The organism is Mesorhizobium sp. 113-3-9, from assembly GCF_016756515.1.
Lineage (GTDB): Bacteria > Pseudomonadota > Alphaproteobacteria > Rhizobiales > Rhizobiaceae > Mesorhizobium.
Window position 1 is genome coordinate 3,925,396 of the sequence record NZ_AP023246.1, and the last position, 56,588, is coordinate 3,981,983.

53 protein-coding genes and 1 riboswitch (2 of these 54 only partly in view) are annotated in these 56,588 nt (G+C 63.6%); of the genes, 32 read left to right on the plus strand and 21 right to left on the minus strand.

Annotation, left to right across the window (positions count from 1 at the left end):
- On the minus strand, window positions 1-875 hold the 5' portion of the coding sequence (locus tag MesoLj_RS19020; protein ID WP_202321770.1) for an aromatic ring-hydroxylating oxygenase subunit alpha. Its footprint begins 295 nt before the window's first position; 875 of the gene's 1,170 nt are visible here — the first part of the coding sequence; its start codon is at window positions 873-875; its stop codon lies beyond the left edge, outside the window.
- 144 nt (window positions 876-1,019) lie between these two features.
- Window positions 1,020-1,217: riboswitch (cobalamin riboswitch) on the plus strand.
- 36 nt (window positions 1,218-1,253) lie between these two features.
- On the opposite strand from MesoLj_RS19020, the gene MesoLj_RS19025 reads away from it, so the two are divergent.
- Genes MesoLj_RS19025 through cobO form a run of 4 tightly spaced genes read left to right on the plus strand, consistent with a single transcriptional unit; the run spans window position 1,254 to window position 3,400 of the window.
- A complete protein-coding gene (locus MesoLj_RS19025) occupies window positions 1,254-1,433 on the plus strand; it encodes a CbtB domain-containing protein (protein WP_027029535.1) in 180 nt (59 codons plus the stop codon).
- Window positions 1,434-1,448: 15 nt separating this feature from the next.
- Entirely contained in the window at window positions 1,449-2,261 is an 813-nt protein-coding gene (locus tag MesoLj_RS19030; RefSeq protein WP_202321771.1) for a CbtA family protein, read from the plus strand.
- The gene (cobU, locus tag MesoLj_RS19035; RefSeq protein ID WP_202321772.1) at window positions 2,254-2,769 is read left to right on the plus strand and encodes a bifunctional adenosylcobinamide kinase/adenosylcobinamide-phosphate guanylyltransferase; all 516 of its coding nucleotides are present in this window, start codon (window positions 2,254-2,256) and stop codon (window positions 2,767-2,769) included. Before MesoLj_RS19030 ends, cobU begins: the two co-directional genes overlap by 8 nt.
- A gap of 1 nt (window position 2,770) precedes the next feature.
- Window positions 2,771-3,400 (plus strand): cob(I)yrinic acid a,c-diamide adenosyltransferase, encoded by a 630-nt coding sequence (gene cobO / locus MesoLj_RS19040; RefSeq protein WP_202321773.1) that lies wholly within the window; start codon window positions 2,771-2,773, stop codon window positions 3,398-3,400.
- On the opposite strand, the gene cbiB is transcribed toward cobO, so the two are convergent.
- Window positions 3,397-4,371, minus strand: coding sequence for an adenosylcobinamide-phosphate synthase CbiB (gene cbiB / locus MesoLj_RS19045; protein WP_202321774.1), 975 nt, complete (start codon window positions 4,369-4,371; stop codon window positions 3,397-3,399). The two genes, cobO and cbiB, sit on opposite strands and share 4 nt — an antisense overlap.
- On the opposite strand from cbiB, the gene cobD reads away from it, so the two are divergent.
- The gene (gene cobD / locus MesoLj_RS19050) at window positions 4,370-5,416 is read left to right on the plus strand and encodes a threonine-phosphate decarboxylase CobD (protein WP_202321775.1); all 1,047 of its coding nucleotides are present in this window, start codon (window positions 4,370-4,372) and stop codon (window positions 5,414-5,416) included. The genes cbiB and cobD overlap by 2 nt on opposite strands.
- On the plus strand, window positions 5,413-5,922 hold the full coding sequence (locus tag MesoLj_RS19055; protein WP_202321776.1) for a tyrosine phosphatase family protein: 510 nt from the start codon (window positions 5,413-5,415) through the stop codon (window positions 5,920-5,922). The genes cobD and MesoLj_RS19055 overlap by 4 nt, the downstream gene beginning before the upstream one ends.
- A 276-nt stretch (window positions 5,923-6,198) precedes the next feature.
- Here the strand turns inward: MesoLj_RS19055 and MesoLj_RS19060 are convergent, their stop codons facing one another.
- Together MesoLj_RS19060 and MesoLj_RS19065 are read right to left on the minus strand one after the other, a co-directional pair.
- Window positions 6,199-7,002 carry a creatininase family protein gene (locus tag MesoLj_RS19060; protein ID WP_202321777.1) on the minus strand — a complete coding sequence of 268 codons (804 nt, stop codon included), beginning with the start codon at window positions 7,000-7,002 and terminating at the stop codon, window positions 6,199-6,201.
- Window positions 7,003-7,221: 219 nt separating this feature from the next.
- Window positions 7,222-7,605, minus strand: a complete 384-nt coding sequence (locus MesoLj_RS19065) for a RidA family protein (RefSeq protein WP_140772893.1) — start codon at window positions 7,603-7,605, stop codon at window positions 7,222-7,224.
- A gap of 267 nt (window positions 7,606-7,872) precedes the next feature.
- Between MesoLj_RS19065 and MesoLj_RS19070 the strand changes: the two genes are divergently transcribed.
- The 7 genes from MesoLj_RS19070 to MesoLj_RS19100 are packed head-to-tail and all read left to right on the plus strand — an operon-like array spanning window position 7,873 to window position 14,426.
- A complete protein-coding gene (locus MesoLj_RS19070) occupies window positions 7,873-8,877 on the plus strand; it encodes an ABC transporter substrate-binding protein (RefSeq protein WP_202321778.1) in 1,005 nt (334 codons plus the stop codon).
- A 12-nt stretch (window positions 8,878-8,889) separates the two neighbouring features.
- Complete coding sequence (locus tag MesoLj_RS19075) at window positions 8,890-9,714, plus strand: ABC transporter ATP-binding protein (RefSeq protein WP_202321779.1); 825 nt, start codon at window positions 8,890-8,892, stop codon at window positions 9,712-9,714.
- The gene (locus MesoLj_RS19080; RefSeq protein ID WP_202321780.1) at window positions 9,701-10,549 is read left to right on the plus strand and encodes an ABC transporter permease; all 849 of its coding nucleotides are present in this window, start codon (window positions 9,701-9,703) and stop codon (window positions 10,547-10,549) included. The genes MesoLj_RS19075 and MesoLj_RS19080 overlap by 14 nt, the downstream gene beginning before the upstream one ends.
- A gap of 4 nt (window positions 10,550-10,553) precedes the next feature.
- A complete protein-coding gene (locus tag MesoLj_RS19085) occupies window positions 10,554-11,855 on the plus strand; it encodes a cytosine deaminase (protein WP_202321781.1) in 1,302 nt (433 codons plus the stop codon).
- On the plus strand, window positions 11,855-13,258 hold the full coding sequence (locus tag MesoLj_RS19090; RefSeq protein ID WP_202327345.1) for an FAD-binding oxidoreductase: 1,404 nt from the start codon (window positions 11,855-11,857) through the stop codon (window positions 13,256-13,258). The genes MesoLj_RS19085 and MesoLj_RS19090 overlap by 1 nt, the downstream gene beginning before the upstream one ends.
- The gene (locus MesoLj_RS19095) at window positions 13,258-13,839 is read left to right on the plus strand and encodes an NAD(P)H-dependent oxidoreductase (RefSeq protein WP_202321782.1); all 582 of its coding nucleotides are present in this window, start codon (window positions 13,258-13,260) and stop codon (window positions 13,837-13,839) included. The genes MesoLj_RS19090 and MesoLj_RS19095 overlap by 1 nt, the downstream gene beginning before the upstream one ends.
- Window positions 13,839-14,426, plus strand: a complete 588-nt coding sequence (locus MesoLj_RS19100) for an NAD(P)H-dependent oxidoreductase (protein WP_202321783.1) — start codon at window positions 13,839-13,841, stop codon at window positions 14,424-14,426. Before MesoLj_RS19095 ends, MesoLj_RS19100 begins: the two co-directional genes overlap by 1 nt.
- A 211-nt stretch (window positions 14,427-14,637) precedes the next feature.
- Here MesoLj_RS19100 and MesoLj_RS19105 read toward each other — a convergent pair whose 3' ends face one another.
- From MesoLj_RS19105 to MesoLj_RS19125, 5 genes are all read right to left on the minus strand, one after another.
- Entirely contained in the window at window positions 14,638-17,100 is a 2,463-nt protein-coding gene (locus tag MesoLj_RS19105; RefSeq protein WP_202321785.1) for a GcvT family protein, read from the minus strand.
- A complete protein-coding gene (locus MesoLj_RS19110) occupies window positions 17,097-18,278 on the minus strand; it encodes a pyridoxal phosphate-dependent aminotransferase (RefSeq protein ID WP_202321787.1) in 1,182 nt (393 codons plus the stop codon). Before MesoLj_RS19110 ends, MesoLj_RS19105 begins: the two co-directional genes overlap by 4 nt.
- A complete protein-coding gene (locus MesoLj_RS19115) occupies window positions 18,278-19,177 on the minus strand; it encodes a homocysteine S-methyltransferase family protein (protein WP_202321789.1) in 900 nt (299 codons plus the stop codon). The genes MesoLj_RS19110 and MesoLj_RS19115 overlap by 1 nt, the downstream gene beginning before the upstream one ends.
- On the minus strand, window positions 19,174-21,627 hold the full coding sequence (locus MesoLj_RS19120; RefSeq protein ID WP_202321791.1) for a GcvT family protein: 2,454 nt from the start codon (window positions 21,625-21,627) through the stop codon (window positions 19,174-19,176). The genes MesoLj_RS19115 and MesoLj_RS19120 overlap by 4 nt, the downstream gene beginning before the upstream one ends.
- Window positions 21,628-21,722: 95 nt before the next feature.
- Window positions 21,723-22,310 carry a helix-turn-helix domain-containing protein gene (locus MesoLj_RS19125; protein ID WP_244735101.1) on the minus strand — a complete coding sequence of 196 codons (588 nt, stop codon included), beginning with the start codon at window positions 22,308-22,310 and terminating at the stop codon, window positions 21,723-21,725.
- Window positions 22,311-22,490: 180 nt separating this feature from the next.
- Here MesoLj_RS19125 and MesoLj_RS19130 point away from each other — a divergent pair, with 180 nt between their 5' ends.
- Window positions 22,491-23,195, plus strand: coding sequence for a nitroreductase (locus MesoLj_RS19130; RefSeq protein WP_181179880.1), 705 nt, complete (start codon window positions 22,491-22,493; stop codon window positions 23,193-23,195).
- A 28-nt stretch (window positions 23,196-23,223) separates the two neighbouring features.
- On the opposite strand, the gene MesoLj_RS19135 is transcribed toward MesoLj_RS19130, so the two are convergent.
- The 5 genes from MesoLj_RS19135 to MesoLj_RS19155 all read right to left on the minus strand — a co-directional run bounded on the left by MesoLj_RS19135 (window position 23,224) and on the right by MesoLj_RS19155 (window position 30,031).
- Complete coding sequence (locus tag MesoLj_RS19135) at window positions 23,224-24,666, minus strand: MFS transporter (RefSeq protein WP_140772913.1); 1,443 nt, start codon at window positions 24,664-24,666, stop codon at window positions 23,224-23,226.
- A 228-nt stretch (window positions 24,667-24,894) separates the two neighbouring features.
- A complete protein-coding gene (locus MesoLj_RS19140) occupies window positions 24,895-25,482 on the minus strand; it encodes a sarcosine oxidase subunit gamma (protein ID WP_202321793.1) in 588 nt (195 codons plus the stop codon).
- A complete protein-coding gene (locus MesoLj_RS19145; RefSeq protein WP_202321795.1) occupies window positions 25,475-28,468 on the minus strand; it encodes a sarcosine oxidase subunit alpha in 2,994 nt (997 codons plus the stop codon). The genes MesoLj_RS19140 and MesoLj_RS19145 overlap by 8 nt, the downstream gene beginning before the upstream one ends.
- On the minus strand, window positions 28,465-28,761 hold the full coding sequence (locus MesoLj_RS19150) for a sarcosine oxidase subunit delta (protein ID WP_056572614.1): 297 nt from the start codon (window positions 28,759-28,761) through the stop codon (window positions 28,465-28,467). Before MesoLj_RS19150 ends, MesoLj_RS19145 begins: the two co-directional genes overlap by 4 nt.
- Window positions 28,762-28,771: 10 nt before the next feature.
- Complete coding sequence (locus MesoLj_RS19155; RefSeq protein WP_140772921.1) at window positions 28,772-30,031, minus strand: sarcosine oxidase subunit beta; 1,260 nt, start codon at window positions 30,029-30,031, stop codon at window positions 28,772-28,774.
- A 205-nt stretch (window positions 30,032-30,236) separates the two neighbouring features.
- Here MesoLj_RS19155 and MesoLj_RS19160 point away from each other — a divergent pair, with 205 nt between their 5' ends.
- Complete coding sequence (locus MesoLj_RS19160) at window positions 30,237-32,726, plus strand: mechanosensitive ion channel family protein (RefSeq protein WP_202327349.1); 2,490 nt, start codon at window positions 30,237-30,239, stop codon at window positions 32,724-32,726.
- Between the two features lie 94 nt (window positions 32,727-32,820).
- Here the strand turns inward: MesoLj_RS19160 and MesoLj_RS19165 are convergent, their stop codons facing one another.
- Window positions 32,821-33,705 carry an NAD(P)H-binding protein gene (locus tag MesoLj_RS19165; RefSeq protein ID WP_202321797.1) on the minus strand — a complete coding sequence of 295 codons (885 nt, stop codon included), beginning with the start codon at window positions 33,703-33,705 and terminating at the stop codon, window positions 32,821-32,823.
- Window positions 33,706-33,845: 140 nt separating this feature from the next.
- The gene (locus tag MesoLj_RS19170) at window positions 33,846-34,685 is read right to left on the minus strand and encodes a helix-turn-helix domain-containing protein (protein ID WP_202321799.1); all 840 of its coding nucleotides are present in this window, start codon (window positions 34,683-34,685) and stop codon (window positions 33,846-33,848) included.
- Window positions 34,686-34,911: 226 nt separating this feature from the next.
- Here MesoLj_RS19170 and MesoLj_RS19175 point away from each other — a divergent pair, with 226 nt between their 5' ends.
- The 8 genes from MesoLj_RS19175 to MesoLj_RS19210 all read left to right on the plus strand — a co-directional run bounded on the left by MesoLj_RS19175 (window position 34,912) and on the right by MesoLj_RS19210 (window position 43,310).
- Complete coding sequence (locus MesoLj_RS19175) at window positions 34,912-35,175, plus strand: hypothetical protein (protein WP_032930670.1); 264 nt, start codon at window positions 34,912-34,914, stop codon at window positions 35,173-35,175.
- A 227-nt stretch (window positions 35,176-35,402) separates the two neighbouring features.
- Entirely contained in the window at window positions 35,403-36,836 is a 1,434-nt protein-coding gene (locus MesoLj_RS19180) for a UbiA family prenyltransferase (RefSeq protein ID WP_202321801.1), read from the plus strand.
- Between the two features lie 2 nt (window positions 36,837-36,838).
- Window positions 36,839-38,188, plus strand: a complete 1,350-nt coding sequence (locus MesoLj_RS19185) for an FAD-binding oxidoreductase (RefSeq protein ID WP_202321803.1) — start codon at window positions 36,839-36,841, stop codon at window positions 38,186-38,188.
- Window positions 38,189-38,311: 123 nt separating this feature from the next.
- Complete coding sequence (locus MesoLj_RS19190) at window positions 38,312-38,761, plus strand: EamA family transporter (RefSeq protein WP_202321805.1); 450 nt, start codon at window positions 38,312-38,314, stop codon at window positions 38,759-38,761.
- Window positions 38,758-39,765: an NAD-dependent epimerase/dehydratase family protein gene (locus MesoLj_RS19195; protein ID WP_202321806.1), complete on the plus strand. Its 1,008-nt coding sequence runs from the start codon at window positions 38,758-38,760 to the stop codon at window positions 39,763-39,765. The genes MesoLj_RS19190 and MesoLj_RS19195 overlap by 4 nt, the downstream gene beginning before the upstream one ends.
- 103 nt (window positions 39,766-39,868) lie before the next feature.
- The gene (locus tag MesoLj_RS19200; protein WP_202327351.1) at window positions 39,869-41,299 is read left to right on the plus strand and encodes an aspartate aminotransferase family protein; all 1,431 of its coding nucleotides are present in this window, start codon (window positions 39,869-39,871) and stop codon (window positions 41,297-41,299) included.
- Window positions 41,300-41,322: 23 nt separating this feature from the next.
- On the plus strand, window positions 41,323-42,555 hold the full coding sequence (locus MesoLj_RS19205) for a DUF2029 domain-containing protein (protein WP_202321807.1): 1,233 nt from the start codon (window positions 41,323-41,325) through the stop codon (window positions 42,553-42,555).
- On the plus strand, window positions 42,552-43,310 hold the full coding sequence (locus MesoLj_RS19210; RefSeq protein WP_202321808.1) for an FkbM family methyltransferase: 759 nt from the start codon (window positions 42,552-42,554) through the stop codon (window positions 43,308-43,310). Before MesoLj_RS19205 ends, MesoLj_RS19210 begins: the two co-directional genes overlap by 4 nt.
- 3 nt (window positions 43,311-43,313) lie before the next feature.
- On the opposite strand, the gene MesoLj_RS19215 is transcribed toward MesoLj_RS19210, so the two are convergent.
- Window positions 43,314-44,135, minus strand: a complete 822-nt coding sequence (locus MesoLj_RS19215) for an AraC family transcriptional regulator (protein WP_202321809.1) — start codon at window positions 44,133-44,135, stop codon at window positions 43,314-43,316.
- Window positions 44,136-44,342: 207 nt separating this feature from the next.
- Between MesoLj_RS19215 and MesoLj_RS19220 the strand changes: the two genes are divergently transcribed.
- The 8 genes from MesoLj_RS19220 to MesoLj_RS19255 all read left to right on the plus strand — a co-directional run bounded on the left by MesoLj_RS19220 (window position 44,343) and on the right by MesoLj_RS19255 (window position 52,967).
- Window positions 44,343-45,395: a pyridoxamine 5'-phosphate oxidase family protein gene (locus MesoLj_RS19220; protein ID WP_202321810.1), complete on the plus strand. Its 1,053-nt coding sequence runs from the start codon at window positions 44,343-44,345 to the stop codon at window positions 45,393-45,395.
- 13 nt (window positions 45,396-45,408) lie between these two features.
- Entirely contained in the window at window positions 45,409-46,158 is a 750-nt protein-coding gene (locus tag MesoLj_RS19225) for a siderophore-interacting protein (RefSeq protein ID WP_244735102.1), read from the plus strand.
- Between the two features lie 124 nt (window positions 46,159-46,282).
- Complete coding sequence (locus MesoLj_RS19230) at window positions 46,283-48,844, plus strand: GcvT family protein (protein ID WP_202321811.1); 2,562 nt, start codon at window positions 46,283-46,285, stop codon at window positions 48,842-48,844.
- Window positions 48,845-48,937: 93 nt separating this feature from the next.
- A complete protein-coding gene (locus MesoLj_RS19235; protein ID WP_202321812.1) occupies window positions 48,938-49,786 on the plus strand; it encodes a DUF1194 domain-containing protein in 849 nt (282 codons plus the stop codon).
- A 91-nt stretch (window positions 49,787-49,877) separates the two neighbouring features.
- Window positions 49,878-50,219: a peptidase inhibitor family I36 protein gene (locus MesoLj_RS19240; protein ID WP_140772951.1), complete on the plus strand. Its 342-nt coding sequence runs from the start codon at window positions 49,878-49,880 to the stop codon at window positions 50,217-50,219.
- A gap of 139 nt (window positions 50,220-50,358) precedes the next feature.
- Complete coding sequence (locus MesoLj_RS19245; protein WP_140772953.1) at window positions 50,359-51,309, plus strand: ABC transporter substrate-binding protein; 951 nt, start codon at window positions 50,359-50,361, stop codon at window positions 51,307-51,309.
- Between the two features lie 90 nt (window positions 51,310-51,399).
- Complete coding sequence (locus MesoLj_RS19250) at window positions 51,400-52,173, plus strand: ABC transporter permease (protein WP_202321814.1); 774 nt, start codon at window positions 51,400-51,402, stop codon at window positions 52,171-52,173.
- Entirely contained in the window at window positions 52,170-52,967 is a 798-nt protein-coding gene (locus tag MesoLj_RS19255; protein ID WP_202321816.1) for an ABC transporter ATP-binding protein, read from the plus strand. The genes MesoLj_RS19250 and MesoLj_RS19255 overlap by 4 nt, the downstream gene beginning before the upstream one ends.
- A 5-nt stretch (window positions 52,968-52,972) precedes the next feature.
- Here MesoLj_RS19255 and MesoLj_RS19260 read toward each other — a convergent pair whose 3' ends face one another.
- The 3 genes from MesoLj_RS19260 to MesoLj_RS19265 all read right to left on the minus strand — a co-directional run bounded on the left by MesoLj_RS19260 (window position 52,973) and on the right by MesoLj_RS19265 (window position 54,917).
- Entirely contained in the window at window positions 52,973-53,911 is a 939-nt protein-coding gene (locus MesoLj_RS19260) for a GlxA family transcriptional regulator (RefSeq protein ID WP_413814136.1), read from the minus strand.
- 344 nt (window positions 53,912-54,255) lie between these two features.
- The gene (locus tag MesoLj_RS36645) at window positions 54,256-54,390 is read right to left on the minus strand and encodes a hypothetical protein (protein ID WP_081295128.1); all 135 of its coding nucleotides are present in this window, start codon (window positions 54,388-54,390) and stop codon (window positions 54,256-54,258) included.
- 341 nt (window positions 54,391-54,731) lie between these two features.
- Window positions 54,732-54,917, minus strand: coding sequence for a hypothetical protein (locus MesoLj_RS19265; RefSeq protein WP_095199791.1), 186 nt, complete (start codon window positions 54,915-54,917; stop codon window positions 54,732-54,734).
- A gap of 223 nt (window positions 54,918-55,140) precedes the next feature.
- Here MesoLj_RS19265 and MesoLj_RS19270 point away from each other — a divergent pair, with 223 nt between their 5' ends.
- A complete protein-coding gene (locus MesoLj_RS19270; RefSeq protein WP_027043894.1) occupies window positions 55,141-56,040 on the plus strand; it encodes a LysR substrate-binding domain-containing protein in 900 nt (299 codons plus the stop codon).
- Between the two features lie 22 nt (window positions 56,041-56,062).
- Here the strand turns inward: MesoLj_RS19270 and MesoLj_RS19275 are convergent, their stop codons facing one another.
- Window positions 56,063-56,588, minus strand: the 3' portion of a protein-coding gene (locus tag MesoLj_RS19275; protein WP_202321818.1) for an alpha/beta hydrolase. It continues 428 nt past the right edge of the window; 526 of the gene's 954 nt are visible here — the last part of the coding sequence; its start codon lies beyond the right edge, outside the window — the gene reads right to left on this strand; its stop codon occupies window positions 56,063-56,065.

Here is a 56,588-nt window from a genome sequence, read left to right on the forward strand (position 1 = left end):
AACATCGAGGGCAGGCTGGTGGCGTAGGTCTGGCCGGCGGCGCGTTCGGCCGGTGTCAATCCCGAGAAGATCGGCCCATGGGTCTTGCCGTCGCTCGACCAGGTTTCGGCGCCCGTCCGCAGACCACCGGAAAACTCCGGCGCGTCATTGTCGGCGTGGCGGGTCCATTCGGGGTCGTCATGCCGGCTCATCAGGCCGCGGCCATAGATCGGCACCAGCCGCGACAGGTCCTTGTGGACGCCCGGACAATGCAGGCACTCGTTGAAGTTCTCCCAAAAGATCTTCCAATTGCAGTGCATCACCTTGCGCAGCACATGGCCCGCCACCAGCGTTTCCAGAGGCCAGTTGCCGAGATTGCCGGAGGCAGGGTCGAAGGATGCCTGCGCCGAGCCGGCCGCATCCTCCTGCAAATTGATGAACACGAAGCCGCGCCATACCGAGAGTGCGACGCGATAGAGCGGATGGTCGGCCTTGTCGAAGCCGTCCGGCAATGATTTCGACGGCACGCGCACGAGGTCGCCGCGCAGCGAATAGGACCAGGCATGATAGGGGCAGGTGATCAGCCGCGCCTTCAGCCGGCCCTCGCTCTCCTGGCAAAGCTGCGAGCCGCGATGCCGGCACGTGTTGTGGAAGGCACGCAGCGCGCCGGTGTCGTCGCGCAGCACGATGATGTCCTGCGTGCCGATGCGGAATCGGCGGAAGGCCAGCGGCTGGGCCAGATCGGCCTCGCGGCAGACCAGCAGCCAGTTCTTGTACCAGATGGCATCGAGGTCCAGTTGATAGGCCGCTTCATCCCAATAGGCCGATGAGGGCAGGGTGGGTTCGGCCTGGGTCAGGCCGTTATAGGGATCGCGCTCGCTGGCAATGGGCTGCATGGCTGGCTTCCTGTGAAGTGGCCAGCCGACACCCGGCCGGCATAATTGTCAATTGTTGCGCCGATGATGGCTGATGTGGCCGGCATGGCGTAATCGCGCTGGTTACCGGCGGAATTTGGTTTGCCGGAGGCGATGATTCTGCCTATAGTCGCTGATGTCGTCGGTTCCATTTTGGAGCCAAGAGGGAATGCGGTGCGGGCTGACTTGTTGCCCAATGCCGTTGCTGCCCCCGCAACTGTGTGCGGTAGTCCTCTCCATATGCCACTGAAGATTTGTCTTCGGGAAGGTGGGGAAGGGCGCTGATCCGTGAGCCAGGAGACCTGCCGGCGACAGGAAACTGACTTCGATGCCCTCGGGTGGAGGGTGAAAGGACAAGACATGACTACCGCTTCCGTCTCCCTCGGCGCCTCCGTCTCCTCGCAGTCGCGCTTCATGCAGCTGGCGCTCGCCGCGCTGCTCGGCACCTTCATCATCGGCTTCGTCGGCTTCTCGCATATCGATGCGGTCCACAATGCCGGTCATGACAACCGGCATTCGATGGCGTTTCCCTGCCACTGACGAGGATCTGACATCATGAATCTGTTTCGCAACGTCGTGTTCATCGCGGCGATCGCAGGGCTCGTGGCCGGCGTCGTCCTCGCCTGCATGCAGGCCTATGCCACTGTGCCGCTGATCCTCAAGGCGGAAGTCTACGAACAGGCCGAAGGCGGCCATGACCATGCCGCCGCACCCGCGGCGCCGGCTGATGTAGCCAGCGGCAACGCAATGAGTTCCGCCGCGCCGGCGGCATCGAATGCCATGAGCGCTGCCACCCCGGCTCCGGCCGCAGCGGCTGCTCCGGCCGAAGACGAGGGCTGGGCGCCGGCCGACGGCTTCGAGCGTTTTGCCTTCAACGTGGTGTCCAACGTCGTCACCGGCATCGGCTTCGCGCTGATCCTGGTCGCTGTTTCGGAATTCGCCGGCGGCATCGGCAATTGGCGCCAGGGCGTGTTCTGGGGCCTGGCCGGCTTTGCCGTGTTCACGCTGGCGCCCGGCCTCGGCCTGCCGCCGGAACTGCCGGCCATGCCGGCGGCCGACCTCACACAGCGGCAGATCTGGTGGGTGGCAACGGTGGTCGCGACCGCCATTGGGCTTGGCCTGATCGCGTTCCGCAAGTCGCTGCCGCTTGCCATCCTTGCCGTGCTGCTGATCGTGGCGCCGCACATTGTCGGCGCGCCGCAGCCCGACAGCTTCGAGACACCGATCCCGGAAGGCCTGCACCACCAGTTCGTGGTGGCGGTGACGCTGACCAGTCTGGTGTTCTGGCTGGTGCTTGGCGCCGTCGTCGGCGTGGTGCGCGGACGCTTCACCGGCACCGCGACCAGCCTGCGCGACAGCTTTGCCTGATCGCGGCAGGCTGACCTTCATCATCGGTGGTGCGCGCTCGGGAAAGAGCGCGCATGCCGAAACCCTGGTGACGGCGTTGCCCTCGCCATGGACCTACATCGCCACCGCGCAAGCCTATGACGACGAGATGCGCGAGCGCATCGCGCTGCATCGGGCGCGGCGCGGCGCGGGCTGGACGACCATCGATGCGCCGCTCGACCTCGCCGGCGCGCTCGAGGCTTTGCCCGATAGCCGGCCGGTGCTGGTCGACTGCCTGACGCTGTGGCTGACCAATCACATGCTGGCTGACCATGACCTTGGGGTTGAATGCCGGCGGCTGGCCGATGTGTTGTCGCGGTCGCGCGGGCCGTGGTTCGTGGTATCCAACGAAGTCGGGCAAGGCATCGTGCCGGATAATGCGCTGGCGCGCCGGTTTCGTGATGAGGCCGGTCGGCTCAACCAGCAGGTCGCGGCGATCGCCGATACGGTGCTGCTGATGGTGGCGGGGCTGCCGCTCAAGGTGAAATGAGATGACCGATATCGACGGCAAGACCACCGAAGACAGGGACGAAGAGCGCCACCGCGCCAAGATGGCCAAGCGCAAGGCGGTGCAGGACGCCGAGGTGGCCGCCAAGACGATCGAGAAGGGTCTGCTGATCGTCAACACCGGCCCGGGCAAGGGCAAGACGACAGCAGCGTTCGGTTTGGCGCTCCGCATGCTCGGCTATGGCAAGCGCGTCGGCGTCGTCCAGTTCATCAAGGGCAAGTGGCACACGGGCGAGAAGGATGCTTTCGCTGCCTTCGGCGATCGCGTCGTCTGGCACGCAATGGGCGAGGGCTTCACCTGGGAAACGCAGGATCTGAAGCGCGATATCGCCGCTGCCGAAGCCGCCTGGGCCAAGGCGCTGGAGCTGATCGCCGATCCGTCGATCAGCCTTGTCGTGCTCGACGAGCTCAATATCGCATTGCGCTACGACTATCTCGATCTCGACAAGGTGGTTGCAGGGCTGAAAGCGCGTCGCGAGGGCCTGCATGTCGTCGTCACTGGCCGCAACGCCAAGCCGGCGCTGGTCGAAGCGGCCGACCTGGTCACCGAAATGGGTGTGACCAAGCACCATTTTTCGGCGGGCGTGAAAGCCCAGCAAGGGATCGAGTTCTAGAACGCCAGAACCGCGATCACCGAGACCAAGCCGAACAGCGCGATCAGCAGATAGTCGGCGACGCGGTAGAGTTTCAGCGCCCGCCTGATGTCACCGCTGTCGACGTCGCGGCGGCCGCCTTCACCCATGAAGACATCGTCGACCAGCACGCCGCCATAGCTGCGCGGTCCGGCCAGTGCCAGACCGAGCGCGCCCGCCATTGCCGCTTCCGGCCAGCCGGCGTTGGGCGAGCGGTGTTTTTTCGCGTCGCGCCACACCGCATGCCAGGCGCCGCGGGGATCGGCGTCCCTGACCACGAAAGCCGCCAGCACGATCAGCAGCGCCGTCAGCCGAGAGGCCGGCAGGTTGATCCAGTCGTCGAAGCGCGCCGCCGCCCAGCCGAAGGCCTCGTGGCGCGGGGTGCGGTGGCCGATCATCGAATCGGCGGTGTTGGCGGCCTTGTAGGCGGCTCCGCCGGCCAGCCCGCCGACACCGGTCCAGAAGGCGGGAGCGACGATGCCGTCGGAAAAATTCTCCGCCAGGCTTTCGATCGCCGCACGGCAGACGGCGGCGCGGTCGAGCGCCTCGGGATCGCGGCCAACGATTCGCGAGACGGCGACACGGCCCATGGCCAGCCCGCCTGTATCGAGCGCGTCGGCGACGGATTCGACATGTTCGTAAAGGCTCTTCTGCGACAGAAGCGATGTCGCCAGAAGGGCGGCAACGACCAGTCCCAGGGGAACGAACCAGAGCAGGACAAGCTGTACGCAAAGGCCGATCACTGCCGGCACCAGCACGATGACCAGAAGTGCCTGGACACCGCGTTGGCGACGTAGTGCGTCGGGATCAGTGGCGCGGTTGAGCCTGCGATCGAGAAAGGATATCAGCCTGCCGAACCACGTCACCGGATGGCCGATGGCGCGAAATAGCCAATCCGGGTAACCGAGGGCGAATTCGACGGCCAATGACAGGAAAGCGATCAGGACTGACATGAAGCTTCTTGAAGGAGCGGTGGACCATGGTGGAAGTCTCGGCCGGGCGAGGGTGCTTTTCCCCAACGCCGTATTGCCTTTCGTCGACCTCTCTACCGGTATCAATCCGCTCTCCTACCCGCTTTTCGACCTGCCCGCCACCTCGCTGTGGCGATTGCCGGAAGCCGGGCGGGCCCGTGAGCTGACAGAGATAGCGGCCAGGGCCTACGGCGCGCCGTCGCCGGCCAACGTCGTCGCCGCGCCCGGCACGCAGATCCTGTTGCCGCGTGTGGCGTCGCGGATCAGGCCCGGCAAGGCGTTGGTGCTGGGGCCGACCTATGCCGAACATGCGCGTGCCGCGGCGATCGCCGGTCACGAAGTGAGCGAAGTCAGCGATTTCGCGGCGCTGGCGCGGGCCGACCTTGCCATCATCGTCAATCCCAACAATCCCGACGGTCGCGTCATCGAGCGCGACCGGCTGCTGGCGCTGGCCGCCGGGCTGCGCGCAAAAGGCGGGCTGCTGGTCGTCGACGAAGCGTTCATGGATGTCGGCCCGCGCCAGCAGAGCCTCGCCGGTGATGTCGATCAAGGCGGCATCGTCGTGCTGCGTTCGTTCGGCAAGTTCTTCGGTCTCGCCGGCCTGCGGCTCGGCTTCGCGCTTTCGGATGCAGCGACGGTGGAATCCCTGGAATCGCAATTCGGGCCATGGGCTGTTGCCGGCCCGGCGCTGGAATACGGCATCCGCGCGCTTGCCGATCTCGGTTGGCAGGAAACGATGCGGGCCTCCCTGGCGGACGCGGCGGCGCGGCTGGACTCATTGTTCGACCGTTTCGGCGTGCCTGTCGCGGGCGGCACCACGTTGTTCCGCTATCTCAGCCTGCCGGATGCCGCCGGCCTGTTTTCAGCGCTTGGCGAGCGTGGCGTCCTGCTTCGGCATTTCTCCGGCCGGCCGCATGTCCTGCGCGCCGGCCTGCCGGGAAGTCAGGAGGAATGGCTGCGGCTCGAATCGGCCCTTGCCGATTGGGCGATGCTGCGCGAGGATCGGTCAAGGGGTTCAAAGCCATGATCCATGTCTGTTCGCTGTCGAAGATCGAGGAAACGGTGGCCAGGACCGGTGCCGAGCGCATGCTGTCGCTGCTCTCCGTCGGGACGGATGTGACGCGTCCGGCGTCGATATCGAGGGAAAATCATCTGCATCTGGTCATGCACGATATCGCGGTGGCTCAGGACGACATGACCATGCCGGGCGAGGAGCATGTCCGCACCCTGCTCGATTTCGCACGCCGGTGGGACCGGGCGAAGCCCATGGTCGTGCATTGCTATGCCGGCATCAGCCGCTCGACGGCTTCGGCCTACATCATCGCCGCCGCGCTCGCGCCAAAGCGCGACGAGGTCGAACTGGCCCGGACGCTGAGGACACTTTCGCCCTCGGCGACACCCAATCCGCGCTTGATTGCGGTGGCCGACGCGCTGCTGGAGCGCGATGGCCGCATGATCGAGGCGATCCAGTCGATCGGGCGCGGCGCCGACGCGTTTGAGGGCACGCCGTTCGAGCTGAAGATCGACAGCTAGCAAACCATCGCAATCTCGGAGATTCGGCAGAAGCCTCCCTGCGTTCGTCATCTACGGGCGGAGCATGAGCGAAGCTCCGTTGCGGAGACCCGAGGATCCATGCCGCGACATCAACCGTAGAGTGCAGCGGAGCGGAATTCTGCACCGTAGCAGCGCTTCCGAGTCCCAGCATGGATCCTGGGGTCTGCGCTGCGTCGCTTCGCTCCAGGATGACGAAGTCAGGGGCTTCGGCCAATCTTAGAAGGGCGCGATGAGCGTCTGTGTCAGGCGACCATCCTACTTCAGCCAATCGGCGAGCTTTGCCTTGCGCACATCCCTGACCAGGCTGATGAAGCCGTCGGCCTGATGCTCCGCGGTCAGCCGGCCTTTTTCCGCCGTGGCGATGCTGGCATTGCCGACCACGCCGTTCGGGTTGAGATCCCCAGCGATCCAGGCAAAGGCATGGGTGCCGGTATGGCGCAGCAGCGAGAATTCCTTCTCGGCCCTGGCGACGTTGGAAACGAAATTCTCGGCCTTGGCCATGTCGACGAGATCCGGCCGGAAGTGCAGCATCAGCGAGGTCTCGACATCGCCGCCATGGATTCCGTGACGATCCTCGAGTTCGGTATACATGCCGGCCGGCCGGCCAAAACGCTGCCAGCTCGTCTTCACCGCCAGCATCTTTTCGCGCACCCGCAATTCGCGCGTGATGATGCCCATGATCTCTTCATTGCCGCCATGCGAATTGACGACGATGAGCTTGCGCACGCCGGCGCGCGCGATCGACACGCCAAGTTCGGTCCAGGCGTCGACCAGCGTCGTTGCCGGCAAAGTGAGCGTGCCCGGCGCATGCAGGTGCTCGTTCGACTTGCCCACCGCCTGGACCGGCAGGATGCGGATGTCGAGATCACCGGGCAGGCGGGCGATCACCGTGTCGAGCATGCCGTTCATGATCGAGGTATCGGTCGAGACAGGCAGATGCGGGCCGTGCTGCTCGATCGCCGCCACCGGCAGGACGGCGATCGTCGCCTCCGGATCGATCGAGGCGTATTCTGTGGTCCGGTAGTCACCCCACCAGACGCGTCTTTTTGTATCGTTCATTCTGTGCCTCGACGGAACTGATTTGGTGTCGGCGCTGCCCCTCACCGTTACCCTCTCCCCGTGAAGAACGGGGAGAGGGGGATCGCCAGCGTCGGAGTGCTTCCCTTCTCCCCGTCTCTATACGGGGAGAAGGTACCGGCAGGCGGATGAGGGGCAGCGCCAACTTCGCGTGACTTTAGACTATTGGACTGTCGATTCGTAGGGTTTCACTAGCGCTTCTTACCCGGCGGCGATGGCTTCGACCTCGACCTTGAATTCGGGGCGGGCAAATCCGGAAACGATCATCAGCGTCGAAGCCGGTGCCGGGCTTGAAAACAGCCGGTCGCGGACATCCATATAGGGCCGCAGGTGCGCGCGGTCGGTGACGTAGGCGTTGATGCGCACGATATCCCCAAGTCCCATCCCGGCCTCTCCAAGAATCGCCTCGATGTTGCGGAAGCAGAGCTCGGCCTGGGCGCCGGCATCCTCGGGGATCTGGTCGTCCGCCGTGATGGCGACCTGGCCCGAGCACAGCACCAGCCGCTTGCCGGCGGGCACTTCAACGCCGTGGCTGTAGCGGGCAAAGGGAGGCTTGATCGACTTGGGTGTGAGGAATCTGAACATGGCAATCTCCTGGATACCGCCAGCCTAAGGCCGTATTCACTACAGCTTCAAGATGGCCCGGGATGGCGCCGGTGCGATTGTGGACAGGCGTTCAAAAAATAGGCACGATGCCTCCGGTGCAGCACGACCTTTCCGGCTTTCGCAGATGGCTGTGGTGCAGGCGGGCGGGTCCCGGCGCGAGACGCCGGTGGCATGTGTCTTGCTTCTTGAATCTTTGGTGTCGAGCCTGGCGCGAGGCGCGCCGGAGCAAACAAAGGGTGGTTGTCGATGTACGCAAAACAGAAGACCTCGGTGTTGGTGGTGGCCTTGCTTGCCGCTAGCACACTGGGGGCCGCGGCGAATGAAAAGGTGACCTTCGGCACCAACTGGCTGGCCGAGCCGGAACATGGCGGATATTACCAGGCCGTGGCGGACGGCACCTATGCCGCTTGCGGCCTCGACGTCACCATCATGCAGGGCGGTCCGCAGGTCGCTGGCCGGCCGATGCTGCTGGCCGGCAAGCTCGATTTCTACATGGGCGGCAATCTGCTGTCGGCCTTCGATGCCGTCCAGCAAGGCATCCCGATGCGCGTCGTGGCCGCCGATTTCCAGAAGGATCCGCAGGTCATCATGTCCCACCCCGGCGAGGGGCTGGACAAATGGGAGGATTTGAAGAACGCCGACCAGTATATTCTTGGCGACGAAGGCGTGCAGACCTTCTTCCAGTGGATGGTCACGGCGCTCGGCTTCGACGCCGCCAAGCGCGCGCCCTACACCTACAACACCGCTCCTTTCATCGCCAACAAGAAGTCGATCCAGCAGGGCTACGTCACCTCGGAGCCGTTCGCCGTCAAGAAGGAAGGCGGCTTCGTGCCGAACCAGTTCCTGCTCGCCGATTATGGCTGGGACACCTACTCGACGACGATCGAGGTGATGCAGGACACGATCGACAAGAAGCCGGAAGTGGTCCAGTGCTTCGTCGATGGCTCGGCCAAGGGCTGGTACAAGTACCTCTACGGCGACAACAAGGCCGCCAATGACATGATCAAGAAAGACAATCCTGACATGACGGATGAGCAGATCGCCTTCTCGATCGAGCAGATGAAAAAGTTCGGGCTTGCCGATTCCGGCGATACCGAGAAGCTCGGCATCGGCGCCATGACCGACGCGCGCATCAAGAGTTTCTACGACAAGATGGTCAAGGCCAAGGTCACGCCTGAAGGCATCGACATCACCAAGGGCTACACGCTGGCCTTCGTCAACAAAGGCGTCGGGCTCGACCTGAAGAAATAGGCCAGCCTGGGCATGATAGGGGAAAAGGTGGCGCAAGTGCCGGCATCGGATATCGCTCCGACCTTGCTGGCGCTGCGCGGCGTCGGCAAGGTGTTTTCCAATGGCGTGACGGCGCTGAGCGATGTCGGCCTGACGATCCGGGAAGGCGATTTCCTCAGCCTGCTCGGCCCGTCCGGCTGCGGCAAGTCGACGGCGCTGCGGCTGATCGCCGGCCTGTCGACACCGACCTCCGGCGTGCTCGACTGGCGCGGCGGCGGCTCGCTCGACCGCGCCAATATCGGCTTCGTCTTCCAGGAGCCGACGCTGCTGCCCTGGGCCAGCGTCTTCGACAATGTCTGGCTGCCGCTGAGGCTGAAAGGCGTTTCCCGCGCCAAGGCTGCCCCGGCGATACATGAGATGCTGGCGCGGGTTCACCTGAGCGGCTTCGAGAATGCCGTGCCGCGCGAACTGTCCGGTGGCATGAAGATGCGTGTGTCCATCGCGCGGGCCATGGTGACCAAGCCGCGCGTGCTTTTGATGGACGAACCGTTCGCGGCACTGGACGAGATCACCCGCTTCAAGCTCAACAACGATCTGCTGGAGCTTTGGCAGGACGAACGCTTCACCGTCGTCTTCGTCACCCACAGCGTCTTTGAGAGCGTGTTCCTTTCCAACCGCGTCGTCGTGATGGCGGCGCGGCCGGGCCGGGTCTTCGACGAACTTGCCATCGAGGCCTCCTATCCACGCGACGAGGCGTTTCGCACCTCGCCGGCCTATGCAGCCCTTTGCCGGCAAGCCTCGGACGTGCTGGTCAGCGCCATAAATTCAACAGCGGGCTCGCACCATGACGGTCATTGACGGCACGTTGAAACTCGACCCCGAGGAAGCGCGCCGGGTGCGCCAGGAGCGGCTCGAGCGAGTCGGCCGTTGGGTATTGCCGCTGGCGATCATGATCCTGGCGATCTGGCTGTGGGACCGCATCTGCGTCTGGAACGAGATCCCGCAATATATCCTGCCGCGCCCCGGCGTGGTGCTGCAGACGCTCTACAACGATGCCGGCCTGCTGTTCTCCTCGTTGTTGGTCACGTTGCGCATCACCTTCCTCAGCCTTGCCCTGGCCGTCATCGGCGGTGTTGGATTGTCGGTGCTGTTCGCGCAGTCGAAATGGGTGGAGATGTCGTTCTTCCCCTTTGCCATCGTGTTGCAGGTGACGCCGATCGTGGCGATCTTTCCGCTGATCAACATCTATGTGAACAACCAGACGACCAAGCTTCTGCTCTGCGCCTGGATCGTCGCCTTCTTCCCGATCCTGTCCAACACCACGCTTGGCCTGAACTCCGTCGACCGCAATCTGCGCGACCTGTTCAAGCTCAACGGCGCGACGCGCTGGCAGCAATTGCGCTATCTCAGGCTGCCGGCGGCGATGCCGTATTTCCTCGGTGGGCTGAAGATCGCCGGCGGCCTGTCGCTGATCGGCGCCGTGGTGGCCGAGTTCGTCGCCGGCACCACCGGCCAGTCGTCGGGTCTTGCCTCGCGCATCATCGAGGCCGGCTACCGGCTGAACGCGCCAAGGCTCTTCGCGGCGCTGTTCCTGATCTCGCTGACCGGCATCCTGATCTTCCTCGTGCTGTCGCTGATTTCGCATCTCATTCTGCGGCGCTGGCACGAAAGCGCGCTGAAGCAGGAGCGGTAGGTCCTTGATTCCGAACACAGGTTCATACCATCTCGCCAACGCTCGCGTTCATGCGTCGCTGACGCCCGGACTTGTCGCGGCCTTCGACGGCGATGGCTTTGCGCTCGCCGATATTTCTGTCGCCGACGACAAGATTTCCAGCATCGCCGCGCATGGCCGATCGAAGGCGCCTGCCGATGCGATCGACCTCCACGGCCGCATCATCTTGCCCTGTTTCGTCGACTGCCATACGCATATCGACAAGGGCCATATCTGGCCGCGAAAACCCAATCCCGACGGCACTTTCATGGGAGCCCTGAACGCCACCGGCGCCGACCGCGTCGCGCGCTGGAGCGCGCAGGATGTGGCGCGGCGCATGGATTTTTCACTGCGCTCGGCCTATGCGCATGGCACCAGGGCGCTGCGCACCCATCTCGACAGCGTCGCGCCGCAGGAGGAAATCTCCTGGCCGGTGTTCGAGACGATGCGCGAGACATGGCGCGGCCGCATCGAGTTGCAGGGCGCCTGCCTGCTCGGCATCGAGGGCGTGCGCGACAAGAAATGGTTCGACAGGCTGGCGAAGCGGGTGGCGGCCGCCAAGGGTGTGCTCGGCGTCGTCACCTATATGGTGCCGGATCTGGAAGAGCTGCTGGACCACGTTTTCGCGCAGGCGATCAAGCATGGACTCGACCTCGATTTCCATGCCGACGAGACCGACGACATTGCCGCCATCTCGCTGAAGAAGATCGCCGAGGCAGCGCTTTGGAGCGGCTTCGAGGGCAATATCCTCGTCGGCCATTGCTGCTCGCTGGCACGGCAGCCCGATCTCGAGGTTCTGGACACGCTGGACAAGGTGGCGAAGGCCGGGTTGGCGATCGTTTCTCTGCCGATGTGCAATCTCTATCTGCAGGACCGGCGTGGCGACGCCACCACGCCGCGCTGGCGCGGTGTCACGCTGCTGCATGAGATGAAGGTGAGGGGCATTCCGGTAGCGGTCGCATCCGACAACACACGCGATCCTTTCTATGCCTATGGCGACCTCGACATGCTGGAGGTCTACCGGATGGCGACGCGCATCCTGCATTTCGATCATCCCGTCGCCGACTGGCCGCAAGCGGTCACCTCGACGCCGGCCAAGGTGATGCGGCTTGATGGCTTAGGCACGCTTGCCGCCGGCGGCGGTGCCGATTTCATTCTGTTCAAAGGTCGTAGCTGGACGGAATTGCTGTCGCGGCCCGAATCGGATCGCATCGTCGTGCGCGCCGGACGCGCGATCGAGCGGCAATTGCCCGACTATGCCGAGCTCGACGAACTGATGGTGGAATGATGGACGTTTCGGCGCTCAAACGCGATCTCGACGGGATAAAGCTCGACGACAATCCGGCCATCGTCCAGCAGAAGAGCCGCGACTTCTACTGGTACAGCCCGGTGCTGAAGCGGCAGCTCGACCATGTCACCGGCGACCTGATTGTGACGCCGAAAACCGAGGCCGAGCTGATCCGCGTGCTGGCCGCCTGTCATCGGCATTGCATTCCGGTGACGCCGCGCGGCAGCGGCACCGGCAATTACGGCCAGGCAATGCCGCTGTCGGGCGGTGTCGTGCTCAACCTCGCAGAGATGAACGAGATCAAGTCGATCGCGCCGGGGCGCGTGGTGACGGGGCCGGGCGCGGTGCTGGCCGATATCGACAAGGCGACGCGGGCGCATTCCGGCCAGGAACTCAGGCTCTCGCCCTCGACCTACAACACGGCCTCGATCGGCGGCTTCATCGCCGGCGGTTCGGGCGGCGTCGGTTCGATCAATTTCGGCGGGTTGCGCGATTTCGGCAATGTGCTTCGCCTGCGCGTGGTGACGATGGAGGCCGAGCCGAAAGCGCTCGAACTCACCGGCGAGGATTTGCACAAGGTGACCCATGCCTACGGCACCAATGGCATCATCACCGAAGTCGAGATGCCGCTGACCGCGGCCTATGACTGGGTCGATGTCATTGTCGGCTTCGATGCCTTCATGGACGCGGCGCGCTACGGCAATGCGCTCGCCTGCCAGGACGGCATCCTGACCAAGCTGATCACCCCGATTGCCGCACCCGTGCCGCAGCTCTATTTCAAGCGGCACCAGAAGTTTTTCAGGGAGGGTCAAAGCATCTGCGTCGTCATGGTGGCACAGCATGGGCTGGATGCCTTCCTTGCCTTCACCCGGCGCGCCGGCGGCGAGCTGATCCTCAACGCGGCCACGGCGACGCCGGAGGAGAAAAAAGGCCTGCCGCCGGCCTATGAGCTGGCCTGGAACCACACCACGCTCAGGGCACTGCGTGTCGATCCCGACATCACCTATCTGCAATCGCTCTATCCCTTTCCCAACCAGCTGGCGCTGGTCGAGAAAATGGATGCGATGTTTCCGGACGAAGTGTTCTCGCATCTCGAATTCGTCCGGCTCGACGGCAATATCACCTGTTTCGGCCTGCCATTGGTGAAATTCACAACCGAGGTGCGGCTCGACGAGATCGTGCGGCTGCATGAGGAGAATGGCTGCCCGATCTTCAATCCGCACCGCTACACGCTGGAAGAGGGCGGCATGAAGCAGACGGATGCCGTGCAACTCGCCTTCAAGCGAGAGACCGACCCACAAGGCCTGCTCAACCCCGGCAAGATGATCGCCTGGGAAAATCCGGACTACGACTATCGTTCGGGGCGAACCTTCCTGTTCAAGGGGCTGCAAAAGGCAGGCTGATGAACATCCTCGTCCTCTATGCGCATCCGGTCGAGACCAGCTTCAATGCCGGCCTGCACCGGTTGGTCGTCGAGCGGCTGATGGCGGCGGGCCATACGATCGATGATTGCGACCTCTACGCCGAGAATTTCGATCCGAGGCTGACGCGCCAGGAGAGGCTGGACTATCACGACCAGCGCGGCTCCGCGGACCCCTCGGCGCCCTATGTCGAACGTCTGCTGCGGGCCGATGCGCTGGTGCTTTCCTATCCGGTGTGGAACTACGGCTTCCCGGCGATCCTGAAGGGCTTCTTCGATCGCGTCTTCCTGCCTGGTGTGTCGTTCAAGCTGGTCGACGGCAAGGTGCAGCCGTCGCTGCACAACATTAGGAAGGTCGCGGCCGTCACCACCTATGGCGGCAGCCGGTTCCGCGCCGTGCTGATGGGCGATCCGCCGCGCAGGCTGATCAAGCGCATGCTGCGCGCGACGGTAAAGCCGGGCGCGCCGGTGACTTACCTCGCGCATTACGCGATGAACCTGTCGACCGATGAAACACGGAAGTCGTTCATGACGAAGGTCGCGGCGAGCATGGATGCGTTCTGATGCGGGTCCTCGTGGTCTATTGCCATCCAGTGCCGGAGAGTTTTTGCGCAGCGGTCCGCGACACCGCTCTCGATGTGCTGAAGGCAAGGGGCTGGGAGGTGCGGCTGCTCGATCTCTACGCCGAGAAATTCGATCCGGTGATGGGTTGTGACGAGCGGCGTACCTACAATGACCAGGCGCCGCGCGATCCCGCGCTGAAGCCGCATTTCGAACTGCTCGCCTGGGCTGAAGCGATCCTGTTCGTCTATCCGACCTGGTGGTACGGGCTGCCGGCGATGCTGAAGGGCTGGCTTGACCGGGTGTGGGCGACCGATGTCGCCTTCAAGCTGCCGGCGGGCAAGGGGCGGATCACATCGCTGATGAGGCATGTGACCAAGGTCGGCGTCATCACCACCTGCGGCGCGCCGACCTGGTGGAGCGTCGTCGTCGGGCAGCCCGGACGCAAGACCTTGCTGCGCGGCATGCGGGCTTTGTGCGCGACACGCTGCAAGACGTTTTTCCTGGCGCATTATCTGATGGATGCCTCGACGCCGGCAACGAGAGCGGCGTTTCTGGCAAAGGTGCGGGCGAAGCTGGAGCGGTTTTGAAGGATGCGCGACTTTCCCTTCTCCCCCTTGTGGGAGAAGGTGGCCTCGCGAAGCGAGGTCGGATGAGGGGTGCGCGAAGGATCTCTGCTTTGCAGAAGTAAGCGCTTGAGATCCTTCGATCTTTTCACGCCGCGCTTCGTCACGCACCCCTCATCCGTCTCGGCGCTGCGCGCCGATCCACCTTCTCCCACAAGGGGAGAAGAAAGAGGCGCTACATCTTCACCCGTTCCGCCTTCGGATCATATATCGGCTTCAGCGAGGCTTCCGCCGCGAAACGCTCGCCGGCGATCTCGATCTCGTAGGACGAGGCCAGCACATCCGCCTCGCTCTCGCCCGGGCAGGGCACATAGCCCAGCCCGATGGCGCCGCCGAGATGGTGGCCGTAATTGCCTGAGGTGATCGGGCCGACGATCTTGCCGTCGCGCAGGATCGCTTCGTTGTGGAAGAGCAGGGGCTGCGGGTCCTTCAGGCGAAACTGGACCAGCCGGCGTGACAGGCCGGCTTCCTTCTTCTTCAGCACCGCATCGCGGCCGATGAACTCGCCCTTGGCCGTCTTCACCGCGAAGCCGAGGCCTGCTTCCAGCACATTGTCCTCGTCGGTGATGTCGTGGCCGAAATGCCGGAAGGCTTTTTCGATGCGGCAGGAATCGAGCGTATGCAGGCCGCAGAGTTTCAGGCCGACATCCGCGCCGGCCTCGTCGATCGCCTCGAAGACATGGGCCGCTTGTTCGGTCGAGACATAGAGTTCCCAGCCGAGTTCACCGACATAGGTGACGCGGTGGGCGCGGGCCAGACCCATGCCGATCTCGATCTCCTGGAACGTGCCAAACGGATTGTTCTCGTTGGAGAAATCGTTGGGGCTGACTTTCTGGATAAGCTTTCGCGCATCCGGGCCCATCAAGCAGAGCACGCTTTCGGCCGCTGTGACATCCGTGATGACCACGAATTCGTCGCCGACATGCCGGCGCAACCAGGCGAGGTCGCGCTGCAGCGTGGCACCCGGGACGACGAGGAAATAGGCCGTATCCGACAGGCGCGAGACGGTGAGATCGCTCTCTATGCCGCCGCGCTGGTTTAGCATCTGTGTGTAGACGATCTTGCCCGGCGCCACATCCATGTCGTTGGCGCAGAGTCTTTGCAGGAAGGCACATGCATCGCGGCCCTCGACGCGGATCTTGCCGAAGGAGGTCATGTCGAACAGGCCGACCTTGTTGCGGACCGCCAGATGCTCGTCGCGCTGGTTGTCGAACCAGTTCTGCCGCTTCCAGGAATAGCGGTATTCGAGCTCCTGGCCTTCGCGGGCGAACCAGTTGGCGCGCTCCCAGCCGGCGACCTCGCCGAACACGGCGCCGCGCGCTTTCAGATGCTCATGCAAAGGCGAGCGCCTGACGTTGCGCGATGTCGCCATCTGCCGGTAGGGGAAATGGTCGGCATAGAGGAGGCCGAGCGTTTCCGAGACGCGCTCCTTCAGGTAGCGGCGGTTCTTCTGGAAGGGCTGGGCGCGGCGGATGTCGACTTCCCACAGGTCGAAGGGCGCTTCGCCATCGTTGATCCACTGCGCCAGCGCCATGCCGGCGCCGCCCGAAGAGACGATGCCGATAGAATTGTAGCCGGTCGCCATCCAGTAGCCCCGAAGTTCCGGCGCCTCGCCGAGATAGTAGCGGTCGTCAGGCGTGAAGCTTTCGGGGCCGTTGAAGAAGGTGTGGATGCCGGCGGTCGCCAGCATCGGCATGCGGTTGACGCCCATTTCGAGGATCGGCTCGAAATGGTCCATGTCCTCGGGCAACTGGTCGAAGCAGAAATCCTCGCGGATGCCGTCCATGCCCCAGGGCTTGGCCACCGGCTCGAAGGCGCCGAGCATCATCTTGCCGGCATCTTCCTTGTAGTAGGCGCATTCGTCGGGAACGCGCAGCACCGGCAGGCGGGAGAGGCCGGGGATCGGCTCGGTGACGAGATAGAAATGCTCGCAGGCGTGCAGCGGGATGGTGACGCCGTTCTGACGCCCGAGTTCTCGGGCCCACATGCCGGCGCAGTTGACGACGATGTCGGCCTCGATGGTGCCTTGGTCTTCACCTTGCGCCCACGACACGCCGGTGACACGGCCGGCTTTGGTGTGGACCTTGGTCACCTTCACATTCTCAACGATGGTGGCGCCGCGCTGGCGCGCGCCCTTGGCCAGCGCCATGGCGATGTTGGCGGGGTCGCACTGGCCGTCGAGCGGCAGGTGCACGGCTCCGACGACGTCGGATACGTTGAGATGCGGATACATCTCCTTGACCTCGTTGGGCGAAATCTCGCGCACATCGACATCGAAGGCACGGGCCAGAGACGCCTGCCGGTAGATCTCGTGCTTGCGCTCCTCGGTCAGCGCCACGGTGATCGAGCCCACCTGGCGCATGCCGGTGCCGACTTCGGTCTCGGCTTCCAGCTTGACGTAGAGGTCGGCCGAATATTTTGCCAACCGCGTCATGTTCTGCGAACCGCGCAACTGGCCGATCAGGCCGGCGGCGTGCCATGTCGTGCCCGAGGTCAGTTGCTTGCGCTCCAGAAGCACGATGTCGGTCCAGCCGAGCTTGGCCAGGTGATAGGCGACCGAGCAGCCGGAAACGCCGCCGCCGATGATCACCGCCCTTGCTTTGGTAGGAATGGCTTTGGTGGGAAAGGTCTTGGTCATGCGGCCTCGCGGCGATAGGTGGAAGCAAAACGGCGTAGCCGGAGTGCTGCTTCTTGCAGCACAGGCTCCGGCTGGCAGAGGCTGACGCGGATGTGGCCGGCGGCGGCTTCGCCGAAGCTGGAACCCGGCATCACCCCGACCTTCTCCTTGTCGAGCAAGGCGAAGGCGAATTTCTCGTCGTCGGGTTCGACCGCGGATATGTCGAGCATGACATACATGCCGCCTTCGGAGCCGCGCACGCTGACGTCATTCATGCCGCGCACGGCATCGAGGAAGACAGTGCGGCGCGCCGCGTAGCGCTCGGCGATGTCCTTCACGCCGTAATGGTTCTCCAGCGCCTCGGCGCAGGCGACCGAGATGAAGGCCGGGAGGCCGTAGGTCGTCACCAGATTGAGATTGATGAGCAGCGTGATCATCGCTTCAGGACCGGTCAGCCAGCCCATGCGCCAGCCGGTCATGCCATGGCTCTTGGACATGGAATTGATGACCAGCGTGCGTTCGGCCATGCCGGGCAATGAGCGCGGCGAGATGTGCTCGCCGCCGCCCAGCGTCCAGTAGACTTCGTCCGACAGCAGCCAGAGGTCGTGCTCCCTGCAGATTTCGGCCAGCTGTTCGAGCCGCTCTCGCGAATAGACCGCACCGGTGGGGTTGTTCGGCGTGTTGATCAGGATGGCGCGCGTGTTGGGCTTGAGTGCCGCGCGGATCATGTCGACGTGCGGCTGGAAACCATCCTCGGCCGGCGTCTCGACGACGGTGAAACTGGCACCCGCGGCACTGAACGTGTTGGGGTAGGTGGCGTAGTAGGGGGCAACGACGATGGCGTGGTCGCCCTGGTCGAGCACGGCCTGCACGGCCGCGTAGAGGGCCGCCTGGCCGCCCGGCGTCGCGATCACCTGATCCGGTGTTGTCTCGACGCCGGTGCAGGCGCTGGAGGCTGCCGCCATCGCCTGGCGCAGGCGCGGCAGGCCGGGCAGCGGCGTGTAGTGGTGATTGCTGCCGCGGACCGCGGCGACGCAGGCCTCGATCGTTTGGGAAGGCGTGTCGAAATCATGGTCGCCGACCGACAGCATGATGATGTCCTCGCCTGCTTCCTTGCGGGCCCAGGCGGCGGAATGGACTTCCCAGCCATCCTTGCCCGAAGGCACGATGCCGGAAATGCGCGATGATGGTTTTGGCATCATTGAACTCCCGAGATCTGGTAGCCGGCCTGTTCGAGCCGGCCACGCAGCGCCGCGATATGGGCAGGGCCGACCTCGCAGCAACCGCCGACGATTTCTGCGCCGGCTTCGACCCAGCCGATGGCCTGATCGGCATAGGCCCGCGGATCGAGATCGTGGCGGGCATGCAGCACCTCGACCGTGCCGCCATGCTTGAGCGCCTCGACCGAGGTGAAGCCGTTGGCATAGGCGCCAACCGGCCCGCCGAGCGCGGTCAGTTCCGGCAGTGCCGCGCTGACGGCTTCGGGCCGGCAGCAATTGACCAGCCTTGCGGCGATCGGCAGGTCGCCCAGCGCTGCGGACGCGGCGGCGAGGGCTTCGCCACTGCGCAGCCTTGGCGTGCCGTGGTCGGCGAGCGTCCAGGACACCCAGACGGGCTTGCCGCTTTCCGATGCCGCGGTGACGGCCGCGCGCGCTTCATCGGCCGAGGCCATGGTTTCGCACAGGAAGAGATCGACGCCATCCGCCTGCTCGGCGACGATGCGGCGGTAGATGTCGAGCGTCTCCTGGTAGGAAATGGTCAGCGCCGGTGCGTAGCTGCCGAAAAGCGGCGACAGGCAGCCGGCGATCGCCGCGTCGCCGGCTTCGTCGCGAGCTTGCCTGGCCAGTTCGATGCCGCGCTTCTGCAGCGGCTTGAACAGGTCCTCGGCGCCCTCGCGCGCCAGCCGTTCGGGTGTCGCCGAATAGGTGTTGATGGTGATGACGCGGGCGCCGGCGCGGATGAATTCGGCGTGCAGGTCGCGCACCAGATCGGGTTCGTCGATCAGCACCCTGGCCGACCACAGCGGCGTCGGCTCGGATTTGCTGCGCCGGACCAGTTCCTGGCCCATGCCGCCGTCTGTGAGGATGACCGCCTTCATGCGCGCAGTCTTTCGTTCCTGGGATCCCAGAGCGGTTCATCCTTCTGCACGACCGCCTTGAAACGGTCGCCGAAGATTTCGACCTCGACCGATGTGCCGGGCTCGGTCAAATCCACGCGCAACATGCCGAGCGCGATGGACTTGTCGATGCGATGGCCCCAGCCGCCCGACGTGGTCTCGCCGACGATCTGTCCGCCGTGCCACAGCGTCGACATGTAGGGCGCGTCGCAATCGCCGGGGTTCTCGACGACCAGGGTGACGAAACGCTTCTTCACGCCTTGCTGCTTCTCGTTCTGCAGTGCGGCCTTGCCACGGAAGTCGGGCTTTTCCCATTTAACGAAGCGCTCGAGCCCACCTTGCAGGATGGAATAGTCGGTCGAGAGATCGCCCTTCCAGGTGCGGTAGCCCTTTTCCAGCCTGAGCGAATCCAGCGCATACATGCCGAACGGTCTCAGGCCATGCTGTTGTCCTGCCGCACAGACAGCGTCGAAGATTGCTGATGTGTCGTCGACCCTGGTGTGGATTTCCCAGCCGAGTTCTCCAGCGAAGGAGACGCGCACCAGCTTCGCCCAGCGGCCGGCGATCTTCGTTTCCTGATGCGTCAGCCACGGCAACGTAAGGTCGGCGTCGCAGACTTCGGCGAGGATTTTCCGCGAATTGGGGCCGGCCAGGATCTGAGTGGAGAATTCCTCGGTCCGGTCGATCAGCTTGAATGGCGCGTCCTTGGGCATGCGCGATTTCAGCCATTCGAAATCATGCCATTGCGCGACCGCGGCGGTGATCAGCGTCATCACATTCTCGTCGTGGCGCACGACGGACATTTCTGTGACGATGCGGCCCTTGTCGTCGGCGAAATAGACGAGGCCGATGCGGCCGGGTTTCGGCACCAGTCCGGTGACCTGCAGGCTCAGCCAGTCGGCGGCGCCAGGACCTTCGAGGTTGAAGCGCGAGAAGCCGGGCAGGTCGAGGATGCCGGCGGCGTCACGCACCGCCAGGCACTCTTCACGAACGCGATGCTGCCAGGGCCCGTCGCGGCGGAAGGTCAGCGTGGCGTCCTCGGAAATGTCGTCGCCGTCTTTCGCATACCAGGTGGCGCGTTCCCAGCCATTATAGGCATCGAAGCGGCCGCCGAGCGCCTTGGTGCGGTCGTGGATCGGCGACAGTTTTCTGTCGCGCCCTTCAGGCCAGGCATGGCGCGGGAACTGGATGGCGTATTCATTGCCGTAGATTTCGAGGCCCTTGGCGACGCAATAGTCCGGCGCCGAGGCAAAGGACGTGAAGCGGCGTGGGTCGCAGGACCACATGTCCCATTCGGTCTGGCCTTGCGTGACCCATTCGGCCAGCACCTTGCCGGCGCCGCCGCCTTGCGCAATGCCGAAGGTGAAGACGCAGGCCTCGAAGGCATTGGGCACGCCGGGCATCGGGCCGATCAGGGGGTTGCCGTCCGGCGCATAGGGGATCGGCCCGTTGATGACCTTGGACAGGCCGGCGGTGCCCAGGATCGGCACGCGGGCGACGGCATCGGCCAGGTAATGTTCCAGCCGGTCGAGATCGTCGGGGAAGAGCTGGAAGGAAAAATCGTCCGGCATCGGATCGTTGGGGGTGGCCCAATGCGCGCGGCAATTGCGCTCATAGGGGCCGAGATTCATGCCGGCCTTCTCCTGGCGCAGATAGTAGGATGTATCGACGTCGCGCAGCAGGGGCAGTTTCTTGCCCTGTTCCTTCGACCATGCCGCCAGTTCGGGGATTTCCTCGAAGAGGATATACTGATGGCTCATCACCATCATCGGCACTTCGCGGCCGAACATTTTGCCCACCTCGGCGGCGCGGTAGCCGGCGGCGTTAACGACGATTTCGCAGCGGATCTCGCCTTGCGGCGTGGCAACCACCCATTCGTCCTTCTCACGGCGCACGCCGGTGACAGGGCAGAAGCGGATGATCTTGGCGCCCATGTCGCGCGCGCCCTTGGCCAACGCCTGGGTCAACTGCGCCGGGTCGATGTCGCCGTCGCTCGGGTCGTAGAGCGCGCCTTCCAGATCGTGCGTCTCGATGAAGGGGTAACGGCGCTTGATCTCGTCGACACCGACCACGTCGATGTCCATGCCCTGGTAGCGGCCCATGCCCTTGGCACGCTCGAACTCCTGCATGCGCTCCTTGGAGTGGGCGAGGCGCAGGGAACCGGTGACGTGATAGTTCATGGGATAGTCGACAGCGTCGGCAAGGCCCCGGTAAAGCTCGGTCGAATAGCGCTGCATGTTCATCAGTGACCATGACGAGGAGAAGGTCGGTACATTGCCGGCGGCATGCCAGGTCGAGCCTGATGTCAGCTCGTTCTTCTCCAGCAGCACGCAATCGGTCCAACCCGCCTTGGCGAGATGATAGAGCGAGGAGGTGCCGACAACGCCACCTCCGATGATCACCACGCGTGCCGTGCTCGGCAAACCCGCCATGTTCTTCTCCCAAGCTGAAGCGCGTTGCGCTTCCATTTTTGTTGTGATGCAAGTCGTTATCCCAAAACCGCGGCACACTTTTGGGCGACATGCATTCAATAGACGGGTGGTGAAACCACCCAGATGATCACCGCGGGCTGGGTGCCTGGATTGCGCCAGCGATAGGGCTTGCCTTCGAAGCGGAAGGAATCGCCTTCGCCGAGCCGGTGCCAGACGCCCGCTATCTCGATTTCGAAAATACCCGAGGCGATATAGCCGGCTTCCTCGGTCGGCCGCAGCTGCTCGGTTTTCATCTCCGCGCCTGCCGCGAAGATCGAGCGCACCATCTCGAAGCTGCCCCCGAGATCGGGCGACAGGAGTTCTTCAACCAGGCCGGTCTCGCTGGTGCCAAGCGTGCGGCGCCTGCCGGCGCGCACAACCACGCCGCGTTCGCTCTCGACAGGCACGTCGTGGCTGAAGAACAGGCTGATCGGCACGCCGAACAGGTCGGCGAAGGCCCTGAGATCGCTCAGCGACGGCGTCGACAGGCCGCGCTCGACCTGGCTGACCCAGCCGACCGAGCGGCCAAGCTTCAGCGCGATTTCGGCGAGCGTCAGCCCGCGTGCGCGACGCAGCGCCCTGATGTCGCCGGCCAGAACGCGTTCGTCAGGTCCCTGCAATGTTCGTGCGGTAGTGGAGGGCAAAACGCTCTCGTCGTGAAAATTTCATTCCTAATTTCATGAGAAATCAAGCTCATGAAAAAATCAAGTGGATTTTCACCGATGCTCAAGATTTGCTTGCAGGATTTTGGTGGTTCATGCAAAGGCTCCGCCGCGAGCGGCGAGTGGGGACGTCCGATCGACAAAAAGGCTAAGGGACGGCCCATGCTGGAAAAGAAGGCTCGAGTCGCGGGTGATGCCGAGATCGTCGACGAGGCGATCATGTCGCGCCGTTCTGTGCGCGCATTCCTGCCCGACATGATCGACGACGACACCATCCGGGACATTCTGGCGGTTGCGGCGCGCGCGCCGTCCGGCACAAACATGCAGCCGTGGAAGGTCTACGTCACCAAGGGCGAGACCAAGCAACAGATATCGGATGCCATCCTGAATTCCGGTATCCGCGCCGAAAAGGCCGACTGGGACGAGTATCGCTACTATCCCACCCAGTTCTTCGAGCCGTATCTTACCCGCCGCCGCGCGAACGGTTTCGGCCTCTATGGCGCGCTTGGCATCGGTCGGCGCGAGGTCGACAAGATGCGCGCCCAGCATGACCGCAATTTCGTTTTCTTCGACGCGCCGGTCGGCATGATCTTCACCATCGATCGCCGGCTCAACCAGGGCTCTTGGATCGACTACGGCATGTTCTTACAGAACATCATGGTCGCGGCGCGGGGCCGGGGCCTGCACACGTGCCCGCAAGCCGCATTCGCGCCCTATCACCGGCAGATCCGGCCGGTGCTCAACATTCCCGACGAGGAGATCGTCGTTTGCGGCATGGCGCTTGGTTACGAAGACACCTCCAAGCCGGAAAACGCCTTCCGCACCGATCGCGTGCCGCTGGAAGAGTGGGTGACGTTCAGCGAATAGAGCGCCGCCGAAAAGACTTGGCGGTCGGCTATTCCGTATTCATCTGCATGCCGTGGCCACTGACATGGGCGCCGTCCTGCGGCGTCAGCTTGAGGTAGGCGAGCAGCGCGCAGAGCGTGATGACGCCTTCGATCGCGAACAGGATCCGGAAATCATTGGTCACGGCAGGGCCGCCGCCGGCCAGGAACGACAGCATCGCCGCCGCAAGGCCGACGCTGATGGCCACCGCCAGCTGCCAGAGGATGTAATAGAGGGCGCTGAAGCGGGCGAGCTGTTCGGGGGCGATGTCGGAATAGGCGAGGTTTCCGGTCGAGGCCCACTGGATGGAACGGAAGACGCCGAAAACAAAGATGTAGCCAAGCACGATCCAGACCGGCGTCGTCGCTTGCATCAAGGCGAAGCCCGCGACCATCACTGCCACAACAGGTGTGTTGAAGACCAGTACGCGGCGAAACCCGAACCGGTTGAGAACGCGTGGCATGAAGAAACGCATGACCACCGAGCCGAGTGCGGCAACGAAGGTCAGCGATCCCGCCTGCACCGCGCTCATGCCGAAGCCGAGCTGGAACATCAGCGGCAGCAGGAAGGCGACCGAACTAAGCCCGATCGTGTCAAGGCCGCCGCCGGTGAGGAACGAGATGCGGAAAGTGCGGATGCGCAGCAGCTTGAGGTCGAGCAGGGGATTGGCCACGCGCAGGCAGTAGAGCGAGGCAATCGCCAGGATGACGACCGCCAGCGCCAGTTCACCGGCAATCATCCCGCCGGCGGCATCCTTGGCGGCGAGCGAGTCCATGCCGAAGACAAGCAGGATCATGCCGCTGCCGACCAGCAGGAAGCCGGGAAAATCGAAGCGCGTGCGCACCGGCTTGGTCACTGTTGGGAACAGTGAGGCGGCAAGGATTGCCGCCGCCAGCGCGAAGGGCACATTGATGAAGAAGATCCAGCGCCAGGAAATGTAGGTGGTCAGCGCGCCGCCGACGAGCGGCCCGACCAGCGGACCGGTCTGGCTGGCCACGGAGATGTACATGTTGATCTTCAGCGTCCGGTTGCGCGGAAAGCTCGACAGGATGACGACCTGGCCGAGCGTGCCCATCAGCGCGCCGCCAAATCCCTGCAGCGCGCGGGCACCGACCAGTGTCCAGATGTCGTTCGACAGGCCGCAGAGTGCCGAGGAGGTTGCGAACACCAGCAAGGCAAAGCAATAGACGTTGCGCAGGCCGAAGCGGTCGGCCGCCCAGCCGCCGAGCGGCATCGAGATGATCAGGCTGGCGACGTAGACGGTGATCAAGAGGCCGAGCTGGCTGGGCGGGCGGGCGAGGCTTTCGCCGATGCCGGGCAGCGCCGTCACCACGACATTCTGGTCGAGGCTGGTCATGAACACGCCGCAAGCGACCGTCAGCGGCAGCAGAAGCAAGGCTCTGGCCGACACCTCGGCGCGATCCGTGGCGCCGGCGGATATTTCTGCGGTCATGGGGATGTTCGAACCAAACGAATGCGCCGACTCTTAAGACGGGATTTTGTATCCCTTGGACCGTTTGGGCGGCCACGTGATTCCATCATGGGCGCCTGCGGCAGGATTCTCTAGCGGCAGAACCGGCCGGCATTGAGGCCAGAAGCGACGGGGAGGCCAGAAGCGACGGGGAGGCCAGAAGCAACGGAGGTCAGGAGCAACGGGCGAGCGGCCATACGTCGCCGCCGCCTATTGTACTTCGTAGCCGACTTCCTCGCTGGCATGGCAAAGCGCCTTCCAGAACGAACGCGCGAAGGAGCGGAAGACATAGATGTCGAACTGGTCGGCGCCGGTGCGCTGGATCTGGGCGAAGACGTCGTGATGGGTGGTCGAGCGGCCCGCGCCGATGGGGAAGGCCGGCAGCGCGAAGTCGATGGCGAAGAATTTCGCCAGCACCCACTCCGCTTTCGGTCCGGCGATGCGGATGGCGGTGCGGCCATGCGACAGGTCCGTCACCGTGCCGATGGCCGGCGTCACCGCCTTGGCAAAGGAAGCGGCCAACCCTTCAGCTTCGTCGGCCACGGTGAATTTCCCCGGTGCGAAGCCGAACACCGATTTCGCGCCCTCGCTCAGGCCACCGCCGGCGCCGTCGGGCAGCGCAAGCCCGGTGACGGTGCGGATGGCCGCGATCAACTTCTTCTCCTCTCCCGGCCAGGCGGCGAGCTGCACGATCGAACCCGGCCGCGTTTCGGTCAGGAGGATCTCGACGCCATGTTCGAAATTACCGTGCGAGCCGACATGAAACTCCGGCTCGAGGGGGGATTGGCGCTCAACCATGCATGCGGGTCCCTTCCGGATCGTAGAAATGGTTGGAGACGATCTCGACCGGCCCGAAGCGGTTGCGCAAGGGATCGGAGACATGGGCACGCGTGCCGTGCCGCGCCTTGCCGCCCTCGACCAGCGCCAGCGCGATATGCTTGCCGAGCGCCGGCGAATAGCAGCAGGCGGTGATGTGGCCGATCGAGCCGTGTGGATTGGCCTCGTCCAACGCCTCGACAATGTGCGCGCCGCCATTGAGCGGCCGGTTGTCCAGCGCGATCAGGCCGACCAGCTCCAGGCGATCGGACGCGATCAAGCCTTCGCGGTCCATCATGGCCGAGCCGATGAACGGCTTCTTCTTCGACAGCATCCAGTCGAGATGCAGGTCGCGCGCCGTGGTGCGGCCGTCGATCTCGGCGCCGGTGACATGGCCTTTCTCTATGCGCATCGTGCCCAGCGCCTCGAGCCCGTAGGTGACCAGCCCGAACGGCTTGCCGGCTTCGATCAGCGCTTCCCAGACGTGGGTGCCATGGCCGGCACCACAATAGACCTCGAAGGCCATTTCGCCGGAGAAGGACAGCCGGCAAATCATCACCGGAACGCCTGCTATCTCGCCGCGCACGATGCCCATGAAGGGCAGGGTCGCATTGTCGACGGCGGTGCCGGTGACGCAAGCTGTCAGGATCTGCCTGGCCTTCGGTCCGCCGATCGCGGCACCCGCCCATTCGTCGGTCACCGAGGTGACATGGACTTTCAGCTCCGGCCAGATCACGTCGAGGAAATATTCCAGATGCTGCATCACCTTGCCGGCATTGGCCGTCGTGGTGGTCATCAGGAAATCCTGTTCGCCGAGCCGCCAGGTGGTGCCGTCGTCGAAGGCAAAACCGTCCTCGCGCAGCATCAGCCCATAGCGCGCCTTGCCGACGGCGAGCGTCGAAAACATGTTGGTGTAGACGCGGTCGAGGAAGGCGGCGGCGTCAGGGCCCTGCACGGCGATCTTGCCCAATGTCGAGACATCGACGATGCCGGCGCTTTCGCGCGTCGCCCTGGCCTCGCGCACATAGGCCTGCTCGATCGTTTCGCCTGAAAGCCCGTAGATCATCGGCCGGTACCAGAGGCCGGCGGAGTACATGGTCGCGCCGTTGTCGTGGTGCCAGTCATGCATCGGCGTGAGCCGCTCAGGCTTCAGGTCGCCGAAGCGCTCTGCCGCAAGCGAGCCGATCGACACCGGCGCGAAGGGCGGCCGGAAGCGTGTCGTGCCGACTTCCGGGATCGGCTTGCCCAGCGCCTCGGCCATGATGGCAAGGCCGGGAATGTTGGAGCTCTTGCCCTGGTCGGTCGCCATGCCAAGCGTGGTGTAGCGCTTCAGGTGCTCGACCGAGACGAAACCTTCGCGGTGGGCCAGCCTTACATCCTCAGCCGTCACGTCATGCTGGAAGTCGACGAAGCTCTTGCCCTTGGCCCTGATCTCGAAGACGGGCGCCGGATCGGGGTCGCCGGCCACGGCTTCCACAGTGGGCAATGCCGCGGGCGTGCCTGTTCCACCCGCGGCGGCAAGACCGGCGGCGCGGCCTTCGGCGATCGCCTCGACCGTCGAAAAACTGCCGGTGAAGGCGCCGGCCCCGACCCATTTCTGTGTCGGCTTTGGCGGCAGGAAGGCTTGCCGCGCGGCATTCCATTCCGCTTTGGCGCCGGCCTGGCTGGCCAGATGGATGGTCGGCGACCAGCCCCCCGACATCAGCAGGCAGTCGGCATGGATGCTTCGCTCATCACCGGTGAGCGCCCCGGTGACCATGTCGAAACGCTGAACCTTGAAGCCGGAAAGCGCCTTGCCGCCCTCGGTGGCGACGACGGCGTGACCGGCAAAGATCTCGGCTTCGGCTTCGGTGGCCAGCTTGCGCATCTCGGGCGAAAGCTCGGACCGGACGTCGACGATGGCGACGATTGCCGCCCCCGCCTTCTTCAGGGAGATGGCCGCGCGATAGGCGCTGTCATTGTTGGTGAACAGCGCGATTCGCTCGCCCGGCAGCACGCCAAACTCGTTGGCGTAGCGCTCGGCGGCATGGGCCAGCATCACGCCCGGCCTGTCATTGCCCGGGAAGACCAGCGGCCGCTCGAAGGCGCCGGTTGACAGCACCACGGATTTGGCACGGATTGCCCAATAACGATGGCGCGGCTCGCCCTTGGCGGGCTGTTCCTTGTGGTCGCTCACCCGCTCGAGCGCTGCAAGCGTGTTGCTGTCGTAGTAGCCCCAGACCGTGGTGCGCGGCAAAAGCCGGACATTGTCGCGGCCTTCGAGTTGAGTGACGGTGCGACGGGCCCAATCGGCGGCCGGCGCGCCATCGATGGTTTCCTCGGACCAGTTGGTCGAGCCGCCGAAACGCGGCTCGAGATCAGCCAGCATGACGCGTGCCCCTTGATCGGCGGCGGCCTTGGCGGCCATCAGGCCGGCGGGACCGGAGCCGACCACCAGCACGTCGCAAAAGGCGTTCATGCGCTCATAGCGGGCCGGATCCTTCGCCGATCCGGCGCTGCCGAGACCGGCGGCGCGGCGGATGAAATGCTCGCAGAACATCCAGAAACGCGTGCCCTTGAGCGGACCGATCACCGGCCCCATGAAGGTCTTGTAGTAGAAGCCGGCGGACAGGATCTTGCCGCCGAGCTGGTTGACGGCATTGACGTCCCAGGCCAGCGACGGGAAGCGGTTCTGGCTGATCGCCACAAGCCCGTCGTGGATCTCGACCATCGTCGCCGGGATGTTGGGTTCGCGCACCTCGCCCTTCAGCACCGTCACCAGCGCGTTGGGTTCCTCCACACCAGCAGTCAGCAGGCCGCGCGGGCGGTGGTACTTGAACGAGCGTCCGAAAAGCGTGACGCCCTTGGCCAGCAGCGCGGACGCCAGCGTGTCGCCGGCATGGCCGGTGTAGGCGACGCCGTCGAAGGTGAACCGGATCGTCTTCAGCCGGTCGACGCGGCCGCCAGTGTCGGTGCGGCGCGGGCTCATGCCTTGTCCTCCGCCTTGCGGCGCGCGGTCGAGACATGGTCGCCGCGCACGAAGGCGACGCTCGAAATCTCATGCGTCAGTGTGTTGCGCACGACCCGCAGATGCGCGCGGCAGCCTCCGGAATGCTGCCAGATCTCATTGTGGTCGCCGGCCGGGTTCAGCCGGTCGTAGACATAGGCATTCCATGCCTCGAAATTCTGCGAGGCCGGGTCGGGACGCTCGCGGTTGCCGTCACCTTGATAGGTGAACTCGATGACGTCGCGCGGGCCGCAATAGGGGCAAGTGATGAGCACAGGATGTTTCCTAATGGAGCCGCGGGTTCGCGCCCTGGCCCTTGTCGTCGATGACGAGGCCGCGGTGGAAGCGGTCGAGGGTGAACGGCGCGTTGAAATCGTGCGGCTCATCCTTGGCGATGGTCCAGGCGAAGGTCCAGCCGGAAGCCGGCGTCGCCTTGAAGCCGCCATAGCACCAGCCGCAATTGAGATACATGCCGGGCAGGGGTCCCGTGGTGATGATCGGCGAGCCATCCATCGACATGTCGCATACGCCCCCCCAGGAGCGCAGCATGCGTACACGCGCAAGGCCCGGGAACAGCGCCAGCATCTCGCTCATCACCTCGTCGACGATGGGCAGGTTGCCGCGCTGGGCGTAGCTGTTGTAGCCGTCGATGTCGCCGCCATAGACAAGGCCGCCCTTGTCGGACTGCGACATGTAGAAATGGCCCATGCCGAAGGTCACCACGGTGTCGATGAAAGGCTTCAGCGATTCGGTCACGAAGGCCTGCAGCACATGGCTTTCGATCGGCATCGTCTCGATGCCGGCCAACTGCATGACGCGCCCGGTACTGCCGGCCACCGCGACCGCCACTTTCCTGGCGCGGATATCGCCGCGTGACGTGGTGACACCGGTGACGCGGTCGCCATCGCGCAGGAAGCCGGTGACCTCGCAATTCTCGATGATGTCGACGCCGCGCCGGTCGGCGCCGCGCGCATAGCCCCAGGCCACTGCGTCGTGACGGGCGGTGCCGGCGCGCCGCTGCATCAGGCCGCCGACCACCGGAAATCTTGCATCGCTGGAAATGTCGAGCGCCGGGATCAGGCGCTTGATTTCGGCAGGCGTCATCAGTTCGGCGTCGACGCCGAGATGGCGCATGGCGTTGCCGCGCCTTGCATAGTCGTCGAACTGGCCAGGCGTGTGCGCCAGGTTCAGGCAGCCGCGCTGCGAGAACATGACGTTGTAGTTGAGCTCGTGCGACAGGCCCTCCCACAGCTTCATCGAATGTTCGTAGAAGCGGGTGTTGGCGGGCAGCAGGTAGTTCGAGCGCACGGCCGTGGTGTTGCGGCCGACATTGCCGGAGCCGAGCCAGCCCTTTTCGAGCACGGCGACATTGGTGATGCCATGTTCCTTGGCCAGATAGTAGGCGGTCGCGAGCCCGTGGCCGCCGCCACCGATGATGATGACATCATAGGAAGCCTTCGGGTCGGGCTTGCGCCAGGCCGGCTTCCAGTCCTTGTTTCCCTTGAGCGCGTTCGCGAGCAGCGAAAAGGCCGAGTACTCTGCCATCATTGTCATCCGGTTCGGGCGATGCGGCAGACTATAGAGCAGGCTGTATCCGCAAAGCCAATATTGCGCCATTGCCTTTCGACTGGCCGACGCTCGGATCGCGATCCGAACGCGATCGGATGCGACGGCTTGCCCCAAGATATGGCCGTCTTTATCAAGGACAGGCTTTTGAATGCCTTTGCCGCCCGTGAGTCGCCAATACATCATGCTTTTGAGATTGCTCCGCCTCATTCTGATCCTCGCGCTGGTTATTTCGGCGCCGCCTTCGTTCGAGGCGATGGCGCAGGCGCTTGGTCAGGGCTCCGCCGGATTGATCACCGATCAACAGAAGGTCATCCAGGGCCTGACGGCCAAGACCGACGATCTCGAGAAGAAAATACAGCAGGACAGTGACGACGATTCCTCGCTCGTGGACATACGCCTGCAACTGGAGGATTTGTCGCGGGCGGCATTGACCAGTGCGCTGGCGTTCCGTCCGCGGCTGACCGATATCAACAATCGCATCGACGTGCTGGGCCCGCCGCCGGCCGCGGGCCAGCCGCAGGAGCCCGACATCGTGACCGGCGAGCGCCAGGCATTGGCGTCGGAAAAGGCCGAGATCAACGCGGTCGTCGCCAGCGCGCAGAACCTGTCGATCCGTATCAGCGGGCTGATCGACAAGATCGGCAATATGCGCAGCGAGCTGTTCCGCAACCTTTTGACCAAGCGCTACGTCCTGTCGGACGCACTGAGCCCGCAGGTGTTTTCCGACGCCCAGGACGAATACGCCAATTTCTACAAGGCGGTATCGTCCTGGCTGAGCTTCGCTTTCAAGTTCAAGTTCCAGGCCATTCTGGCGGCAACCTTCGTGGCGCTCGGGCTGGCGCTGGTGCTGCTGGTCGGCGGCAGGCGCCTGTTCGGGCGCGTGTTTGAGGCAGATCCTTCCAACGAAGACCCGTCCTATCTCAGCCGCTTGTCGGTGGCCTTCTGGTCTACCTTGCTGCCGACGCTGGCGGTCGGCGCGTTTCTCGGCTCGACCATCTTCTTTTTCAACTATTACAATGTGTTGCGTGGCGACATTGGCCTGTTCCTCAATGCACTGGCGACCGCCATCGGGGTGGTGTTCTGCGTCAACCGGCTGACCAATGCGGCACTGTCTCCGCGACTGCCGAACTGGCGTCTCATCCCTGTCGAAACCGGGCCGGCGCGCTGGCTGGTGCGCCTGGCGACGGCCATGGCCGTAGTCATCAGCGCCAACACGTTCCTGTCCATTATCAACGACAAGATGGGATCGCCGCTGTCGCTGACCATCGCGCGCAGTTTCGTCGCCACCATTGTCGTCGGCATCATCCTGATCCTCATGGCGATGCTGCGGCCGTTCAAGGCACGTGACGGAAGCTGGCGACCGTGGCCGGCATGGCTGCGCTACCTGGCACTGGCGCTCGGCCTGTTCACCATCACCGCCGCCTTGCTCGGCTTCATCGGCCTTGCGCTGTTCGTCTCGCTGCAGGTCGTGGTCACCGGCACGGCGCTGATCACCGCCTATATCGGCTTCCTCTCGGCGCAGGCGATCGGCGAGGAGGGGGCGTTCGCCAACACCACCGTCGGGCGCTGGCTGTCGACCAATTCCAGCTACGAAGACACGGCACTCGACCAGCTCGGCCTTGTCGTCAGTGTAGCCATCAATCTGCTGATCGTGCTGGTTTTCCTGCCGCTGATCCTGCTGATGTGGGGCTTCCAGCCCGGCGACATCCAGGCCTGGGCCTACAAGCTGGCAACCGGGATCAATATCGGGTCGGTGACGATTTCGGTCACCGGCATCCTTTCGGGCATCGTCGTCTTCGTCATCGGCTATTTCCTGACGCGCTGGTTCCAGGGCTGGCTCGACGGTTCCGTCATGGCGCGCGGCAAGGTCGATACCGGGGTGCGAAACTCGATCCGGCTGGCGGTCGGCTATGCCGGTGTCGCGCTGGCGGCGCTCGTTGGCATCTCGGCCGCCGGCATAGACCTCTCCAGCCTGGCACTGGTCGCCGGCGCGCTTTCCCTGGGTATCGGTTTTGGCTTGCAGAATGTGGTGTCGAATTTCGTCTCCGGCCTGATCCTTCTGGCCGAGCGGCCGTTCAAGGTCGGCGACTGGATCGTCGCCGGCGACGTCAGCGGCACAGTCAGGAAGATCAGCGTGCGCGCCACCGAGATCGAGACTTTCCAGCGGCAGTCGGTGATCCTGCCCAATTCGAACCTGATCAACAACGCTGTCGGCAACTGGACGCACCGCAACAAGCTCGGCCGTGTCGAGATCAAGGTCGGCGTCGCCTATGGCAGCGACGTCAAGCAGGTGCATGACATCCTGCTGGAAATCGCGCGCAGCCATCCGCTGGTGCTGAAGAACCCCGAGCCCTTCGTGCTGTTTTCCAATTTCGGCGCCGCCGCGCTGGAATTCGAGATCCGCGTGTTCCTGGCCGATATTATGAATGGCAGCGCCGTGCAAAACGATATCCGCTTCACCGTTCTCGAAAAATTCGACGACCAGCATATCGAGATACCGTCGACGCCCCGCGCTGTCGTCGAGACCAAGCATGCAAAGGCCTGGCCTACCGACGACGACAAGATCGAGGCCGACTTTGCCGAACAGGAACTGGCCAAGGCAGAAGCCGCGGCTGAAGCGAAAAAGCTGGCCAAATCAGGACGCAAGCCGCGCAAGCCCGATCCCGACTAGCGCATTTCACCGTTTCCGGAACGGCGAACCGCTCTAACTCTTTGTTTTAATGCAATTCCGGACGGAGACCGTTCACACTTTTCCCGGAATTGCTCTAGGCCCGCTCAAGGTTCGCGACCAGCGCCGACAGTGCCGTGCGCAAATCGGTCTTGCCGCGTCTGATCTCGCCAACGCCGTGTTCCACATCGATGCGGCCGGCATTGTGGGCGTCGAACATCGCGGCGACCAGTTCGGCGTAGCTCGTGCCGATGCCGCCGCCGACGAGGGCGGGAATCCAGTCCTGTCTCGGCAATTCGCGAGCGACGATCTCGCCGCCGGCAATCTCGCCAAGCGTCCGCGCCACATCGGTTGCGCTGTAGCGATCAGGCCCCTCGGCATGGACCACGCGCAACGCCTCGCCGCCGGGCGAAAGAAACAGATCGGCCGCCATCAGGCCGACATCGCCGGCTGAGACGGTCGGGAAGGATTTGGACACGGGATGATGCAGGCTCGGCAGCACGCCGGTCTTGATGGCCCTGCCAACCAGGCGGCTCCAGTTCTGCATGTGCTCGGCCGAGCGCAGCACCGTCAGCGCCGCCGGGATGTTCTTCAACTGCGATTCCAGATGATGGAAGGTCAGCGTGATGCCGGTGCCGGCGGCAAGCTGGGCGCCGTAATCCGAGATCGCCAGGATGCGTTCCGGCCTGGTCTGATCGAGTGCGTCCATGATGGATCGTATGGTGGATTCCATCTCGGCTGCCGCATTGTCGGCGCGGACGCCGGTTGGGCAGATCACTTGCACCGCTGTCGCGCCCCTTGTTGCCCGCGCCAAAGCCGGCGCATCGCGCAGATCGGCAATTTCCGCGTCGCAACCGAGCCCGCGGAATTCGTCGGCGTGCGACGGGTTTCGCATCACGGCCCTGACCGGAACGCCATGTCGACGGAGCGCACCAACCGTCGCCCGCCCGATCTTTCCGGCAGCGCCCAAAACGACAAACATGCCCGTATCCTTCGATCTGACCAATGGGATGCCCAGGAATGCCGGATTGGTGGGCTGGGGTCGCCCAGATATGGACGGCGGAAGACAAAAACGGACGATTGGACTCGAAGCCGAAGACGGCGAAAATGCCGGATCGCCTGCTATCGCCGCATGCGGATCAGTGCGCCAGGCGTGACGCCGAGGATGCGCTTCATGCTTTGAGCCATGTGGCTCTGATGCGCGAACCCTGCTTCCAGCGCGATCTGGCTGAGCGGCATTTTTCCCTGGTGCAGCAGGGCCTTGGCCCGCTCAACCCGTCGATGGATAACATATTGATGGGGCGGCATGCCGAATGTGCGGCGAAACAGCACTTTCAGATGCGAGACGCTGATGGCAGCCACCTGCGCCAGCTCGTCCAGTGAAAGGTCCTGAGCGAGATTGGCTTCGATGAAATCGGCCAGCCTGCGCTTCTGTCGGAAGGAAAGCGTTTGCCTTGCCGGAACGTCCGACTTTGACGAAGCACCCTGGATGATCTGTATCGCCAATGCCCTGGCCAGGCTTTCGAAATACAGCCGGTCGGATGGCACGTCCGGGCTGAGACCGGTCGCCAGCGCATGGGCGATATGTTCGATCCTCGGATCGCGACGTTGGAACTGGGGATGGACGACGACCCGGTCCGGATCGATCTCGAGATCCCCGGCCGCGCGCCGCACCAGCGCCGGGCTGACCCACAGCCGCAGGATGGTGCAATCCGCGTCGTCTTGCCAGTCGCCGTCGAGCCCGGCGGGGACAATATCGATGTCGCCGTCCGACTGGACCCGCCGGTGATGTTTTCCATCGCAGTGGCACGACGCGTTGACCGGCGCCCCGACGTGGATTCCAAGCCGATGGTTGATGGATGCGGGCACATAATGGGTCAGTCCAGCGGCAATCCTCCGCGTCTCAACTCCAACGCCGATCGTTTCCAGCCAATTGCCGTGCGTTGTCTCGGTGCCGTGCATTGTCTTTCTTCGCGTTTGCCGCCTTCGGCATCATATTGTGCCGGTCGGTTAAATTAACAGGGCCGGGCGTGTGCCGGTAACCGGCATTGGAGAATGCCAAAACCAATTGCGGCATGAATACGGCATTCAGTTGCGGTTCAGCTTCCATCTCATATAAGCTCTCAAGCAAAGGGCGAAAATGCCTTGCGAAATGCAACAGAGGCGGTGGGAACACCGATATTGCACCATGTGGAAGTCTCTCGTCGCTGCCGTCGCCTTGCTCGCCGTGAGCGGCTCGGCTCATGCCGCCAGCGCGGTCAACAAGGACGCCGAGACCCGTACGCTGGTCGTGACGGAGGGCGGCAGCAAGACCGACCTTGCCCTGGCCGGCGGTGAAACCGTTGAATTCTGCCAGAACGGCTGCTTCGTCACCTTGCCGAACGGTGACCTCGAAGCCCTGACCGGTTCGGAAACCGTCGAAATCTCCGGCGGCGTCGCCCGCATCAAGTAATTCTGGCGGTATCATTGGAAAGGCCGGGTATTTGCCCGGCCTTTTATCGTTTCAAGTAGCCGTTGTTTAACAATGACGCCGGAAATACCGGTGCGGCAGCCGCCTGCAACCAGGCGTTTTAACGTTCGCTACGCCATCCCCCGCTATACCAGCCCCAAGACGCCGAAAAAGCGGCGCGCAACGGGATTCCGGTTTTCCGGATCATACGCTGGCAGGGCAGGACGGGCATGGATGCGCGGTCGGACAGGAACGCAATACCGCTTGCGGTCGATCTCGACGGCACGCTGATCGCGACCGACCTGTTGTGGGAAGGCTTGTTCCTCCTCCTCAAGAAGAACCCGCTCTATATTTTCCTGGTGCCTTTCTGGGCGGCCGGCGGGCCGGCGCGGCTGAAGCAGTCGATCGCGCAGCGCATCGACATCGACCCCGCGTCGCTGCCCTATCGCGCGCCGCTGCTCGACCGGCTTCGTACTGAACATGCCGAAGGCCGCAAGATCGTGCTGGCGACCGGCACGCCGCGCAAATTCGCCGACGCCATTGCCTGCCATCTCGGCATTTTCGACCGGGTGCTGGCGACCGATGGTCTCGACAATCTCACCTCGGGCAAGAAGCGCGCCTCGCTGGTCGCGGCCTACGGCGATGGCGGCTTCGACTATGCCGGCAACAGCCGCCACGATCTCCAGGTCTTCGATGCCGCGCGCAATGCAATCGTCGTCGCGCCCGACCGCCACGCCGCACGCTGGCAGGCGGCGAACGGCGCCGAAACCATGCCGGCGCCCAAGCCGACCTTGCGGACCATCATCAAGATGTTGCGCGTGCACCAGTGGCTGAAGAACTCGCTGATCGCCGTACCGATGGTGCTGTCGCACGAGTACTTCAACACCAACATGATCTGGCAATGCGTGCTGGCGTTCATCTCGTTCAGCGCGGTGGCCTCGGCGATCTATATCCTCAACGATTTCTTCGACCTCGCGCTCGACCGCAAACACGCCACCAAGCGCAACAGGCCGTTCGCCAGCGGCGCGCTGTCGATCCCGTTCGGCCTTAGCGCGATCGCGGTGCTGCTGGCGATCGGCGTCGGCACCGGGCTGTTCCTGGCACCTGAATTCCTGGCCGTGCTTGGCGGCTACATGGCCGTCACCACGGCCTATTCGCTGTCGTTCAAGCGCATGCTGCTGGTCGATGTGCTGACGCTTGCCGGCCTCTACACGATCCGCGTGCTCGCCGGTGCTGCCGCGACCGGCGTCGATGTCTCGTTCTGGCTGCTCGCCTTCTCGATCTTCTTCTTCCTGTCGCTGGCGCTGGTGAAGCGCTTTGTCGAACTGCGCACCACCGCCATTCCGCCTGGTGAGCGCATCGCCGGCCGTGGCTATCGCACCGAAGACCAGGAGATCGTCGCCCAGGCCGGCATGGCGTCGGCCTTTTCCTCGGCGCTGGTGCTGGCGCTCTATATGGACAGTGTCGCGGTGCGCGAGCTCTATCCGCATCCATGGCTGATCTGGCCGCTGCCGCCGATCGTGCTTTACCTCACCATGCGCGTCTGGATCCTGGCGCGCCGCGACGAGATGCATGACGACCCGGTCGTCTTCATCATCCGTGACTGGCGCAGCCAGATCGTGGTGCTGATCGGCGCGGTGCTGCTGGTCATCGGGGGCTGGTAGGCATGGTCGAACGCTTCCGGAGCTTTGGCCTTGCCACGCCGCCCGCGGCACTCGCGATCAACGCCGATGGCGCCATCGCGCTGCTGAAAGGCGGCCAAGCGAAGGAAGCATCGCTGCTGGCCTATGGCAACGGGCGTTCCTACGGCGATTCCTGCCAGAACCACGCCGGCGCGGTCGTCGACATGCGGACGCTGAACCGCATCCGCGCCTTCAATGCCGAGACCGGTGTGCTCGAAGCGGAAGCCGGCGTGCTGCTGGCGGATATCATCGCGCACGCTGCACCCTACGGCTTCTTCCCGGCTGTCGTTCCGGGCACGCAATTCGTCACGCTCGGCGGTGCCATCGCCAATGATGTGCACGGCAAGAACCATCACCGGCGCGGCACCTTCGGCTGCCATGTCGAAAACCTCACGCTGCTGCGGTCCGATGGAAGGACCCATCGCTGCTCGGCATCAGACAATCCGCGTCTGTTCCGGGCGACAATCGGAGGCATGGGCCTGACCGGCCTCATCCTGTCCGCCTCGATCCGGCTGATGCGGGTGCCTTCGCTCGATATCGTCGAAAAGACGACACCGTTTCGCGACCTCGCCGAGTTCTTTGACCTCGCCGAAGCGGCGGACCAAGCCAATGAATATGCCGTCGCCTGGATCGATCAACTCGCCGGTGGCCGCAACAGTGGGCGTGGCCTGCTGTTTACCGGCAACCATGCCGAACACGGTTCGCATGCGGCCTCGCGCGCCGGCGGCAAGCTGGCGATACCGTTCCAGCCGCCCTTCAATGTGCTCAGCCGGCCGTTCCTGACCACTTTCAACGCTGCCTACCGATGGAAGAAGGGCCGGGCCACCGTGCCGCGCCAGACCGGCTACCACGGCTTTTTCTTCCCACTCGACGGTGTGCGTGACTGGAACCGGCTTTATGGCCCCAGAGGGTTGTTCCAGCACCAGGGCGTGGTGCCGGAAGAGGCTGCGCGCATCGTTGTGCCAGAGCTGCTGACGGCGGCCCGACGGGCCGGGCAGGGCTCCTTCCTCACCGTGCTGAAGCGTTTCGGCGGGGTCCGCTCGCCGGCGCTGCTGTCATTTCCTAGGCCTGGATACACGCTGACGCTGGATTTCCCCAACAAGGGGGCGGCGACGCTTGCCCTGCTTGGCGAGCTCGACCGCATCACGATCGCGGCCGGCGGGGCGGTCAACCCTTACAAGGATGCGCGCATGAGTGCCGCGACCTTCGCTGCCTCCTTCGCCGACTGGCCGAGGCTGGAAGCGTTGCGAGACCCTGCCTTCATGTCCGATTTCTGGGCGCGCACCGCCGGCTGCATCGATCTGCGGCGGCGTGGAGTCGAGGCAGCCGAATAGATAAAATTGGAATGAATCGTGGTTAGTGAGCGATTAATTTCACGGTTTACTCAAAACATTCTTGTGAGTTCACGATATCTTTTCAGATTTGTATTAGTCGATGACACGGGTGGGTGAGCTGGCATGAAATATATCGTCTTCATTCTCTTTACAGTCATGACCAATGCCGCCGCGCAGCTCATGCTGAAGCAAGGCATGATGTCGCTTGGGCCGATCTCGTTCGAAGGCGTCAATCCGCTCCTCAAATTGCTGCAGATCGTGTTCAGCCCCTGGGTGTTCCTGGGCCTTTGCACCTTTGTGATTTCCATGGCTTCGCATCTTTACGTGCTGTCCAAGGTCGAGCTTTCCTTTGCCTATCCGTTCCTCAGCCTCGCCTATGTCGCTGTCGCCATCTTCGCCTATTTCGTCTTTCGCGAAGACCTCAATGGCTGGCGCATCGCCGGCATCGCCTTCATCTGCGTCGGCACCGTGCTGATCGCGCAGAGTGGTCGAGACTTGGGTGGGCGAGGGCATGAAGACCAGACCGCTTCCATCTCGCCCGACAAGATTCCTGCAAACGAGACCGTTCGATGAGACATGTGATTTTCGGCGGTGACGGCTTCGTCGGCCGTCACCTTGCCCCGAAGCTTGTGGCCGATGGCGAAGAGGTTGTCGTCGCCGACATCGTCAAAAGCGATCTGGCGCACTACCGCAATGTCCGCTTTATCAAATGCGACGTGACCGATCCGGCGTCGGTCGCCGCTGTCGGGCTCAAGGCCGACGACATGGTCTACAATCTGTCGGCCAAGATGCTGTCGCCGATCCAGGTGCGGGCCAAGCGGCACGACTTCTTCTTCCCGGTCAATTTCCACGGCACGGAGCACATCATGCAGGCCATGGACAAGGCTGGTACGCCAAAACTCGTCCACTACACGACCGACATGATCTACGGCCACACGGTCACACAGCCCATGACCGAGGAGCACCCCGTCGCGCCGCTCGGCGAATATGGCTGGTCGAAGCAGAAGACCGAGGAACTCGCCGCGCAATGGCGCAAGCGCGGCATGTCGATCTCATTGTTTCGCCCGCGCCTGATCATCGGCCCAGGCCGGCTCGGCATATTGGAGAAACTGTTCAAGCTGATCGACTGGAACCTTCCGGTGCCGATGATCGGCTCGGGCAAAAACCCTTATCAGTTCATCTCTGTGTTCGATTGCGCGGAAGCTGCGCGCGCCGCCTGGAAGGCCGGCGTGCCCAACGAGGCCTACAATCTCGGCTCGCTCAATCCGCCACCGGTGAAGAAACTGCTCGGCGACCTGATCCGGCATGCCGGTTCGAAATCGATCCTGATCCCGACACCGGGCTGGGCGGTCAAGCGCACGCTCGACCTGCTCGACCTCATGAACATGCCGATCATGGACCCTGAGCAATATCTGATCGCCGACGAGGAATGCGTGCTCGACGTGTCCAAGGCCGAGCGCCAGCTCGGCTGGGTGCCGCAATATCGCGACGAGGACATGCTGATCGCCGCTTACAGCGAATACCGCGCCAAGAAGGCCGGGCACGCCGTCGCCACCAAACATGTGCCCGCCGAATAGCGGGCTCGCCAAACAGTTTTATGGCGCACGACGCTGGTCGTAGCGCGGACAGGAGATTGAAATGACCGTCATGGCCAAGCCCGAACAGACCAATGCGCGCACCATGGTCAACGCGCCGGCGCTGTCGCCCGCCACCATCGCCAAGCCCGATCTGATCAGCGTCGAGCAGGCCAAGGCGATGGATGTCGCCCGCATGACCGACCTGTTCAAGGCGCATCTCAATCCCGGCCAGTTGCATTTCATGAAGCTGCTCGGCTTCCACAAGATCAAGATCGAGTGTGCCGAAGGCATGTTCTACATCGATCAGAACGGCCGCAAGATCCTCGATTTCTTTGGCGGCTTCGGCTCGCTGGCCTTCGGCCACAACCATCCGCGCCTGCTTGAGGCGCGCAAGAAGTTCCAGGAGGAAAAGCGCCAGGAGATCGCAATCGCCTTCATGTCGCAATATGCGGCCGCGCTGGCGCACAACATCGCCAAATGCTCGCCCGGCGATCTCGACATGGTGTTTCTGGGCTCGTCCGGCTCGGAGGCGATGGAAGCGGCGGTGAAACTCGCGGAGCGCGCCGCCGGCCCGAAGCGGCCGAAAATCGTCTACGCCGAGAATTCCTTCCACGGCAAGACCAAGGGCGTGCTCGGCATCACCGACGGCCAGCTCTACCGCGCCGACTTCAAGATGGCTGACAATACGGTGCGCATCCCCTTCGGCGACATCGAGGCTGTCGAGCGCCTGTTCCGCTCCGATCCCGAGGTCGGCGTCATCGTGCTTGAAACCATCCAGGGCGGCGGCGGCATCATCCAGGCGCCTGCCGAATACTGGCAGAAGCTGCGCGCGCTGTGCGACCAGTATGGCGTGCTGTGGGTGGCCGACGAAGTGCAATGCGGCTATGGCCGTTCGGGCCGCTTCTATGCCTTCGAGCATTACGGCGTCGTGCCGGATGTGACGGCGCTCGCCAAGTCGCTTGGCGGCGGCAAGGCGGCGGTCGGCGCGATGATCGCCAGGCGCGAAATCTACATGAAGGCCTATGGCACGCCGAAGACCGCGATGATCCATGCCATGGCGACTTTCGGCGGCATGGGCGAGGCCTGCGTCACCTCGATCGAGGCGCTCAACGTGCTCTATGACGAGGGGCTGATCGACAACGCTGCTGTCACCGGCGATTATCTGCTGCAGCGGCTGCAGGCGCTCAAGGACAAATACCCCAAGATCATCAAGGATGTGCGCGGCAAGGGCCTCATGGTCGGCCTGGAGTTCCACGACTTCTCGCAGACCTTGCCGATGGTGCTCAGGCCCATCGTCAGCGTGCTTGACGACAAGCTGAAGGGTTCGCTGTCGGGTTTTGTCGGCGCGCTCTTGCTGCGCGACTACGACGTGCTCGTCGCCTTCACCGAGTACAACCGCAACGTCATCAGGCTCGAACCGCCGCTGATCTGCCAGCGCGAACATGTCGACCGCTTCGTCGATGCCTTCGACAGCCTGCTGTCGCGCGGCATCGTTTCGATCGTGAAGGACTTCGTCAAAAGCCAGGTTCGCTAGAAGAAAGCTCATTGGGCAGAACGATGCTGACCAAGTCTCCCGCCGCGAAAAACCCGCTCGACCGGGTCACCGAGACCGGTCTGGCCTGGGGCGAGGGGACCTATGCGCGGCTGGCCGCACCGATCGGCGCGGCGGCCTTCGCGCTCTACATCCTTCTGACCGCGTTCACGGCATGGGTGATGCCCGACGCCAACTGGGACATGCTGCCTTACCTCGCAATATCAGAGGAAGGCACCTATCCCGATGCGCAGGCGCTGCATGATTACGCCTACAGCACCGTCAAAGCGGGCGTGTCGGTGGCCGATTACAAGACACTGACCGATGATGGCGGCGGCTTCCGCAGCCACATGACGGAGAATGCCGCCGACTTCCATTCGCTGCTCGGCATGTATCGGATCAAGTTCCTCTATGCCGAGATGCTGTCGACGCTGAGCGCGGTGATGTCTCCGGTCGAGGCGATGCACCTTGTGCAGGTGTTTTCGGTGCTGCTGTTCGGTGCGATCGTGTTGCTGTGGCTGCGCTCGGAAAAGGCCCTGGCCTTGGCACCGGTGATCGGCGCGGTGCTGATCATGGCTGATTTCGGCGATGCGGCGCGTGCCTCGACGCCGGATCTGCTCACGTCGGCGCTGCTGCTCGGCGGGCTCTACGCCTATGTAAGGGGCCGCGAGGCGGCGACGGCGATCCTGCTCTTTGTCGCCTTCATGGTGCGGCCGGACAATATTGTTTTCCTTGCCATTTTTGCAGTGCTGCTGGTCGCCTTCCGGCAGCAGGCGTGGGGCGCGTTGGCCGGGTTCGCCGCGTCGTTCGTTGCCTATTTCGCCGTTTCGCACTGGGCCCATCATCCCGGCTGGTGGCCGCATCTGTGGTTCTCCAGCATCGAACAGCACTACAATATGGACGGGTTCGAGCCGGCCTTCTCGGTCGCCGCCTATCTCAGGGCGTTTGCGACGTCGCTGCTGCGCGCCGTCAACCTGAACAGCTGGGTCGGCGTTTCTGTCCTGGCACTGGCCGGCTGGTTCGCCGCCGGCCGTGCCGGCTTCCGCCTCGAGCGCCGTGCCGGCATCCTGTTCGCGGCGCTGGTGCTCGGTGCGCTGGCCAAGTTCACGGTCTTTCCGATCCACGACACGCGCATCTATTTCCCTCATCTGATCCCACCCTTCCTGTTGCTGGCGGCGCCGTTCATGGCGCTGTGGGCGGCATCGGTTCGTGGCCAACACCGCGCGGCCTTGCACGTCATTCCCGGAGACAAGCCATGAGTTCGCTATCCAGCCTGGCGCGCATCGCCTTGTCGCTCGGTCTTCCCTCCGGCCTGCTCGATCGCGGGCCGTCGCTGCGCGGCACGAAATTCCTCGCCAAAGCGGCGCTGAAAGCGCGCTTCGGTGGGGCGGGGCAGCCGTTCCAGATGGTCAATGTCGGTGCCTGCGACGGCGCGCTGTTCGACGATGTGACGCCGTGGCTGCACAGGATTGCCGGCGCCCGCGCCATGCTGGTCGAGCCGATCCCGTACAATCAGAAGCGGCTGCGCGCCAACTATCCCGACACGGACCGCTTCATCATCGAGCCGGTGGCCGTCACAAAAACCAGGGGCACGATCACCGTCCATACTTTCGACGCAGCGGCCCTCGAGGCCGGCACGCTGCCGATCGAGTTCATCGGCTGCTCCTCGGTCACCGACACCAATCTGATGTCGGGCAAGAACGCCTGGGGCGAGGCCGATGCCAATTTCAACAAATTCGCGCCGCACCTCAGGGACATCGAAGTGCCGTCGGAAACGCTGCAGACGCTGCTCGACCGCAACGGCATCAGTCATATCGACGCCTTCCTCGTCGATTGCGAGGGCGCCGACTGGATGGTCTTTGAACAGCTCGACCTGAAGCGTTATCGTCCGGGCATGATCAAGGTCGAGGTCGGCGCGCTGCCGGCGGCCGAAATCGGCCAGGTCGTGGTCAAGCTGAAGACCGCCGGCTACCAGGTCGGCTTCCAGGCCGAGGACATCTGGGCCTTCGCGTAAGGTTTACCCGTCAACGGTGGCTGTGGCTCCGCGCCGTTCAGCCATATAGCGGCCCGGCGAGGTACCGAACGCTTTTCGGAACATCGTGACGAAACTGCCCGCGCTTTCATAGCCAAGGTCGAGCGCCACGCTCTGGATCGAGGCGCCCGCCGCCATCCACTGTAGCGCAAGCATGATCGTCAGTTGCTGGCGCCAGCGGCCAAAGCTCATTCCCGTCTCGCGCGCGAGAATGCGCGCAAACGTCCGCTCGCTGAGACCGGCGCGCCTCGCCCATGTCTCCATCGTGCCGCGATCGGCGGGGTCGGCCATCATCGCCTCGACAATCCGGCGCAGCCGATCGTCTCGCGGCATCGGCAGGTGCAGATGCTCGACCGGAGCCGCGGCGATCTCATCGAGCAGCAGCGTGCCCAGATGCGATTCTCGGCCGCCTTCTGGATAGTCCAGGGGAAAACTGGCGGCCCGGATCAGCAATTCGCGCAGCAGCGGTGAGACGGACAGCGTACAGCAGGTGGCCGGCAAGGCTGCCGCCATCGCGGGGTCGATAAAGACATTATAGCCTTCAATCGGTCCGGACGCCTTGATGGCGTGCACGGCACCGCCGGGCATCCAGATCGCGCAATGTGGCGGCACCAGCCACAGACCGCTTTCGACTTCGCATGTGAAGACGCCGCGCAATGTGAGCAGCAGCTGGGCCTTGCGATGCGCGTGATGGCTGAGCTCGATGACGCCTGTCGCCAGCGTCAAGCCATAGACCATCACTGGCCGAGGCACATCGTCCGGATCGGGAAAATCAGCAGGTTTGGGATGCGATTCGATAATAGGCATCTGGGCTGTTGGCTTTCCATATTGGCAGGATCTCGAAACATTTTGTCATATTTGCCCGATGTCGCCAACCGCTTGAGATTGTAGTGATTGTCCTCGAACCCAAGGGAAATGCCACCAAGGAGCCCATTAGGAAGCCATGGAGAAGGGGTATTGAGGTCGTGTCCGTCGCGCTCCCTCAAGGCCCCCACCCAAACGTGGAGTGCTGCCATGAACAAGCCGATCGATACCGCCGCCCTGTCGAAAGCAACCATGGGCGCGACCCCGCCGCCGACGAACTCTCGGATTATCGGTCATCTCGATCGTGCCGCGCTGCGCTGGATCGCGGCTTCGCGGTTGATGTTCGCAGCGTTTGGAGACAGCTCCGCGCTCGGCGTCACCCTCGGCGGTGGCGTGACTGGTTTCGCCAACGGCGACACATACGAACTGCGGTTGCCGATCGCGATGCTCGATGATCCGGCCTTGGCCGTGCCTGGCCAAGGTTTTGGCTCGCTGTTCCTGCTGCCATGCATCGGCGAGACGATGCGCGTCAACGGCACGGTGAGGGAGGTTCGGAATGGTGAAATCCGCATTGCCGTCGAGGAATGCTATGGCCATCGCGACGAGGCGTTGATCCGCTCCGAATATTGGGCGGCCCTGTTCGAGATGCTGGCGCCGCAAGGCGTCAGCGCGTTCGCTGCCGCCAACCGCTTCATGGCGCTGGCGACCGTCGATGCGTGGGGCCGTGTCGAGCTCAGTCCAAAGGACGATCCAGCCGGCATACTGGCGCGGAGCGGCGGGAACAGTTTCACGGAGCGTCCAGGCAATCACCTCTTCGGCCATCATCTTGCGCAGCCTCAGGCCGCTGCCATGGTGCTGGTCCTGGGGTCGGCGCAGGTCGTTCATGTGTCGGGCAACGTCCGCATATCAGCCGATCAGACCGCATGCGCACCATTCGTCTTCCAGGACAAGACGTCAGCGCTGGTCGCCATCATCGAGGACCCCGCCGCCGAGATCGGCGAGAGCCCGACCCTTCTGCGCCTCGGCGACTGGCCCGGCAGGCCACCAGCCCGCACGATGGAGGCGGCCAAGCCATTCGCCGCGTACATCAGGCTCGGCCGGGACACAGGCCTCGGCGCCGAACTTGCGAGTGCTGCCGTGTCGGTTCCCGGCGTTTCCGATCTTTTGCGGAAAGGCCTGGAAACGGACCGCCGGGGCTCCGTTCGGTTCCATCGTGATCGGCGCGCAAGCGACATGGTGCCGATCCCGCCACATCAGAGGTAATGGAGTGATGCTCTTGACCAATTCTGCCCACCGCTTCCAGGAGACGATGTCTTCGCCCCAGCCGGGCTACGTCACGCGGACCTTGCTGCGATGGCTGATGCGCCCAGCGCGCGTTGCCGCCGTGGAGGTCCTGTCGCGGCATTTCCGCCTGGTCGATCTCGAAGGCGAGGCGCTTAAGGGGATCGCCTGGGCGGTCGGCCAGAAGCTGCAGATATCCATGGGCACGGGCCTGACTGCCCGAACCTATACGCCGATATACTGGGACGCGGAACGCGGCAGGGCACGGCTGCTCGCCTTCGCGCATGGCGACGGTCCCGGCAGCCGGTGGGCTGATGCCTTGCGCGAAGGCGATGGTTGCCAGTTCTTCGGGCCACGCCGTTCACTCGACTTCTCCGGCCTTGAAGCACCGATGGTGCTGTTCGGGGACGAAACTTCCTTCGCCCTGGCGGCGGCACTCCGCGCCATTCCCAGATCGCGCGTGAGCTGTATTTTCGAAGCGACTGATATTGCGGAATCACGGCCGGTACTGGAGGCGATCGGCCTTGGCGATGCGACGCTGATTGCGCGTGCCACCGACGATGCGCATCTCACCGCTGCTTCTGTCGAGGTGGCCACGCATGCTGCCGGCGGTGCGTATTTCGTCCTGACAGGCAAGGCGCGGTCGATCCAGCATGTGAGCCGCGTGCTGAAAACGGAGGGCGTCGGATCGTCACGGGTGAAAGCCAAGGCCTATTGGGCGCCGGGCAAGGTCGGGCTGGACTGAGCTACGAACAGAACCATTCTGTCGTCTGGTCGCTCGGCTTTTTGCCAATGTCGCAAACAGGCTTCATCAGGCCCACCGCTCCGCCCTATAGTCCGCCCGCTTTATCACTTTGGAGTCGCGGGCAATGGCAGAGTTTCCGAAAAAGGCGAAGGTCGTCATCATTGGCCTCGGCGGTATTGTCGGCGCGTCGATCGCGCATCACCTGATCGAGCGTGGCTGGGACGACATTGTCGGCATCGACAAGTCGGGCATCCCGACCGACATCGGTTCGACCGCGCACGCTTCCGACTTCTGCTACACGACCAGCCACGATTTCCTGTCCTGCTGGACGACGCTCTATTCCATCGATTTCTACGAGAAGATGGGCCACTACGCCCGCATCGGCGGCCTTGAAGTCGCCCGTGTCGGCGACGACGGCCGCATGGACGAGATCAAGCGCAAGATCGCTTCGGCGAAAGCTTTCGGCACACGCGCACGCCTGATCGAACCGGCCGAGATCAAGGAAAAGTTCCCGCTGATCGAACAGGACATGGTCCAGGGCGGCCTGTGGGATCCGGACGCCGGCCTCGTCATTCCGCGCTCGCAGACCGTTGCCGGCAAGCTGGTCGACCAGGCGGAGGCTTCGGGCAAGCTGAAATCCTTCGCCAACACGTCGGCCAGGTCGCTCGTGGTCAAGGACGGCCGCATCAGCGCCGTGGTGACCGACCGCGGCACCATCGAGGCCGATTATGTCATCGTCTGCGCCGGCATCTGGGGCAGGCTGATCGCGGAAATGGTCGGCGAGGACCTGCCGGTCATGCCGATCGACCATCCGCTGACCTTCTTCGGGCCGTACAATGAGTTCGCCGGGACCGGCAAGGAGATCGGCTGGCCATTGCTGCGCGACCAGGGCAACTCGGCCTATATGCGCGACACCGGCGATCCCAAGACCGCCGAAGGCGGGCAGATCGAATGGGGTTACTACGAAGAGACCAATCCGCGCCTTTGTCATCCGCGCGACCTGCTGGAGAAGGACCAGGCCCGTCTTTCTCCGTCGCAGCGCGATCTCGACATGGAGCAGATCCTGGCGCCGCTCGAGCGCGCCATGGAGTTGACGCCGATCCTGGGCGAGCTCGGCTACAATGAAAGCCATTCCTTCAACGGCCTGCTGCAGGTGACGGCCGATGGCGGCCCGTCGATGGGCGAGAGCCAGAAGGTGAGGGGCCTGTGGTATGCCGTCGCCATCTGGGTCAAGGACGGGCCCGGCATGGGCAAGCTGATCGCCGACTGGATGACCGACGGCCGCACCGCGATCGATCATCACGCCATCGACTATGCGCGCTTCTATCCGCACCAGACCAAGGAGCAGTTCATCTGGGATCGCTGCACCGAGACGGCGATGAAGGTCTACAATCCGGCGGTGCATCCGCGCGAGCCCTTCTCCAAGGGCCGCAACATCAGGCGCTCGCCATTCTGGGAGCGCGAGAAGGAACTCGGCGGCTACTTCATGGAACTGGGCGGCTGGGAGCGCGCCCATGGCTATGCCGCCAACGAGCATCTTCTGGAGAAGTACGGCAACCGGGTGCCGGTGCGCGAGAACGAGTGGGACAACCGCCATTTCTGGCGCGTCTCCAATGCCGAGCATCTGGCGATGAGCGAGGATTGCGGCATCGTCAATCTCTCGCATTTCTCCATGTATGACGTCGAAGGGCCCGATCATGTCGCGCTGCTGGAATGGCTGTGCGCGGCCAAGATCGGCGGCGACAACAACATCGGCAAGGGCATCTACACCCACTTCCTCGACGAGGAAGGCATGGTGCGCGCCGACTTCACCGTCATCCGCATGGCCGATCGCTGCCGTGTGATCGACGGCGCCGATGCCGGCCCGCGCGACTTTCGCTACATGCAGCGCACCGCGCAGGACAAGGGTTTTGACGTCACCATCACCGATGTGACGGAAAAATACGTCACCATCGGCATCTGGGGGCCGAATGCCCGCGCGACCCTGCAGAAGGTGGTCGAGAATCCGGACGGGCTCTCGGTTGAAAACTTCCCCTTCGCCGCGATCAAGCCGATCCGGATCGGTGGCAAGGATGTCACCGCTTTCCGCATCTCCTATGTCGGCGAGCAGGGTTGGGAACTGCACATGCGCTATGAGGACGGCCTGGCCGTCTGGGACGCGCTGCGCTCGACCGGCGTCATGCCGTTCGGTGTCGAGACCTATGCCAATACGCGCCGCATGGAAAAGAGCCTGCGGCTGCAGAACGCCGACCTTCTGACCGAGTACAATCTGCTCGAAGCCGATCTCGCGCGTCCGAAGGTCAAGGAGAATGATTTCTGCGGCAAGGCCAAGCATGTCGAGTACCGTGCCCGCGAGCATCAGCCGGCGACCTTGTGCACGCTGGTGATGACCGAAAACACCGATTCGAAAGGCGTGGCGCGTTATCCCGTGGGCATCATGCCGGTGCTGGATCCCGCCACCGGCGAGACGCTGGTCGACGAACTCGGCCGCCGCTCCTTCACCACATCGGTCGCCTATGGCCCGACCATCGGCAAGAACATCGCGCTCGCCTACCTGCCGCATTCGCATGCGCAGGAAGGCCGCAAGCTCAAGGTGGAATATTTCGGCGAGACCTACCCGGTCGAAGTCGCCGGCGTTGGTTACAAGCCGCTCTACGATCCGGAGAACCTCAAGCCGCGCAGCTGATCGGCTGCTCGAGCGAAAGACCGACCGCAAAAGCCTGGCCTTTGGCCGGGCTTTTGTCTTTTTAACCGCGCCGTTTTGGCTTACCCTTGCGGCATGTCTGCTTTCCCGTATGCAAGACATCTCATTTCCGGCTGCGCCGCGCTGGCGCTGATGCTCTGGCAGGCCCCGGAATCCCGCGCGGACGAGCCGGTCGATGTCGAGCTGGTGCTGGCGGTGGATGTCTCGCTGTCGATGTCGGCGGATGAGCTCGAGATCCAGCGACACGGCTACGCGGCGGCCCTGACGCATGACAATGTGCTGCAGGCGATCGCCGATGGCGCCTATGGCAAGATCGCCGTCACCTATGTCGAATGGGCCGGCACCACATGGCAACGCGTCATCGTGCCGTGGACTGTCATCGCCAACCGCGCCGATGCCGAGCGAGTGGTGGCGCAATTGTCCGCCCAGCCGCCCAACAGCGCGCGTCGCACCTCGATTTCAGGCGCGCTGGAGTTCGGCAGCGATCTTTTCGCCGAAAGCGGCTATCAGGGAACCAAGCGGGTCATCGATATTTCGGGCGACGGTCCCAACAATCAGGGCGCGCCGGTCAATCTCACCCGCGACGGGGTGGTCAGGCAAGGCATCGTCATCAACGGCCTGCCGCTGATGACCCGAGGCGGATTTTCGGGCGCCTTTGACGTCGGTGATCTCGACCGCTACTACAGCGACTGCGTCATAGGCGGCCCCGGTGCCTTCATGATCCCGGTCAACGACTGGACGCAATTTCCCGAAGCCATCCGCCGCAAGCTGGTGCTGGAACTCGCCGGTCCGGCATCACCGCAATGGGCGGCGGAGGAGGCGGACCATCCGCCAGTGGTGCTGGCGCAGGACAAGCCGGCCGCCGACTGCCAGATCGGCGAGAAAATGTGGCGCAACCGCAGCTGGATGCTGGACAGCCGCTAGGCCCGGGCAACGGCGCGGCAAGCATTGGCAAAACGGCCGGGCCGCGCTATCCAGCAGGTGGGGGCCGCGGCCGAAACCGAGGAAACATCAGATGAAACGCCTTGCCATCCTGACAGCTGTCGCGTCCGTGCTTTTTGCCGACGGCGCCAGCGCCCAGTACAATGACCAGCCCGCCTGCGTCATGTTCGAGCACGTGAATTTTCGCGGGCGGTCGATCGAAATGGGCCCCGACGATTCCGTGAATTTTCGCCGTGGCCAGTTCTGGAACGACCGCGTGTCGTCGGTGTTCGTTCGCCGGGGCTGCACACTTGTGGCCTATGAGGATACGAATATGAGGGGGCAATCGATCGAGATCAGGCGCAGGGCCCGCGAATTGGGTGGCGACTGGAACGATCGCATCTCGTCGGCCGAGTGCTATTGCGACGGCTATTGAGGACGGCAAGGTTTTAGCCTTGCCTAGCGTCGGCCACGGGGCGTGCCTGCCGGCAGCGCCGCCAAACACGTTCCTGTTGATTGACAAGCCGATTGGCGTCAGTGAACAATTCCCCCAGAGAAACAAAAGGGGAACTCATATGAACAGGACCACCATTTTTGCCGCCACTTTGACGCTTGCCGCGGGTCTCTCCGCGCCGGTGATGGCCGCCACATCGGTCACCATCGGCATCAGCGGCTGGACCGGCTTCGCACCGCTGACGCTTGCCAAGCAGGCGGGCCTCTTCGAGAAGCACGGCCTCGACGTGACCTTGAAGAAGGTGCCTCAGGCCAGCCGGCCGCTCGCCATCGCCAGCGGCGATCTGCAATGCGCCGCCACCACGGTCGAAACCTGGCTGGTGTGGAACGCCAGCGGGGTGACCACCAAGCAGATCTTCCAGCTCGACAAATCCTATGGCGCGGACGGCATTGTCGTGCGCAACGACATCAAGACCGTCGCCGATCTCAAGGGCAAGAACGTCGCCTCCTCGGCGCCGGGCACATCGCCCTATTTCCTGCTCGCCTGGGTGCTGAACAAGAACGGCATGTCGACCAAGGACGTGACCGTCGTCAATCTGGAGCCGGACGCGGCCGCGCAGGCCTTCCTTGCCGGCCAGAACGATGCGGCGGTCACCTATGAGCCGTTCATCTCGGCCGTGCGCGACAAGGCCGACCAGGGCCACATACTTGCGACCACGCTCGACTATCCGATGGTGCTCGACACGGTCGGCTGCACGCCCGAATTCCTCAAGGCCAATCCCGATGCCGCCAAGGCGCTCGCCGACAGCTATTTCGACGCGCTCGCCCTGATCAAGAGCGACCCGCAGAAATCCTACGAGATCATGGGCGCCGACGTGAAACAGTCCGCCAAGGAATTCGAGGATTCGGCGAAATACCTGAAATGGGCCGACAAGGCCGAAAACAAGCAGTTCTTCACCAAGGAATTCCAGGATTTTTCCAAGACCGCCGGCGAGCTGCTGCTGCAGATGGGGCTGATCAAGGAAGCGCCTGACGTCGCTACGCTGGCCGACACCAGCGCGGTGGCGAACTGATCTTCCCGGCCTTTGCCCCATCGCGGCGGCGCCTGGCGCCGCCGTTCTCTCCTCGACACGTGACAATTTAAAGATGGGGACGATGTGAAGATGCGCCCGTTGCATCCAGTTTCGCCGGGCCTGCGAACCGTGCTCGGCATTTCCTTCTTCGTGCTGTTCATCGCGTTCTGGGCCTGGATCACGCTTGGCGGTCACGTCAACCGCATCTTCCTCGCCGACCCGCTGTCGATGCTCAGGGACGGCTGGCGGCTGCTGGTCGAGGATCGTTTCTGGCTCGACATACTGATCACCATCTGGCGGGTCTTTGGCGGCTTCGTGCTGGCGTCGGTCGTCGCCGTGCCGATCGGCATCGCCATGGGCGCCTGGAAGCCGGTGGAGGCGTTCCTGGAGCCCTTCGTCTCCTTCGCCCGCTATCTGCCGGCCTCGGCCTTCATTCCGCTGCTCATCCTGTGGGCCGGCATTGGTGAACTGGAAAAGCTGCTGGTCATCTTTGTCGGCTCGGTGTTCCAGATCATCCTGATCATCGCCGTCAAGGTGGGGTCGACGCGGCGCGACCTTGTCGAGGCCGCCTATACGCTTGGCTCGACGAACAACAGCATCGTCAAGCGGGTGATCATGCCGGCCAATGCGCCTGAAATCGCCGAGACGCTGCGGCTGGTGCTCGGCTGGGCGTGGACCTATGTCATCGTCGCCGAACTGATCGGCTCATCCTCCGGTATCGGCTACATGATCATCAACAGCCAGTCGCGCCTGGCGACCGGGCAGATCATTTTCGGCATCATCGTCATCGGGCTGATCGGACTGTTGTCCGATTTCGCCTTCAAGGCGTTCAACCGCTGGCTCTTTCCATGGAGCCTGGCGTGAGCAAGCTTCTCATCGAGGGCGTTTCGCGCACCTTTGCCGGCGTGCGCGGCGGACAGCCGGTCAAGGCTCTGATGCCGATCGACCTGGCGGTCGCCGCCAATGACTTCATCACTATCCTTGGTCCGTCCGGCTGCGGAAAATCGACATTGCTCAGGATCGTCGCCGGTCTCGAGGCGCCAAGCGAGGGCCGTGTGCTGCTCGACGGCAAGGCGGTGACCCGGCCGGGGCCGGATCGCGGCATGGTCTTCCAGTCCTACACATTGTTTCCGTGGCTGACGGTCGCCGAAAACATCGCCTTTGGCCTGCGCGAACGCGGCATGGCGCAAAAGGAGCGGGACGCAATCGTTGCGTCCTATGTCGATCTCGTCGGCCTGAAAGGGTTCGAGAACCATTGGCCGAAGCAGCTCTCCGGCGGCATGCAGCAGCGCACGGCGATCGCCCGCGCCCTCGCCAACGATCCGGAGATCCTGCTGCTGGACGAGCCGTTCGGGGCGCTGGACAACCAGACGCGCGGGCTGATGCAGGAGCTTTTGCTCGGCATATGGGAGCGGCGCAAGAAGACGGTGCTGTTCGTCACCCACGATATCGAGGAGGCGATCTTCATGGCCTCGCGCGTCATCGTGATGACGGCGCGGCCAGGCCGCATCAAGTCGGATGTCGCCATCGACCTGCCGCATCCGCGCCATTACACGCTCAAGACCAGTCCGGAATTCTCGGCGCTGAAGGCGCGGCTGACCGAGGACATCCGCGTCGAGGCAATGCGCACGGCACAGGGCCAGCCGGCGGAGGCTTGATCCGGTCAGGCCGCCAGCAATTGCTTGCGATCGACGCGCTCCTGCTGCGGCGAGCGGGCATAGAGCTCGCGGTAGCATTTGGAGAAATGCGAAGCCGAGACGAAGCCGCAGGCGACCGCCACCTCGACGACCGGTAGCGAGGACTGGATCAGCAGATGCCTGGCGCGGTCGAGCCGGATTTCCAGGTAGTAGCGGGCAGGGGAACGGCCCATCTCGGTGCGGAACAGGCGTTCGATCTGGCGGCGCGACAGGTCGACATGGTCGGCGATCTCGATCAGCGACAATGGCTCGGAGAGGTTCGCCTCCATCAATTCGATGATGGTCAGCACTTTCGAGTTCTGCACGCCAAGGCGAGCCCGCAGCGGCAGGCGCTGGCGGTCGGTCGGGCTGCGCACGCGGTCGGTCAGCACCTGCTCGCAGACGCGATTGACGAGGCTCTCGTCGAAATCGTCGCCGATCAGCTTCAGCATCATGTCGAGCGCGGCTGTGCCGCCGGCGCAAGTGTAGATGTTCTGATCGATCTCGAAGAGGTCGGCAAAGACATTGGCCTTCGGAAACGCCTCGGAGAAGCCCGGCAGGTTTTCCCAATGGATGGCGCAGCGCTTGTTGGACAGCAGGCCGGCGGCGGCGAGGATATGGGCCCCGGTGCACAGGCCGCCAACGGCGACGCCGCGATTGTACTCTTCGCGCAGCCAGGCAAAGGCCGATTTGTTCTGGTAACGCTCGACGTTGATGCCGCTGCAGACGATGGCCATGTTGGGCCGATCGGGGCCGGCCATCTTCTTGCGCTCGTCCTCCAGCGAGGTGTTGACCGCGCATTCGACGCCGTTCGAGGCGCGCACCGGCTTGCCATCGATGCTGGCGAGGCGCCAGCGATAGGCTTCGTAGCCGAGCATGCGGTTGGCGGAGCGCAGCGGGTCGAGCGCGGTCGCAAAAGCGATCATGGTGAAATCGGGGATAAGGAAGAACACAAACGATCGCTTGATCGGATGCTTGACGGCGTTCACGGGAACCTCATCTGGCCATGACGCGAACAGGATGTCGCGAATAGCATAGCGACATCAGGAAAAATCATGCTTGTCAATCGGCTACGCCGCCTGGGCAAGATTAAATTTGCGACATGGGTCGCAAATGGGCAATTGCTGTTCGCGATGCCCCGAGGCGCGGCATCAACTGTCCAAACGACGGGCAAAATGCGCAAAGGCGAACAAAAACGCCGCCGTGGCCGGAGCCAGGCGGCGTTACAGTCTTGAAGCAGCGGCAGGGAAGCGCTGCCTTGCAAAAATGGTCAGGCGACGAAGCCGAGGCGCGCCGCAGCCATCGCGCCGGTCTGGCCGGGCATGGTGTTGGCAAGGCGCTGACGCTCGAGAGCGGTGGTCAGGTTCATTTCGCGGCGGGCAAAGAGGCGGGAAAAAAGCTTCATGATCATCTCCAATCGGTTGCTCAGACGGGTCGCCTTCGCTTGATGGAGTGGGGCAGCTCGTTTGCTGGCGCTGATATAGGCTTGTGTGAGCAGAAACTAAATCGCAAAAGCGAAGCGCTTGATATGAAATGCGACACCGAATGCGACAAATTTGGGCAGAGTGCCTGAAATTTGCAATTATTTACAGAGTGTTAGTTTGAAATCCGCGCCGCTATGCGGCTTGCTCATATGCGCCATGCGTTGGCGACATGGCTTCAAAACTCATTTGAATGCAAATAAAATAGGGAAGGCCTGCCGGGCTGGGTGCGCGCGGCAGGCCTTCAGCATTTGCTACACACGGTTTACTTTGCTCCAGCCCAGGATCCGACGCCATTGCGAATGCCGGTCTTGGTGTCGGATGCCTCAGGCCAGCCGATATCCTTCTGCAGTTCGATCGGCAGGGAACGGATGGCGCGTTCGGTCTGGTAGCGGGCGCGGGCCGCGCTGAATTCGGTCGCGATGCGGCCGAGGGACGACAGGATAGACATTTCATTTCTCCTTGCGCGCCTGGCAGGGATGCCAGGGCAGCGACTGTTAAGTCAGGTTTGTTTCAGCTTCATTTCGTGTCGATTGCAGGTCTGTGTCGTGGTCGTTTCATGGCTGCTTGTGGCAGCATCCTCAATCGATGGAGTTGACTATGCTCCCGATCTGATGTTCAATCAAACGAAATGGAATGATGCTTTGTATCAGAAAAATTGAAGGCTGATCGCCATGAACGCCCCGCTTAATCATCCGCTGCCACTGCTCGATCTCGACGTTTTGCGCACTTTCGTGGCCATTGCCGAGACCGGCAGCTTCACCACCGCCGCCAATGCCGTCTTTCGTACGCCGTCGGCGGTGTCGATGCAGATCAAGAAGCTGGAAGACATTCTTGGCCGCTCGGTGTTCGCGCGCGACGCCCGCTCGGTGTCGTTGACCACGGACGGCGAGATGCTGCTCGGCTATGCCCGCAGGCTGCTGTCGATCAACCGCGAGGTGGTGTCGAAATTCATCATTCCCGAGATTGTCGGTGTGGTGCGGCTCGGCTCGCCGGATGATTATGGCGAGCGCGTGCTGCCGCATGTGCTGAAGCGCTTCGCGCAATCGCACCCCTCGATCGCCGTCGATGTCACCATAGACCAGAGCAGCAATCTGCGCCGACGCATGGACGATCGCGCGCTCGACATCACGCTTCTGACCAACTCCTACAAGACCAGCGCGCTCGGCGCCGAGGTGCTTTTGACCGAACCGATCGTGTGGGCCGGCGCCAAGGGCGGCTGCGCGCATCTGCGCGAACCGTTGCCGGTGTCGCTGTGGGAGGAGGGCTGCGCCTGGCGAGCCGGTGCGCTTGATGCGCTGGGGCGCGAGGGCCGCAACTATCGCGTCGCCTACATGAGCGCGCATACGGCCGGCCAGCGTGCCGCGATCATGGCCGACCTCGCGGTCGCGCCGCTGCCGCGGTCATTCCTCGGCAACGACATGGTCGAGCTCTGCCCGAAGGACGGCATGCCCGATATCGGCACCTACAATCTTGCCATGGTGGTGGCCCCGGACGCAAGCGCGCCGGTCAAGGCCGTCGCCGACCACATCCGTGCGACGTTCGAGGTCTTCCGGGAAACCGGCAAGTTCTGATCCGCCGCCGAAGGGGCAAGCGTTACTCCGCCGCCTCGGCGGAGGGCGCTTCAAACCTTGTCTTCCTGTCTTGCCTGACCGGTGAGCGGTTCTCGCTGAGGAACGCGACGATGTGCTGGCGTGCGCGTCGTGATTCCGGCATGTCGATCAGCGGCCAGACGTGGAACATGCCTTCCTCGTGGACGACGTCGACCTCGACGCCGGCTGCCCGCGCTTTTTCGGCGAAGATCAGATTGTCGGGGGTCAGAAGATCACGCGAGCCCGTCAGCATCAGCGTTTTCGGCAGCACCGAGAGATCGCCGTAGACCGGGCTGATATGCCAGTCGCTGCGGTCCATGCCGGCACTGTACATCCGGATCGCCTCGAGGCCGCCCGGGATGCCGAGCCAGGGGTCGTTGCGCTCTGCCTCGAACAGCTCGGGGTTGGAAAGCGACATATCGAGCCCGGGTGAAATCAGCACATGGCGCGACGGCAAGGGCAGGGGCTCTTCGGCAGCCATCATGGTCAGCACCACGGCCATGTTGCCGCCGGCGGAATCGCCCATGAAG

Coding starts and splice junctions, on each gene's coding strand:
- MesoLj_RS19025 (WP_027029535.1), top strand. CDS start 1,254: ATGACTACCGCTTCCGTCTCCCTCGGCGCCTCCGTCTCCTCGCAGTCG.
- MesoLj_RS19030 (WP_202321771.1), top strand. CDS start 1,449: ATGAATCTGTTTCGCAACGTCGTGTTCATCGCGGCGATCGCAGGGCTC.
- cobO (WP_202321773.1), top strand. CDS start 2,771: ATGACCGATATCGACGGCAAGACCACCGAAGACAGGGACGAAGAGCGC.
- cobD (WP_202321775.1), top strand. CDS start 4,370: ATGAAGCTTCTTGAAGGAGCGGTGGACCATGGTGGAAGTCTCGGCCGG.
- cbiB (WP_202321774.1), bottom strand. CDS start 4,371: ATGTCAGTCCTGATCGCTTTCCTGTCATTGGCCGTCGAATTCGCCCTC.
- MesoLj_RS19055 (WP_202321776.1), top strand. CDS start 5,413: ATGATCCATGTCTGTTCGCTGTCGAAGATCGAGGAAACGGTGGCCAGG.
- MesoLj_RS19060 (WP_202321777.1), bottom strand. CDS start 7,002: ATGAACGATACAAAAAGACGCGTCTGGTGGGGTGACTACCGGACCACA.
- MesoLj_RS19065 (WP_140772893.1), bottom strand. CDS start 7,605: ATGTTCAGATTCCTCACACCCAAGTCGATCAAGCCTCCCTTTGCCCGC.
- MesoLj_RS19070 (WP_202321778.1), top strand. CDS start 7,873: ATGTACGCAAAACAGAAGACCTCGGTGTTGGTGGTGGCCTTGCTTGCC.
- MesoLj_RS19075 (WP_202321779.1), top strand. CDS start 8,890: ATGATAGGGGAAAAGGTGGCGCAAGTGCCGGCATCGGATATCGCTCCG.
- MesoLj_RS19080 (WP_202321780.1), top strand. CDS start 9,701: ATGACGGTCATTGACGGCACGTTGAAACTCGACCCCGAGGAAGCGCGC.
- MesoLj_RS19090 (WP_202327345.1), top strand. CDS start 11,855: ATGGACGTTTCGGCGCTCAAACGCGATCTCGACGGGATAAAGCTCGAC.
- MesoLj_RS19095 (WP_202321782.1), top strand. CDS start 13,258: ATGAACATCCTCGTCCTCTATGCGCATCCGGTCGAGACCAGCTTCAAT.
- MesoLj_RS19100 (WP_202321783.1), top strand. CDS start 13,839: ATGCGGGTCCTCGTGGTCTATTGCCATCCAGTGCCGGAGAGTTTTTGC.
- MesoLj_RS19105 (WP_202321785.1), bottom strand. CDS start 17,100: ATGACCAAGACCTTTCCCACCAAAGCCATTCCTACCAAAGCAAGGGCG.
- MesoLj_RS19110 (WP_202321787.1), bottom strand. CDS start 18,278: ATGCCAAAACCATCATCGCGCATTTCCGGCATCGTGCCTTCGGGCAAG.
- MesoLj_RS19115 (WP_202321789.1), bottom strand. CDS start 19,177: ATGAAGGCGGTCATCCTCACAGACGGCGGCATGGGCCAGGAACTGGTC.
- MesoLj_RS19120 (WP_202321791.1), bottom strand. CDS start 21,627: ATGGCGGGTTTGCCGAGCACGGCACGCGTGGTGATCATCGGAGGTGGC.
- MesoLj_RS19130 (WP_181179880.1), top strand. CDS start 22,491: ATGCTGGAAAAGAAGGCTCGAGTCGCGGGTGATGCCGAGATCGTCGAC.
- MesoLj_RS19135 (WP_140772913.1), bottom strand. CDS start 24,666: ATGACCGCAGAAATATCCGCCGGCGCCACGGATCGCGCCGAGGTGTCG.
- MesoLj_RS19140 (WP_202321793.1), bottom strand. CDS start 25,482: ATGGTTGAGCGCCAATCCCCCCTCGAGCCGGAGTTTCATGTCGGCTCG.
- MesoLj_RS19145 (WP_202321795.1), bottom strand. CDS start 28,468: ATGAGCCCGCGCCGCACCGACACTGGCGGCCGCGTCGACCGGCTGAAG.
- MesoLj_RS19155 (WP_140772921.1), bottom strand. CDS start 30,031: ATGGCAGAGTACTCGGCCTTTTCGCTGCTCGCGAACGCGCTCAAGGGA.
- MesoLj_RS19160 (WP_202327349.1), top strand. CDS start 30,237: ATGCTTTTGAGATTGCTCCGCCTCATTCTGATCCTCGCGCTGGTTATT.
- MesoLj_RS19165 (WP_202321797.1), bottom strand. CDS start 33,705: ATGTTTGTCGTTTTGGGCGCTGCCGGAAAGATCGGGCGGGCGACGGTT.
- MesoLj_RS19170 (WP_202321799.1), bottom strand. CDS start 34,685: ATGCACGGCACCGAGACAACGCACGGCAATTGGCTGGAAACGATCGGC.
- MesoLj_RS19175 (WP_032930670.1), top strand. CDS start 34,912: ATGTGGAAGTCTCTCGTCGCTGCCGTCGCCTTGCTCGCCGTGAGCGGC.
- MesoLj_RS19180 (WP_202321801.1), top strand. CDS start 35,403: ATGGATGCGCGGTCGGACAGGAACGCAATACCGCTTGCGGTCGATCTC.
- MesoLj_RS19185 (WP_202321803.1), top strand. CDS start 36,839: ATGGTCGAACGCTTCCGGAGCTTTGGCCTTGCCACGCCGCCCGCGGCA.
- MesoLj_RS19190 (WP_202321805.1), top strand. CDS start 38,312: ATGAAATATATCGTCTTCATTCTCTTTACAGTCATGACCAATGCCGCC.
- MesoLj_RS19195 (WP_202321806.1), top strand. CDS start 38,758: ATGAGACATGTGATTTTCGGCGGTGACGGCTTCGTCGGCCGTCACCTT.
- MesoLj_RS19200 (WP_202327351.1), top strand. CDS start 39,869: ATGGTCAACGCGCCGGCGCTGTCGCCCGCCACCATCGCCAAGCCCGAT.
- MesoLj_RS19205 (WP_202321807.1), top strand. CDS start 41,323: ATGCTGACCAAGTCTCCCGCCGCGAAAAACCCGCTCGACCGGGTCACC.
- MesoLj_RS19210 (WP_202321808.1), top strand. CDS start 42,552: ATGAGTTCGCTATCCAGCCTGGCGCGCATCGCCTTGTCGCTCGGTCTT.
- MesoLj_RS19215 (WP_202321809.1), bottom strand. CDS start 44,135: ATGCCTATTATCGAATCGCATCCCAAACCTGCTGATTTTCCCGATCCG.
- MesoLj_RS19220 (WP_202321810.1), top strand. CDS start 44,343: ATGAACAAGCCGATCGATACCGCCGCCCTGTCGAAAGCAACCATGGGC.
- MesoLj_RS19230 (WP_202321811.1), top strand. CDS start 46,283: ATGGCAGAGTTTCCGAAAAAGGCGAAGGTCGTCATCATTGGCCTCGGC.
- MesoLj_RS19235 (WP_202321812.1), top strand. CDS start 48,938: ATGTCTGCTTTCCCGTATGCAAGACATCTCATTTCCGGCTGCGCCGCG.
- MesoLj_RS19240 (WP_140772951.1), top strand. CDS start 49,878: ATGAAACGCCTTGCCATCCTGACAGCTGTCGCGTCCGTGCTTTTTGCC.
- MesoLj_RS19245 (WP_140772953.1), top strand. CDS start 50,359: ATGAACAGGACCACCATTTTTGCCGCCACTTTGACGCTTGCCGCGGGT.
- MesoLj_RS19250 (WP_202321814.1), top strand. CDS start 51,400: ATGCGCCCGTTGCATCCAGTTTCGCCGGGCCTGCGAACCGTGCTCGGC.
- MesoLj_RS19260 (WP_413814136.1), bottom strand. CDS start 53,911: ATGATCGCTTTTGCGACCGCGCTCGACCCGCTGCGCTCCGCCAACCGC.
- MesoLj_RS36645 (WP_081295128.1), bottom strand. CDS start 54,390: ATGAAGCTTTTTTCCCGCCTCTTTGCCCGCCGCGAAATGAACCTGACC.
- MesoLj_RS19265 (WP_095199791.1), bottom strand. CDS start 54,917: ATGTCTATCCTGTCGTCCCTCGGCCGCATCGCGACCGAATTCAGCGCG.
- MesoLj_RS19270 (WP_027043894.1), top strand. CDS start 55,141: ATGAACGCCCCGCTTAATCATCCGCTGCCACTGCTCGATCTCGACGTT.